Here is a 57671-nt window from a genome sequence, read left to right as displayed (position 1 = left end):
ATGGTTTTTTTTTCCATGTGGCAGGCGCTGCCGCAGGGCATGTGCCGATTAAGCCATTGTCATCTTTGCACCCTTGACCGGCTTTGCCGCGGGGCGTATGGTCCGCGGCGCAATTTAGCCCAACAGGAGACCCGCTTTGGACAGTAGCCCCAGTCGCTTGCGACAGGCCCACGTGGCGCGCTAGCCCGGCAGTGTCCTGCACTGTCTGGCCAGCCTGGCAAGACGGTGGTTTCTTGTAACCCCGCTTCACCTCCCTCCCCCCGTGGTCCTGCGCATCTTTCTGGTTTTTCAACCGCGCCCAGTGAAGGCGCTCATGCGGGCGTGTGCCCGTGGAAGAGGTGAGCTATGGATTGGAATGTTTTTCTGCTGCGCGTCAGTGTCGCGCTGCTGCTAGGGGCGCTGATCGGCGCCGAACGCCAGTTGCGCCAGCGCCTGACCGGGCTGCGCACCAATGCACTGGTCAGTACCGGGGCCTGCCTGTTCGTGCTGATGACCCAGGCAGTGCCCGGCATGGCCGCTGCCGATGCCTCACGCGTTGCCGCTTATGTGGTCTCGGGCATTGGTTTTCTCGGCGGCGGGGTGATCATGCGCGATGGCTTCAATGTGCGCGGCCTGAATACCGCCGCCACCCTGTGGTGCACGGCAGCGGTCGGTGTCTTGTGCAGCCTGGGGCTGTTGCTGGAGGCCGCGCTGGGTAGCCTGGTGGTGCTGTGCGCGAATATCCTGCTGCGCGACATCGCCCAACGCCTTGACCGCCAGGGCGTGGTGCCCGCCAGCGAGCACGAACAGCATTTCGAAGTGCGCATCGTCTGCCGCGCCGAGGACGAGATCCAGGTGCGCAGCCTGATGCTGCACAGCCTGGCCGAGCCGCAGCTACGCCTGCAGTCGCTGCAAAGTGCCGACCTGGACAACCCGGCCAGGCTTGAGGTGCGTGCAGAGCTGTTGGGCACCGCCCAAGCACCGGCGCAGTTGGAGCGCCTGGTCAGCCGGGTCAGCCTGGAAAAGGGCGTGAGTTCAGTGCGTTGGCAACTTCAGCAACAGGTGCTGGCCGTGGATTGAGCGCCACCGGGTTCGCTGCCGGTGATGAAAAAGATTAAACCTTTGCCCTGCCCCGCCCCTCAACCGTACGCGACACTGAAGTCGCGCCAAGGTTTAAGGAGTGAAGCATGAGCAGTCTTTTCATCAAGCGTGTCGGGTTATCGATGGTGCTGGGTCTGGTATCGGCCCACACGCTGGCAGCCAGCTCCAATGATTTCGTCGATGCAGCGGTCGAGTCCGGCATCGCCGAAGTGGTTACCGGCAACCTGGCCCAGGAGAAAAGCCAGAACGCAGAGATCAAGAGCTTCGCCCAGCAAATGGTCACCGACCATACCCAGGCCAACCAGAAGCTCGGCGACATCGCCCGTAAACTGGATATTTCGGTACCCGACGACGCGGCGATGACCGACAAGGTCAAGAAGATGATCCTGGAATGGCGTGACGAGTCGTTCGACAAGTCTTACCTCAACAACCAGGTCGATGCGCACGAGAAAGCGGTCGAGCTGTTCAAGAAAGAAGCTGCGTCCTCCGACAAGGCTGAGCTGAAGGCCTTCGCCAGCGAAACCCTGCCCAAGCTGGAACAGCACCTGGAGCACGCCAAGGCACTACAGGCCAAACACGCTAAGTGAACGTGAGGTTCGACATGAGTAACGATGCACTGAAAAGCGAAGTACTTACCCGTCTGCTGCATGCTCACCCACAGGGGCTGGGGAAGGAGGTGCTGGACAACTATCGTGGCGAGAAGGCCGTTGCAGGCATGCTCAAGACCCTGCAGGACGACGGCCTGATTCATGATGGCAGCGTGGTGGTCAGCAGCGACCACCAAATCAGCGTCCAGTACCCCATCAAGCTGTCGGCGGCCGGTGTGGACGCCGCCAGGCGGGCCGAGGGCTAAGCGCTGGCAAACCGGGGATTTGCGCCGCCTGGCGTCACAGGCCGGGCAAATCCCTCGGTAAACCCGCCAGCCCATTTCGCTCAGCTGGCGGGCATTCCCTATTTCTTCTCCACATCCCTGGGTGGTTTGGCGGGGCCCTGCGGGTCAACCTGCGGATCGTCGAGGTCCGGCGAATCCGGGTCGAAACCCAGGTCACTCTGCTTGTCCGCCTGCTCCGACGAGTGCGGCCCCTGTTTGTGCGGTGGTTGTTTATCAGGCATGGCGCTATCTCCTTGAGGTGTTTAGGGAAGAAAGCGCTGCCACGAAAAAGTTTGATTAACCTGCTGCTTCGGCCACCCGCGCCCGGCACTGCGCCAACGCCTCGTCACGCTCGCGCAGTTGTTCCTCGAAGTGTTTCAGCTGCCGTGCTTGCTCGGTACACAGCTCGCGCCGTTGTTCCAGGCTCTGTGCCTGGGTCTCCAGTTGCCGGCGCATTTCCTCACTGGCGCCCTGCGCCTGCGCCAGGATCGTGCGCAAACCTTGGATCTGCGCATCACGTTGCTCCAGCAATTCCCCCTGCGCCCGGCATTCGCTGGCCACTTGGCGGTGCTCACCGAGCAAGCGCTCGTTATCGCGGTGCAGGCGGGTCAGTTCGTCCTGCTTGACGATCATGCCCTGCTGCAATTGGCGCACTTCCACCTGCAACTGCTGCAATTGCGCCTCGTGCCGGCGTTGTTCCTGCTCGCGCTGCTCACGGCTGGCGCTGCGGTAATGCTCAAGGGCGTCGCGGGCATGGCGGTGCTTGTCTTCCAGTGACTGGATCTGCTCGTCCTTGTCTGCCAGGCGCAGCTGCAGTTCGCCCAGCGACTGGTTGAGGCTCGCACTGCGTAGCTGTTCGGCCTGCAACGTGCTTTGCGTGGACAGCAGCCGCTCGGACTCGGCGGCCAGTGCTGCGGCATCGATCTGGTGCTGCTGATGCGCTGCGGCCAGGGCTTGCTGGGCGCTTTCGAGCTGCGCCTCCAGCTGTTCACGCTGCTGGGTAAACGTGCTTTCGGCCTGCTCGATGGTCAGATCGGCCTCGTCCTGCAACTGGGTCGCCAATTGCCCAACCATGCGGGCCAGCACCTCACTCAATGCAACGCCACCTTCCGCGGCAACCGGCTGCTGGCCGTTCAGCTCCTTGAGGTAGCGGTGAATGGTGGTCTTCGAGCCGGTATTGCCCAGTTCGATACGAATGGCATCGATGCTGGGGTTTTCGCCCCGGGCGATCAGCGCCTGGCGTGCCTGCTGCACCACCACCTTGTTTATGCCGCCCCGGGCCATGAGTGCTCCTACGATTTCGTAATGTGTTATGTAGCATGTAATTACGTACTGATTCTGCCAATGATTGCCTTGGTCAGCAAAGGTTTTCTCACATGGAATAATCACGGCTTATCGCATGTGAGGGGTGAATTTGTGCGTTTGGTAGTGCTGGCAGCGGTACGAGACTCTGCAACCACCCGCCTTGTGTCCCAGGCGCTTTGCCGCCACCATGTACGTCCGGTTCCTGCCCCTGCGAAAAGCACCCGAAACAAATGACCCTGGATAACTACAAGGCAATTGCCGACAGCATCGCCCTGTTGCTGTACCCGCACGCGGAAGTCATCGTCCACGACCTGCGCAGCCAGACGGTGGTGCACATCGCCAACAACTTCTCCCAACGCGCCTTGGGTGACGACTCGGCGATCGATCATGAACTGGGCGACTTGCTCCAGGGCACGAACCTTGGCCCTTACGAGAAACTCAACTGGAACGGCCAGAAGGTCCGTTCGATCAGCACCGTGTTGCGCAATGCCCAGGGCGAAGCCGAGCACCTGATGTGCATCAACCTGAACGTGTCGGTACTGGAGCAGGCCCGTGTTGCGCTGGATGCGTTTTTCCAGATGAGCCGTGTGGTGCCGCAACCGGACGCGTTGTTCCGCAATGACTGGCAGGAACGCATCAACACCTTCCTGCATGGCTGGCTGCAGGCGCGCAACCTGTCACTGCAAACGTTGCGCATGAAGGACAAGCGCAGCCTGGTGCAGGCGCTGCATGCCGAGGGCGCGTTTCAAGGCCGCAGTGGCGTGGAGTATGTGGCCAACGTACTGAGCATGGGGCGCGCGACCGTGTACAAGTACCTGAAAGAGCTCAAGGCCCTTTAAACCCACTATCGCTGGCTTGCCGGGATGAGCACGGCGACGCATGTGCACGCCTGCTTGTGTCGAATAGAATAAACGTCTACGGTAGACGTATATTCCATATCTATGCAGGTTTACAGCATGGCAGCCACTCCCGCTCTTGCGCCCATTATCGATGCCACCCAGTTGGATGGGCTTTTTCGGTCCATAAAGGATGCCCATGCGGCACTGCGCCCTGCCGTCAGTGTGACGCCGCTGACCCGCAGCGCCCGCCTCTCGGAGCAGACCGGTTGCGATGTGCTGCTTAAATGCGAACACCTGCAGCACACCGGTTCGTTCAAGTTTCGCGGCGCCAGCAACAAGATCCGCCTGCTGCCAACCGAACAGCGGGCTGCCGGGGTGATCGCCGCGTCTTCGGGCAACCACGGACAGGCCTTGGCAATGGCCGGCAACGCGGCTGGGGTGCCGGTGACGGTGTACAGCGCCGCTTCAGCGTCGGCCTACAAGCTGGCAGCGATGCGTGCCTTGGGCGCCGAAGTCATCTGCCTGCCCAGCGACCCATTGGGTGCAGAACTGGAGGCCGCCAGGCAAGCGCGGCTGCAGGGTGTGCCGTTCGTGTCGCCGTACAACGACCTGCAGGTCATCGCAGGCCAAGGCACCCTCGCAATGGAGTTGTTCGAGCAGGCACCCGACCTGGACGCGGTATTCGTCGCGGTGGGCGGCGGCGGGCTGATTGCCGGTATCGGCGCCGCCCTGCGCGTGCTCAAGCCGGGCACCGAGATCATTGGTTGCTGGCCCGAAAATGACCCCGCACTGGCGCGCTCGCTACAGGCGGGTAAGATCATCGAAGTCGAGGCGCGCGAAACCCTTTCCGACGGCACCGCCGGTGGCATCGAGCCAGGTGCTGTCAGCTTCCCGCTGTGCCAGGCGCTGGTCACCGGGACGGTGCTGGTCAGCGAGGACGAAATCCGTGCAGCCATGCGCGACATCGCCCGCCACGAGCGCTGGATCATCGAAGGCGCTGCGGCAGTTGCCGTCGCCGGCATGCAGAAACTGGCCAGGCAGTACCAAGGCAAGCGGGTTGCGGTGGTCCTGTGTGGCCGCAACATTGTCCTGGACAAGTTCCTCGAAGCGGTCGGGTGACAGCTGACGCCAGGGCCCGGCATAGCGCCGGGCCCCAACCTGAACCGCTCAGAGCAGGCGCTGCACCTGGGCTGGCGTGCGCTGCATCAGCACCTTGCCATGGCGCACCGAGACCAGCGCATGCCCCTGGCTGCGCACCATCTCGTAGTCATCGGGTGCCGACAGCAGCAACAGGTTGGCTGGGCGCCCCACCTCGATGCCATAGTGCTCGCCAAGGTTCAGGGTGCGGGCGCTGTTGTCCGTGATCAGGTCCAGGCAACGCTGCAAGTCTTCGTAGCCGAGCATGTGGCAGATGTGCAGCCCGGCTTCGAGAATGCGCAGGATGTTGCCGTTGCCCAGCGGGTACCACGGGTCCACGATGGAGTCCTGGCCAAAGCACACGTTCATGCCGGCGCGGTCGATTTCGGCTACCCGGGTAACCCCACGGCGCTTGGGGTAGTTGTCGAAGCGCCCTTGCAAGTGGATGCTTTCGGTTGGGCAAGACACGAAGTTGATGCCCGACAGCTTCAACAGCCGGAACAGCTTGTAGCAGTAAGCGTTGTCATACGAACCCATCGCCACGGTATGGCTGGCGGTGACCCGGGCGCCCATGCCACGCACCCGGGCTTCCTCGGCCAGAACTTCAAGAAAACGTGACTGCGGGTCGTCGGTTTCGTCGCAGTGCACGTCTACCAGGCAGCCGCTGCGCTCGGCCAGGTCCATCAGGAATTTTATCGACGACACGCCCTGGTCGCGGGTGTTCTCGAAATGCGGAATGCCCCCCACCACGTCGGCACCAATGGCCACCGCTTCGGTCATCAATGCCCTGCCGTTGGCATACGACTCGATGCCCTCCTGCGGAAACGCAACGATCTGCAGGTCGACCAGCCCGCGTACTTCGTCGCGTACCTCGACCATGGCCTTGAGCGCGGTAAGCGTCGGGTCGGTGACATCGACATGCGTGCGCACATGCTGGATACCGTGGTCCACCAGCATGCCAATGGTTTTCTTCGCGCGGGCCTTGATGTCATCGTGGGTGGTGAACTGCTTGCGCTCGGCCCAGCACTCGATGCCCTCAAACAGCGTACCGCTCATGTTCCACCTCGGCTCACCGGCCGTCAGCGTGGCGTCAAGGTGGATGTGCGGCTCGACAAAGGGCGCTACCACCAGGTTCTGTGCAGCGTCCAGGTCGCCGGGCGCCTGCGCCACCACGTTTGCCTGCGGCACGATTGCGCTGATGCGCTCGCCAGCAAGTTCAATGCGGAACAAGCCGGGTTTGCCGCGCAGCCGGGCGTTGATGATGTTCATGCGGTTACTCCTTGCCGTGGGCTTCGCTCATGCGCCATACCAACATGGCGACCGAAGCATTCATGCGAAAAAGCGGGTCGTCGATCGACTGCCCGCTCAGTTGTTCGATGCGCTGTATGCGCTGATTGACAGTGTTACGGTGCAGGCCCAGGCGCTGGGCGGCTTTGAGGCTGTTGCCATTTTCCATGAGCAAGGCGTCGAGGGTGTGGACCAATGCAGTGGCTTGCTTACGCCCTGGTACCAGCAGCGGGCCAAGGGTACGGCTGACGAAATCGTCGATCAGCGAGCGGTCGACGATGCCCTGTAGCAAGCGCAGCACGCCTAGCTCACTGAAATTGCAGTAACCACTGGCCGGGCGCAGGTGCCGGGCCACATCCAGTGCCTGGCGCGCTTCATTCAAGGCCTGGCGGTAGTGTGCACAGTCTTCGGCAAGGCTGGAAAGCCCCATGTACAGGCTCAACTCGCCGGCCACCCCTTGCAATTGCCGGTACAACCCGGCCAATCGTTCCGGCAGGTCTTGGGTGTCGGCCAGCAACACCACGAACAGGTCACCGGGCAGGTGCGCCGTGACGCTGCCCGGCTGCTGCCGGCACCAGGCTTGCAGTTGGTCCTCCAGGGCCTGGCGGGTGTGCTGCCAGCGCCGCTCGCCGAGCGTCAGCCCCAACCGCTCGAACAGCTCATCGACCCCGGCCAGGCGCAAGGCCAGCAGCCGGCGCGGCTCATCCAGCGCCAATTGCAGGTGCGCAGCGCGCTGCCGGGCAATCGCCAGGCTTGGGTAATCGCCACTGAGCAGTTGGCCGAGGATGTCGTTGCGCGAGCGGCGAACCTGGGTCATCTGCACCAGCGCAGTACCGATCAAGTGGGTGACCACCACCATTTTCAGGGCGTAAGGCTGTTCGATCAGTGGCAAACCCAGCTGCTCGGCACGGGCAATCACTGCAGGCGCAATGTGCTGGATGAAACTGCCGCCGGTGAGGATTACCAGCCCGGCAATGCCGACGGCGTCGCCGTCTTCGACCAGCGCAAGCAGGTTGGCCTCACCCCGTGGGTGGTTGATGCCGGTGACGAACACCAGCTCGCCGCCCATCACCCATTCGGCGATACCTTCGTTTTCTGCCACATAAGGCCAGCGTACCCGCCGTTGCAGGTTGCGCGCCCCGGCGCGCACGCTCATCTCGTGCAGGCCGGGCAGCTGCAGGATTTCTTCCAGCGCCAGGCTCACGGTTCGACGCCCGCCTGGGCCGCTGCGCGGCGCCCGCCCAGCTCGAGCACGACGATGTAGCACAGCGCCGAGGCGCCGATACCCACCAGCGGTGCCACCCACGGCGAAGCGTAGGCCAGTACGGCGCCAACGGCGTAGGCCAACAGCCCGACCAGGTTGTAACGGGGCAGCGTTGCAGTGCCCAGCGCCGGGTATTTACCACGGTGGCGGTACCAGAAATCGGCCATGATCACGCCACCCACCGGCGGAATGATCGAACCCAGCAGCACCAGGAACGGGATCAGCATCTCGTACATGCCACCCATGGCCAGCACGATACCCACAGCGGCCGCCAACAGGGTCGCCGTGCGCCGCCGTTCGCTGCGCAGCAGGTGGCACGCGGCAGCCGAAACGTTGTAGATGGTCGGCCCCTGGATGGTCCACAGGTTCAGGCACAGCATGACCACTGCGGCAAAGGACAAGCCCTGCAGCATCATCACTTCGACGATATCGGCCTGCTGGTAGACCATGGCGCACCAGGCGCCTGCCACCACCATCAGGCCGTTGCCCAGCAGGAACGCGACCACACTGGCGCTCACCGCTACCCGCCCGCTGCGCGACAGGCGTGTCCAGTTGGTCGCCTGGGTAGCGCCGCTGGCAAAGGTACCGAACACCATGGTCACTGCCGCCGAAAACGTCATGGTCTCATGCGGTACTACCGCCGCCAGGCCGGCGAACCCGCCGGCATCGCGGGTGGCAATGTACATCGACACCAACAGCAGCACGAACATCAGTGGCACCGAAACCCGGGCCAGCACATCCAGCCCCTTGAAACCGAGGATGGCGGTGATGCTGAAGCCCAGGCCGAACAGCACCATCAACGGCAGGCTGAAACCCTCTGCCAGGCCAAGCAGCTTGACCAGCACGATCGCCACCGTGGCGGTGCCCCAGGCGTACCAGCCCAGTTCGGCGAAGCCCAGCAGGAAGTCGGACAGCCGGCTGCCTGCCTCCCCGAAACAGAAACGCCCCATCAACACCGTGTTCAGGCCGCTACGCGAGGCGATGAAGGCCAACGCGGCGGCATACAGCGCAAGCAAGCTGTTACCGAGGGTGGCGACCCATAGCATGTCGGCGAAACTGAACGCCATGCCCAGTTTGCCGCCGGCAAACATGGTGCCGGTGAAGAAGGTGAAACTGAACAAGACCATGGTGATCGGCAGCAGGCCCTTGCGGGCTGATGGCGGCGCTTCGCTGAGTGGAAATTCGCTGGGTGAGCTCATTGCACGGGGCTCCAGGTTGTAGTTGGGAGCAGCTGGAGCAAGATGCGGGCCGCTTTTTGCGGCCGTCAAACAGCGAAAAAAACCGGGCATGCAGCCCATTGGTGCATGTGCACAGTGACCAGTAAAGCCGGGTTTTACCCCGGTGAAAGTGTGCGGCACGACTTCTTTTGAGGCATTCATGCACCAAAGCGGTTCCGGGCTGAGTAGTAACCACTCAGCCCGACACCGCACGCAACGTTATGCCGCCCCGTCCAGCCCCATCTGCCAGAAATCCGCTTCCAGGCTGGAGGCCTGGGCGAAAATGGCTGCCAGTTCGGCAAAACGCTGCTCGGTCATGCTGCGTGCTGCCAGCTCGTCGAGGTGCCGGCGAGCTGCCGCAGCCACCCCCTGGTAGGCTGTACCCGCGTACTCGCCAATCCACTCGCGGTATGGGTGGCCGCTCAAGTCGCCAATCTGCTCGGCCAGGGCGCGGCCGATTTCGGCATAGCCGACCACGCAGGGGGCCAGTGCCACCTGCAGCTCCAGCAGGTCCCCGGCAGCGCCGCAGTCCAGCACGTAACGGGTGTAGGCCACGGTGGCCTGATGCTCTGGCGCCGCTTCAATGTCGGCCTGGCTCAACCCCCAGCGCGCGCATAGCCGCAGGTGCAGCTCGGTTTCATCGAGAATGGCCGCCAGCGTGGTCTGTGCGGCACGAATGTCCGCCGGGCGTCGGCTTTTGTAGGCAGCCAGCGCCCAGGCCCGGGCAAACTGGACCAGGAACAGGTAGTCCTGCACCAGGTAGGTACGAAACGCTTGCTCGCTCAACGTGCCCGCGCCCATCTGCTGCACGAAGTCGTGCGTGACATAGCGGGCCCAGGGGCGGTTGGCGGCGGTTTTCAGGCGCTCGAAGATATCCATGCTCACTGGCCCTCCGGGTAGATGGCATCGAAGAAGGCCAGCTCCAGTGCCACGGTGCGTTGGTAGAAGTCACTGGCCAGCGCCGCCGCCTGCGGGCCTACCCGGTCCAGTTCAGCCTGCAGGAAGGCAACGAAGTCCTGGAAGGCCGGATTGTCATGCAGCGTGATCCATTCGGCATGGACAAAGTTCTCCGGCAAGGGCTTTGGCGCTTTAAGCGCCCAGTCCAGATACAGGCCCTCGGCAACGTTGAGCACCGCCAGCGCCGCCGCGTAGGAGCGGGTGGCGGCCGCTTCGCGCATGATCGCCTTGAAACCGGCGGTGGGTGCGGTATCGGCGGGTTCGCGCCGTTGCGCCGGGCTGACATCCAGCGCCTCGAACGCGCGCAGGAAATAGGTGTTCTCCTCGCTGCAGATCATGCCGGCAAAGCGGCCGAAGCGCAGCCGGGCCTCGAAGGTATCGGCAGTGGCGATGGCGGCACCGAGCAAGGTCAGGAAGCTGTCGAGAAAGCGGTGGTCCTGCACCAGGTAGTCGATCATGACCGGCGCCGGCAGGCTGCCGTCGCACAGTTGGGTCACGAAACGGTGGCCAACGGCGGCCGACCAGGTCGGGTGGCTATGGCGGCGCAGGGTCTGGCTGAAGCGTTCGGTCATGGTGCTGTCCTTGTGGGGGGATGGCAGCGAGACCTTGGCACTGGACATGGACGAGCCTCGCATGTGAGGCCGGCAAAAAGGCAGGTAACGACACGTATCGAGCCCATCCCTTCGCCGGCATGATCCGGATCAGGTTCGAAGGGTCACCGCGCTGCGATGCTCAGCGGTTTCTCAGCCCGTTGCCGGGCTCCCCTTGGTCGCGCTCAGGTATACCGTAGCGTGCCGCTGCTGTACAGCGCGCCGGATCACACCCGGGACAGCCGGGTGATTTAGGTTTATCGTGTAGCCGTCCTCCACCGCCGCTTGCACCATGACCGATATCGAACGCTACCTGCGCGCCGCCACCCGCGACAACACTCGGCGTAGCTATCAGGCTGCCGTCGAACACTTCGAAAGCCACTGGGGCGGTTTTCTGCCGGCCACCGCCGAGAGCATCGCCCGCTACCTGGCCGAGCATGCCGACCAGCATGCCGTGAGCACGCTGCGCCAACGGCTGGCCGCGCTTAGTCAATGGCACGTTGCCCAGGGCTTTCCCGACCCCACCAAGGCCCCCCTGGTGCGCCAGGTGCTGCGCGGCATTCGTAGCTTGCACCCGGCCCCACCCAAGCAGGCTGCCCCGCTGCTGCTGCAGCACCTGCAAACGGCGGTCGCCTGTTTTGAAGAGGAAGCCCGCCAGGCCCGTGAGAATCACGACCTGGCCGCCTTGCGCCGCGCACGGCGCGATAGCGCGCTGCTGTTGCTGGGCTTTTGGCGGGGTTTTCGTGGCGATGAGCTGGCGCGCCTGCGCGTCGAGCATGTCCAGGCCGAAGCGGGTGTCGGCATCACCCTGTTCCTGCCACGCAGCAAGGGTGACCGCGAAGCGCTGGGGGTGCAGCACCGCACCCCCGCGCTCAAGGCCCTGTGCCCGGTCACGGCCTACCTGCAATGGCTGGAGGTTGCCGGCATTGCCCACGGGCCTGTGTTTCGCAAGCTCGACCGTTGGGGCAACCTGGGCGACAGCGCGCTCAACAGCAACAGCCTGGTGGGGCTGCTAAGGCGCATGCTGGCACGCGCCGGGGTTCCGGCAGCCTTGTACACCGGCCACTCGCTGCGGCGCGGTTTCGCCACCTGGGCCACCGCCAATGGTTGGGAGTTGAAAGCGTTGATGAGCTATGTGGGCTGGAAAGACGCCAAGTCGGCGCTGCGCTACATCGATGCGGCACAACGCTTCGGCGAACTGGCCGCCCTACCGGCCGGCCATGAGCAGGTACTCATCCCCTGACGGCTGCGCAGCGCCACAGGCGGGCGATGTCACAGGCCCGCGCCTGCAGCAGCTCAACGGCATCGGCACACGCCTGCTCCAGGCTCATTGGCCCACTGCTCAGGGCAAAGGCCGCATCCACGCCGTGCGCATACAACTGCTGGTAGCCCTCACCCAAGGTTCCGGCCAGTACCACCACCGGTACCCCGTGGCGCTTGGCGACCCGGGCCACGCCCATTGGCGTCTTGCCGCGCAAGGTCTGTGCATCGAAGCGCCCCTCGCCCGTCACCACCAGATCAGCACCTTGGACCAGAGCATCGAGCCCGGCCAGTTCCGCCACCACCTCTACCCCGGGGCGGAACTGCGCGCCCATGAATGCCCGCGCGGCGAAACCCATGCCACCGGCGGCGCCACAACCTGGGTAGTCACGCACATCCTCACCCAGCAACTGCGCACACTGGTCGGCAAAATGCCCCAGCGCCTGGTCCAGCGCCTGCACCTGCTGCGGGTTGGCGCCCTTCTGCGGGCCGAAGATCGCCGATGCACCGTTGGCCCCGCACAGCGGGTTGTCGACGTCGGCAGCGACCTCGAATTGCACCTCGGCCAGCCGCGGGTCGAGGTCGCTCGCGTCAACACGGGCCAGCTTGGCCAGGGCAAGGCCGCCTTCTTCCAGCGTTTGCCCATTGGCATCCAGCAGGCGCAGGCCCAACGCACGCAACATGCCGCTACCGGCGTCGTTGGTGGCACTGCCGCCAATGGCCAGTACCACGCGCTGTGCGCCGGCAGCCAACGCGGCGGCAATCAGCTCGCCGGTACCCCAGGTGCTGCTGCGGCAGGCATCGCGCTGCCCGGTTGGGACCAGCTGCAGGCCACTGGCCTGGGCCATTTCGATGATTGCCGTGCGGCTGTGCGGCAACCAGCCCCAGCCGGCTTCCACGCTCTGCCCCAGCGGGCCGCGCACGGTCTGGCGGCGCAGCTCGCCGTCGCTGGCGGCAAGGATCGCGTCCATGGTGCCTTCGCCACCATCGGCCATCGGGCATTCGACCACCTGCACACCCGGGCAACCCTCACGCAAGCCGGCGGCGATGGCGCGCGCAACCCCGGCAGCATCGAGGCTGTCCTTGAACGAGTCGGGGGCAATGACGATCTTCATGGGGATTCTCCTGTCCTGATGGCGGCATGCTGACAGCTGTGCGCCCAGGCGGCCTCGGTCAAATGCACAAAACCCTGGGTGGGTTGTTTGGGCGGATGCCTTTGGCCTGTGCCGGCGATAGGGCCGCAACAGAGAAATGCTTCAGTTTGCAGGCAACAGCTGCAACCCCAGGTACAAGCTCAGCATGCCTTCCATCCGCAGCGGGTCGACCTCGCCCAACTCGGCAATGCGCTCCAGCCGGTAGCGCAGGCTGTTGCGGTGGATGCCCAAGGCATCGGCACAGGCCTGGCTCTGGCCGTCATGGGCACACCATGCCCGCAGCGTAGTCAGCAGCTGGCCGCTGCTGTCCTTGACGCGTATGCGCTGCAACGGTTCCAGCAGTTCATCCAGTGCGTCATCATTGCGGTGGCGCCACAGCAGCGCCGGCAGCCGGTAGCGCTGCAGGCTGAGTAGGCGTTCGCCAGGCAATACCTCACGGCCATAAGCCAGCAAGTCACGCACCCGACGGTAACCCCGGCGCAACTGCTCCAGGCTCTGCGCGGCGCTGCCCAGGGCTAGCCGTTCCACTTCCCAGCCATGCCGTTGCAGGCGTTCCAGCAGGCGCGGCTCATCCAGTGCGACACCCGCCGGGCGGCACCACAGCAACGACTGCCGCGCCGGGCTGACGCACCAGCTGTCGGGGTAACGGCTGATCAACCACGCTGCCAGTGCCTCGGCGGCCGGCCCCGAGGCCAGTTCGAACAAGCACGGCACACGCGGCAGCTGTGGCTTCAGGCCCAGTTGCCGGGCTTCGTCGAGCAACCGCGGGGAATCACCGCTGCCGCCAAGCAGCAACGCCAGCAGGTCGTCACAGCGCTGCCGCCGCCACTGCTGGTCGGCCTGCAAATGGCGCTGGGCCAGCAGCATTTCGGCGGTCATGCGCACCAGTTCACCGTAGGTTCGCACGTGCTGCGGGTCGCCGGTCAGGCCCAGCACGCCCATCAACCTGCCGTCGAGCATCAACGGCAGGTTGACCCCAGGCTGCACGCCTTTCAGGCATTTGGCCGCGTCAGTGTCCAATTCGACGATCCGGCCGTTGGCAAGTACCAACTGGGCGCCTTCATGGCGGGTGTTGATGCGCTCCGGCTCGCCGCTGCCCAGGATCAACCCCTGGCTGTCCATGACATTGACGTTGCACGGCAGAATGGCCATCGCCCGGTCAACGATATCCTGTGCCAGGTCATGGTCGAGTTCGAACATTGCACGGTCCTTAGGGTGTTAGGCTTTTGGGCTCGGGCACAGCAGCCCGCGCCCAGCACTGTGCAAAAGCACAAAGACAGGCACGCCGCAGTCCCCGAGACTCGTCAGGGCGAGCGCCGGCACAGGCGACGCGGCGATAACCATAACAACAGAGAATCCGATCATGGCACACAGCCCAGCCCCTGACCAAGGCACGGACACCACCCGCAACGCGCTGTACCGGCGCGTCACCCTGCGGCTGATTCCGTTCATTTTCATCTGCTACCTGTTCAATTACCTGGACCGCGTCAACGTCGGCTTTGCCAAGCTGCAGATGCTCGACGCGCTGAAGTTCAGCGAAACCGTGTACGGCCTTGGCGCCGGCATCTTCTTCATCGGCTATGTATTGTGCGGCCTGCCCAGCAACCTGGCGCTCAACCGCTTCGGCCCTCGGCGCTGGATCGCGCTGATGATGATCGCCTGGGGCAGTTTGTCCACTTGCCTGCTGTTCGTCACCACCCCGACCGAGTTCTATACCTTGCGCCTGCTCACTGGGGCGGCCGAAGCCGGCTTCTTCCCGGGCGTGGTGTTGTACCTTTCGCGCTGGTTCCCGGCAGCCAGACGCGGGCGCATCATGGCCTTGTTCATGTCGGCTATCCCGGTTTCGGGTCTGCTGGGCGGGCCGTTCTCCGGCTGGATCCTCGAACATTTCGCCGCCGGCCAGCATGGCCTGGCCGGCTGGCAATGGATGTTCCTGATCCAGGGCCTGCCCACCGTGGCCCTGGGCATTCTGGCAGTGTTCCTGCTCAGTGACGGTTACCAGAAGGCTGCCTGGTTGAGCGCGGGCGAACGCCAGCTGATCGCCGCAGACCTGGCGGCCGACGCTGCCAGCAAGCCCGCCACTACCGGCGACAGTGTACTAGCGGTACTGACCAACCCGCTGATCTGGACCTTTGGTTTCGTTTATTTCTGTATCCAGAGCGGTGTCTACGCCATCAACTTCTGGTTGCCGTCGATCATCAAGGGCATGGGCTTCGACAACCCGCTGCTGATCGGCTGGCTGAGCGCCATTCCGTATCTGCTGGCCGGGGTCTTCATGATTCTGTGCGGGCGCTCGGCCGACTTGCGCAACGAACGCCGCTGGCATCTGGTGGTGCCGATGCTCATGGGCGCCATGGGCTTGCTGATCGCAGTCAACTTCGCCGCCAACCCGGCCATTGCCATCCTTGGCCTGTCCATCGCCACCATGGGCGCGCTCACCGGTCTGCCGATGTTCTGGCCGATGCCCACGGCGCTGCTCAGCGCCAGTGCCGCCGTGGCCGGCCTGGCGATCATCAACTCGGTCGGCCAGATGGCCGGCTTCCTCAGCCCGTACCTGGTGGGGTTCATCAAAGACCAGACCGGGTCCACCGATGCCGCCCTGTATTCGTTGGCGGCACTGATCGTGCTCGGTAGCCTGGTGGCGCTGCGCGTGACCAGGGCCGGTGCACTGAGTGCTGCCCGGGCCAATTGAGTCCAGCGGCGAGCCAGCCCGCTGCCAGACCACGCCAGCATAGTGATGCAACGGGGGTGTTCTAGTGGCAGCGGGCCTGGCCCGTTACCACCGGAACACCGGTCGTCAGCCCAACGCATCCCCTGCCCACCTCAGGCGTCAAATGGTTCCAAAGGCCCCCTTTGGAGAACCCCCATGACCCAGTACGCCGTGGCTTGCCTGGCACAACTCGACGAGCACCGCCCGTTGCGCGTTCAGGCCGGCAGCGAAGAGATCATCCTCGTCCGCCAAGGCCAGCAGGTACACGCCTACCAGGCCAATTGCCCGCACGCCGGCGCGCCGCTCGACGAGGGAGTGGTGTGCGCCGGGCTACTGGTCTGCCCGTGGCACAAAGCCGCGTTTGCCGTCGACGACGGCGCAGTCTGCGAACCGCCGGCACTTGCCGACCTGCGCCGCTACCAGGTGTGGCTCAAGGGCGATCAGGTGTGGGTAGATGACCAGCCCCTGGCTGCCGTCGAGCCGCCCAGGCACAGCGATGCCCGCTGCTTTGTGGTGGTGGGTGCCGGGGCCGCGGGCAGCGCTGCGGTGGCCGCCCTGCTCAGGCAAGGTTTTGCCGGCCGGCTGGTGTGGATAGACCAGGAGCGTCAGCCCGCCTATGACCGGACCTCGCTGAGCAAATTCGTGATCGCCGGGCAGATGCCGCCCGACGAAGTACCCGCCTTGCTCGACGCCGATGCCTTGCGCCAAGGCCAACTGGAGCGCAAGCATGGCAAGGTGCGCAGCGTTGACAGCCAGCACCGCCAAATCACCTTGGCTGACGGCCAGTCGATCGCGTATGACGCTTGCCTGCTTGCCACCGGCGGTAAGCCCGTGCGCCCGCAACTGGCCGGGATCGATCTGCCTGGGGTGTTCACCCTGCGTTCCCGCGACGATGCTGAGCGCGTGCTCGATGCGGCCGAGCCCGGCCAGCCGGTGGTCATTGTGGGCGACGGCTTCATCGGCCTGGAGGCCGCTTCGGCCCTGCAGGCGTACGGCGCGCGGGTGCATGTGGTAGCCCGCCACGAGATCCCCCTGGCTCGACAGCTGGGTGAACGCATTGGCCGTTGCCTGCGCACGCTGCATGAGGCTCAAGGGGTGACTTTTCACGGCCCCACCGAGGTCAAGCTGATCGAAGGCCAGGGGCAGGTCGAGGCCGTGGTACTGGCCAACGGCGAGCGCCTGCAAACAGCCTTGGTCGTGCTGGGAACCGGCGTCAGCCCCGCGACGGCGTTTCTGCACGGGGTGCCCCTTGGGGAAGACAAATCGGTGAGGGTCGACGCCGACATGCGTGCTGCCCCCGGCCTGTGGGCGGCAGGGGACATCGCCACATTCCCGCTTGCCGGGCGCCCGGTGCGCATCGAGCACTGGCGCCTGGCGCAGCAACAGGGGGTGATCGCAGCGGCCAACATGCTCGGCGAGCAACGCCGCTACGCCGACGTGCCGTTCTTCTGGACCTACCAGCACGGGGTTACCTTCGAGGTGCTGGGGCACGCACGGGACTGGAACCGCATCGAGTTCGTCGGCGAGCCGGAAACAGGTGACTTCATTGCCCTGCAGTGTGTGAACGAGCAGGTCGAGGCAGTGATTGCCAGGGGGTATTCCGACGCCATGGCGGCGCTGTCGCAGCGTATGAAACAGCCGTTGACCCTGCAACAGGCCCTGACGCTGATCGGCTGAAGGGGCTTGGGTAGGCCCGCCCTCCGATCACAGGCTCAGGACAGCACCTTTATTACCAGCAGATGCACTGGATAAAACAGATAGCCCCAGCGCCCCACTGCCGGCACCCGCCAATCATCATGGCGCAACAGCGCTGAGCCAAGCGCAAGCGCCGAGGCCGCGCTCAGCAGTGTGAGCAGGGTGATCGGTGCCAGCAAATGCGCCTGCAACCAGCTGTTGGTCAGGTTGCCGCCCATGGCCAGCAGGCAAGGGAACACCCAGGCCGCGCCGCCCTGCCGGCGCGCCATCAGGCAGGCGCCTGGCAGCAATACCCCGGGCACTCCATACATCAACTGCCCACTGAACAAAAAACCTGCCAGCCCGGCCGCCAAACCCAGCAAACGCAGCGACAGCAACGGGTAATGCACACCCCAGGCCACCAGCAACCCCAATACCAGCGTCGGCATCACGTTCAATGTCTGCGAGCCGCCGTCCAGCCAGCGATATGCAGGTTCCGACAGCACCGCGAACAGCAGCATCAGCCCCAGGTAGCGCACATTGCCCATGCTATTGAAAGACCCAGCCCTGGCCCGCTGCACATTCACTGCAATGGCCAGGCAAAACAACGGGAACGCCAGCCTGCCCACCACGAACAGGCCATCGGCTGTGGGCCATAGAAAGCGCAGGTGATCGGCGACCATGGTCGCCATGGCGGTCCATTTGACCAGGTCCAGCCCCGCCGAGCGCAACCCTCAGCGCTCGCGTTCGGCAGGGCTGAGGCCCAGGTAGCGCTCGGTCCACAGGGCCAACGGCAGCGGTGGTTGCTGCTCCAAGACACGCCGCCAGATCAGCACCAGGTCGCGCCTGTTGAACATCGACCCGGGCCCGGTTTGGAAAGCCGTTGGCACATCGACCACCCACTGCCCCTGGCTGTCCCGGTGCGCCATGCGGAAACGGAAGCTGTAGTTGCCCGGGATACCCATGCGCAAGTCCGTTACCACCAGCACGTCGCCGACCTGGTCGTAACGCAACCAGTCATCGGTGAACCAGCGCAAACGCTGATACAGCTCATCGGTGGCCAACACCTGCGCCAACTGCGTGTTGCGCGGCAAGCGCTGCATTTCTGGCGCCTGCCGGTCGAAGGCGCTGCTGATGCCCTCGTAATAGTCACCCCCGGGCGTTTTCGCCAACACTCGCCAGACCAGGCTGTTGAAGGCAATGGGCACGGCCCGCAGTTCAGTGGTGACGACACCTTGCTGGTCCAGTGCGGCCTGGAAGCGCTGCTCGGCGGCCATGCGCCCGGCAAGGCCGAAGCCGAGGTACGCCGTGCTGAACACCAGTGCAAGGGTCAGCAGCCGCGTGGCCCTGGCAGTCACTCCGCGCACGGCCGCGTAGATAACGACGGCCACCAGGGGCAGGGTATACACCGGGTCAATGATGAATACCGCAGCCCAGCTTTGCGGTGTGACTGGCAGAGGCCAGAACAACTGGGTGCCATAGACCGTGAAGGCATCGAGCAATGGGTGGGTGATCAGCACCAGCCAGAACGCCAGGAACAGCCTGTTCAAGGTATAGCCTTTGTCGGGCCAGCACTTGTTGACCAGCCAGGCCAGCAGCAAGGCCAGCCCAGTGAGCACGAACAGCGAGTGGGAGAAGCCGCGGTGGTAAGTCATCTGCGACACCGGGTCGGCGTAGCGGATGATCACGTCGAGGTCTGGCAGCGTGCCCAGCGCCGCGCCATACAACAGCGCGCGGCGCCCTTGCAGGCGGCCCAGCACGGCACCCTGCAGGGCGGCGCCGAGTACAGCTTGGGTAATCGAGTCCAAGGGAGCATTCCTGGCAGGTGGTGACGGGAAACTACCCTCAACCAGGGTCGCTAGGCAATTCCCCGCCTTGTTGCCAGATGCAACGCCGCAAGACCGGGCGGTTCAGCCAAGGTCGCCGCCCCCTACCGGCAGGGTCACGCCGGTGATGTATGACGCTTCATCGCTGGCCAGGAACAGAATTGCCCCGACCTGTTCGTCGATGCTGCCGTAGCGGTGCATCAGGCTGCTGTCGAGGGTCTGGTCGACAATTTGCTGGTACCAGCGCCTCTCCTGCTCGGTTTGCTCGGCGGTGTTGCGCGGCACCCGCCGCGGCGGCGCTTCGGTGCCACCCGGCGCGGTGGCGTTGACGCGGATGCCACGGCCAGCGGTTTCGAAGGCCAGGCAAGCAGTCAGCGCATTGACCCCACCCTTGGCCGCACCATATGGCACCCGGTTCACGCCCCGGGTGGCGACCGACTAATCGGACACAGCATAAGGGTCGGCGTGGTGAAACACGCTACTGCGCTCGCTCAGCAGGCGGTTTTCCATAGGCAAGGCACTCGGCATCGTTATTGTTCTGGTCGCCGCTTCCTACGGCCTTGTGGGGCTGTGGTTGCGGTCGTCACGGTCATTCTATCGGGCCGGTTGCAGGTAGCGGGGGCAGGCGACAGCCGGTGGATGAGCACACTTAAGCAAAAAGGCGGGGGTTGGGCAATGCAGCGTTGGGATTGGGTGGGCGGATAGCGGACACGCCAAGTTTGGTTGGTGTTCGGTAATCGAAGTCATTTTGCAGGTCTGGCCCTATCGCCGGCAAGCCAGCTCCCACAGGGATCGCCTTAGGGCTGACAGGTGTTTGCCACAAGGTATGGCAGCGCCTGTTAGAGCGAGCGCCGCCCGCGCGGCGCAATCGCGAGCTGCGCTCGCTCCTACGTTTGTTTCGGGCCAATTATTCCTGTGGGATTCGCGCGCGAACGCCTTGGTGCATGCCTCAATATCGCGCCGTACAAACAAGGCGGCCGCGCGCGCCTGTCACAGGCGTTACTGGCCCGAAACAAACGTAGGAGCGAGCGCAGCTCGCGATTGCGCCGCGCGGGCGGCGCTCGCTCTAACAGGCGCTGCATATCTTGTGGCAACCAACTGTCAGCCCTGATGCAATCCCCGTGGGAGCTGGCTTGCCGGCGATAGGGCCGGTGAATTTTCGCAGCGTTCTGACTCAGTGGACCGCCACATCCTGCCGCCCTGCCCAGCCCTGGCTGCGTGCCCGGTACTGCCGCGGTGCAATGGCGAACAACTCACGAAAGCGCCGGTAGAAATGCGGGAAGCTGACAAACCCGCTGGCCACCGCCACTTCGGTCAACGACTTGTTGGTGTGTTGCAACAGCTGCCGCGCATGGGTCAGGCGCAGTTCCAGGTAATACCGTGGCGGCGTGGCCTGCACATGGCGGTGGAACAAGCGTTCCAGGTGCCGGCGGGACAACCCCGCATGTTCAGCGATCTCGTCGATACCGATCGGGTCTTCGATATTGGCATGCATCAGCTCCAGCGCCAGGCGCACGCCGTGAGGCATGCCAGGGTCAATGTCCGCCACGCCGGCCGCAGTGTCATTTGCCACCCGCGAACGGTCGCACGCCAGCATCTGTTCCACGGCCCGCCGCAACGGCACCCCACCCGCCTGCTCAAGCATGGCCAGCATCATGTCCAGCGCGCTGCAGGTACCTGCGCAGCTCATGCGCCTGCGGTCCAGCACATGGGCCTGGCGGCTGATCCGCACCTTGGGGTAGAGCTCGTTCATCATCGCCCGGCCATCAGGGTGAAAGGCGCAGTTTGGCACGCAACTGGGGGGCAGCTTGCAGGCGCACGCGTAAACCGCCGCACACCAGCAGGCAACCCAGGCCTTGCACCTGTAAATCGCTTAGCTGGGTGTTGACCGGCAAGGCAATGCCCAGGTCGCTCATCACCTGCGGCCCCTCGCCCACCACCTCGACCTGGAACAACGGCGTGGCGCTCATCAGGTTGGCGGTCACCAGGCTGTCCATTGCAGCGGTGAAGGCCATCATCGAGAAGTGTTCACGCAGAACGAAGGCCACCCGCTGGCAGGGCATTGGCAATGAAGTGCGAAAGCCGGGCTCCAGATGGGCCAGGTTGGTGTTCTTGAGGATGCTTTCGAAGTGGCTCATGGCTATTAACTCAACAGCGAGAATCGCATTGGCCGCTTCGCGGGCTTGCCCGCTCCCACAGGCATTGCACAGTGTTCAGAACCTGTGGCGGACCTGTGGGAGCGGGCGAGCCCGCGAAAAAGCCAACGCTGATGGATCAGGTTACTGACCGGCCTGGGCCGCTGCATCACGCGAGGCTTGCAGCCACTGGTCAAACTGCTGACGGTGGGCGGCAACCCATTCCTTGGCATGGCGGGTAATCAATCGGGTCACCACGCAGAACTTCCTGTCGATGGAGCCGGGTGTGCGCCCTGACATCTACATCACCAAGCTGGGCAAGGTGCAGGCTGGCTACAGCTCGCACCCGCTCAACCATGACGTGATCTACCCGGTGTGCACCCCACAGTACCTGGCCCGGCACCCCGAAGTGCAGACGCTGCAAGGCTTGCGCGATGGCACCCTGCTCAACCTCAGCCCTTATGGGCGTTCGCAGGTGGCCGAACATGTCGACTGGAACGTCTGGCTGGCCTTCCACGACGTTGACCTGAAAAGCCGCGCCAATACCGCACCGCACTTCTTCAACGCCAACGACTACAACCTGCTGGTGCAACTGGCCCTTGGCAACCAGGGCGTAGCGCTGGGCTGGCACCACCTGGTGGCACAACTGGTGGCCCAGGGGCTGCTGGTGCGCCCGGTGCAAGAGGAGTTGGTGCTCAAGGACACCTTCCACTTCCTGGCCTTCAACGAAGACAAGGAACATGAGCCCAGTTGCCTGCACTTGCGCGACTGGTTGCTCGAAGAGTTCCAGCCGTTGCTGGAATCACTGGGCAGCAGCTGAGCCGCTGTTTCACAGGCGCGCAACGGCCGGCACTGCCCACCCGCTCACTGCGGTAACAGCTTGCAACCAGTCCAGCCCACCATTGAGGCACTTTCCTCACACGCACGCCCCGGCATCTGTTAAAAAGCCCACATGCCCACCCTTTTCCTCTCCCACCTACGCCGCCGCTGGCTGACCTGGTTGTGTGCCACCTTGCTGGTGATCGGCCTGCCCAGCAGTTGCGCGGTGCTTCAGCACAAAGAGCGCGAACTGGTGTTCCGCATTGAACCTGGGCAGGCCAGCTGGTTCCGTGGCCTGCCCAGCGGTGTGCAGGAGCTTGACCTGCGGCCGCGCAGTTTCGCTGCCAATCAGAGCCTGCACGCCTGGTGGTGGCCGGCCATCCTCTACCTGCATGGGGTGCGCTGGAACCTGACCGGGCAGTTGTTCCGCATCGAGCAGTTGCATGCCATGGGCTACTCGGTGCTGGCCGTGGACTACCGCGGCTTTGGCCAGAGCCGCGGCGGGCTGCCCTCCGAGGCCACTGTCTATGAGGACGCGCGCATCGCCTGGGAGCGCTTCGCTCAGTTGCAACCCGACGCGGGCAAACGGCTGATCTTCGGCCATTCGCTGGGCGGTGCGGTGGCCGTCGAACTGGCCCGCGCGCTGGCAGCCGAAGCACGCCAGGGCGGTGCCGCGCCCCCGGCGCGTGGGTTGATACTGGAATCGACATTCACCTCGTTGGGCGATGTCGCCGCTGCGGTAGCCAATACGTCATTGCCGGTGCGTTGGTTGCTGTCGCAGAAGTTCGACTCGCTGGGCAAGATCCAGGACATCGGCTTGCCCGTGCTGCTGGTGCACGGGCTGGATGACCGCTTCGTGCCAGCGCGTTTCAGCCAGCAGCTGTACGAGGCGGCCCGGCAGCCCAAGACCCTGCTGCTGGTACCGGGGGCCAGCCACAACAACAGCATGAGCCTGGCCGGGCCGCGTTATCGGCAAGCGATCCAGGCGCTGCTCTGAAAGCGTTACTGGCCGCTCCTACCAGGGCCAATGCAACAGCCAAAGTCACTGTACAGGCAGGAAGTTCATCAGCAGCAGGCTCTGTGCATAGTTCAGCCCGATCCGCCGATACCGCTCATCCAGCAACTCTGCCAGCAAATCCAGGCGCGCCACGATCTTCCCGAACTCCACGGCGAAACTCAGGTTGCTGCCCTCTTCGGAAATCTCGTTGGAAAACAGCAGCAACACGCCATTGGCATCTTGCCGCTGGCTCAACATCCAGGTGGCCTTTTCGATATTGCGCGCGGCGTTGTTGATGAACAGCGGGTCGATCGTGTCGGTCATGTAGAACTCGGTGCGCCCGCCGTGAGCGGTGATCAGCATGCTGCCGATGGCATAGATGAAGGCGCCGACGCGGTCACCGCGAAACTCCGGGCTCAACGCGTAACTCAAGGCTGCCAGGTCGCGACGGTTGCCCAGCTGCGCCAGCGGCTGGCGGTGTTCGATAGCCTTGCGGATCTGCCGCTCGGCAGTGGCGGCGTCGACGTACCCCGACAGCTTCAACTGGTTGGGGTTGCGCAGGTACAGCTTGTTCATCAGCAGGTACAGGCTTTGCAGGTTGTCGCGCATCGACAACGTGGCCAGGCGGTCGACACTGGTCTGGAACAGTTCGCTGGGCTTGCCGTCAGCAAACTGGTCGAGCATGTCGCGGCCCTGTTCCTGGGTGCAGGCACACAGGCAGGTGAGCACGCCTGCCAGCAGCACGCGGGGAATCAGATGAGGGTAGCTTGCAACCATCGGCACCGGGTCGATATTCGGCGGCCGCATCGGGGATTGATGTGGCCTGGCCAAGCATAGAGCGCGGAAATGGCAAAAAGTGCAGTGTAAAGGCCGCCGCAGGCCCGGCGGCGTACCCTCACATGGCGTGGCGCAGCTTCTCCACCATCTGCGCGTGCAGCGCCGGGTCGCCACAGGCCACTACACAGCCGCCGTGCTGCGCCGAACTGCCATCCCAGGCGCTGATCACCCCACCCGCCCCTTCGATGATCGGCATCAGCGCCTGTACGTCATAGGGTTGCAAGCTGGCCTCCACGATCACATCGACGAACCCCGACGCCAGCATGCAGTAGGCATAGCAATCGCCGCCGTAGCGCATCAGCCGCGCCTGCCCGGCTACCGCCTCGAACGCGGCCTTGCGCTCGGCTGTGTCGAACATGTCGGGGGTGGTGCACATCAGCGTGGCCGTAGCCAGGTCGGCGCAGGCGCGGGTACGCAAGGGTGTAGCGTTGCGCCAGGCCCCCTCGGGCGTGCCAATGAAACGCTCGCCGGTAAAGGGCTGGTTCATCACCCCCAGTACCGGGCGGGTACCGTCGTTCAGCGCAATCAACGTTCCCCACAATGGCAGGCCGGTGATAAAGGCACGGGTGCCGTCGATGGGGTCGAGCACCCAGGTCAGCGGGCTGCTGCCCACCGCCACCCCGGCCTCTTCGCCAAGAATGCCGTGGTCCGGGTAACGCGCCTGGATCAACGCGCGCATCGCATCCTCGGCCGCCTTGTCGGCCACCGTCACCGGGTCGTACAGGCGCCCCCCCTTGTCCTCGACGTCCAGGCTGGCACGGAAGTACGGCTTGATCGCCTGTGCAGCGGCGTCGGCCAGTTGCTCGGCGAATGTACGCAACTCACCAATCTGTGGGGCACTCAGGGACATTGGGAACAGGCCTCGTGACAGTTATGAAGATCGGCATGATACCTGACAACCTGTATTGCACCAGCCGCGTGCGCAACGTGCCTGGCCGATGCTGCTTCATCCATGAATCCCAGGGAGTTGCAGGGGCTTTAAAGTTAATGCATCTGGTAATGATTCGTAGTAGCCTTAATTCTTTTCGTCCCCCTTCTCTAGCGCCCTACTTCAGGATCGTCCAGTCGATGCGTCGCACGTTCGTTTCGCTTTGTGTGCTTCATGCTGTCTCCCCAATGGCCCTCGCCGAGCCCGAACCGCTCAGCGACCCTGCCCAGATCGAACTTCAGGCCCTGAGCATCACTGGCACAGCCGACAGCGAACGGGCTGATGGCCCAGTGCTCGGCTACAAGGCCAACCGTTCCGCCAGTGCCACCCGCACCGACACCGCGCTGCACGAAACACCGCAGTCGGTCAGCGTGGTGCCCAAGGCGGTGCTGCAAGACACCGGTGCCACGCGCCTGCAAGACGGCCTGGACTATGCCGGTGGCGTCGGCCGGGCCAACAACTTCGGTGGCCAGGGCCTTACCACCTTCACCGTGCGCGGCTTTACCACCGGCGAGTTCTACCGTAACGGTTTCCCGATCAACCGTGGTTACCCCAACGCTCCAGACGCCAATACCGTCGAGCGGCTGGAGGTGATCCGCGGCCCGGCCAGCAGCCTGTACGGCCGTGGCGACCCCGGCGGCACCTTCAACATGGTCAGCAAGCAGCCGCTACCAGAACCCAAGGTCACCCTGGGCAGCCAGTTCGACGACCAGGGCATGCACCGCGCTACCCTCGACGCCGCCGGCCCGCTGAACCAGGACGGCTCGCTGGCCTACCGCCTGAACCTGCTTGGCGAGGGCGGCGACAGTTTCCGTGATGATGTGCAAAGCGAGCGTTATGACGTGGCGCCAGTGCTCAGCTGGCAGGTCAACGACACGACCAAGGTCGTGTTCGAAGGCGACTTCATGCGCAACAACCACCCGCTGGACCGCGGCCTGACCCGCTACGCCACCCAGCGTGGCAGCGCCTCGCGCGACACCTATATCTGGGAAAAAGGCAGCGATAACCTGCTGCACAACGACAACAACATGGCGCAGGTGCGTTTCGAGCACCTGCTCAATGACAACTGGACGCTGGCGGGCGGGTTCCAGTTCCTCGATGGCTCACTCAAGGGCAATGCGGTCGAAGCCAACGGCGCGCCGCTGGATGGGCGAACGCTGGAGCGTAACTTCAACTACCGCAAGCTGGAGTGGACCGATCGCGACTGGCAGCTGAACCTGACCGGCTACTTCGACACCGGCGGCTTCAGCCACACCTTGCTGACAGGGGTGGAGTACGAGAACTATGACTACAACTCGATCATCCAGCGGTCCTCTGCGGTGGCGGGCACCTACCCCATCGACATCTACGACCCGGTGCTTGGCCAGCCACGGCCGGCGCTGACCCGCACCACGACCTGGGACAAGGAAAATCTGCAGACCTGGGCCTTCTTCATCCAGGACCAAGTGGCCCTGACCGAGCGATTGAAGGCTTTGGCAGGGGTACGCTTCGAGCGCTTCGAGCATGACTACGACAACAAGCTGGACAATGCCGGTGATTTCAGCAAAGGCGAAAACGGTGCTACGCCCCGGATTGGCCTGGTGTATGACCTCACCGACACGGTCGCCGTCTACGCCAACACCGCGCGCTCTTTCAAACCCAACACGGGAACCCCGGCCAGCGGCGGGGGCTTCGACCCGGAAAAGGGCAAGTCCTACGAACTGGGCGTGAAATGGGAAGCGCTCGACCGCCAGCTGAGTGTCGACGCAGCGGTCTACCACATCGTCAAGGAAAACGTGTTGACCCGCGACCCGGTGGACCCGAACTACAGCGTGGCGGCCGGCGAAGTGCGCAGCCGGGGCCTGGATATCAACGTTGCTGGCAATGTCACCCCCGAGTGGCGCGTCATTGGCGGCTACGCCTATGTGGATGCCGAAGTGACCAAGGACAACCGCCTGCCAACCGGCACGCGACTGGCCAATATCCCGCGCAACAGTTTCAGCCTGCTCAACACCTATGAGTTCCAGGACGGTGTCGCCAAGGGGCTTGGCTTGGGGCTTGGGGTGAAATACGTGGATGACCGCAACGGCCAGACCGAGGCGACCACCTACACCATGGAGCAATACACGGTGGTTGATCTGCTGACCTTCTACCAGGTCAACGACCATATACGCCTGAACCTGGATGTGAAGAACCTGTTCAACAAGGCGTATGACGAAGGCGCATTCAACCTGTATGCCTACCCGGGTGCGCCTCGCACGGTACAGGCTGGCGTCGCGTACACCTTCTGAACGGCTGGGGCTGCATAAGCAGCCCTACCTGTCAGAAACCTTTGCTGTAGAACAGCGAATACGACTCGATGCCGTCGTTGGGCTGCTTGATCCCGGCGTTGGAATAATGGATCGCACGCAGCCCGACCTTCTGCTCCCCTGGCAGTTTCAGGCCTAGGCCGATACGGTCCTCGAAGTTGAACGAAGAACCCAGGCGCTGGTCGCCTACATCGGTCTTGGAGAACGCAGCCAGGCCGATGCCCGCTTCGATGTACGGGGTGTAGGTGAAACCGCTGAATTCATAGGTGAACACCGGGCTGAACGACAGCGAATGGGCGCCACTGGCGTCGCCGCCCTCCCAGTAGGTGTAGCCGGCGTCCCAGTAACCGCTGACATAGCCGATGTCGCTTTGCAGCCACTTCTTGTCCCAGTCGAACGACATACCAATGCGGTAGGTCATGTCGCCCTGGCTGGTAACGCCCACGGCGCCGGACACCTGCGCGGCCTGGGCCGTGCCAGCGCCGGCAAGTGCCAGCGCGGCAACGGCCAGCGATGCTGCGAGACGGGTTTTCATCTACGACTCTCCTGATGGTCTACACGGCAAGCGGGGGCTGTAGCCCCTCGATTAATTGGTGACCGGTTCATCCCGACCGGTCACACGAGGAAATACTTTTCTGATTATTGTCCGATAATCAGAAAGTTGGAAGTAAATTGCCATTATTGCTCATACACCGTTGCGGTGTGAGGCGCTACCACAGCGCGAGCGCCGTACAGACGTGCGGACTAGACGTAGACTAGTATTTGTAAATCATTGGTTTGCGTTCTTTTCTTCAAGCAGTTTCACGAACATGCTCAAGCTGCGTGATACCGTGCCACGGCGCCACACCAGCCAGGTTTTCAGGAAGCGGAAGTCTTCCGACATGGGCCAGGCACTGACCGTGCTGCAGCCCGGCATGTTGTCGAGCATGCTGCGCGGCAGCATGGCCAGGCCGGCCCCGGCACTGACGCAGGCGAGCATGCCGTGGTACGACTCCATTTCATGGATCTTGCCGGGAACCGCCTGGTCCTGGACGAACCAGTTTTCGAAGTGATGCCGGTACGAACAGTTGGCCCGGAACGCGTAGATGTTTTCGCCGTTGACGTCCTGGGCGCGGGTCACCGGGGCATGATTGAGCGGTGCGATGACCATCATCTCTTCCTCGAACACCGGTATGCCCTCCAGCGTGGGGTGCAACACCGGGCCATCGACGAACGCAGCCACCAGCCGGCCAGACAACACCCCCTCGAGCATGGTCCCTGAAGGGCCGGTGGACAGGTCCAGGTCCACCTTGGGGTAGCGCTGGTTGTAGGCCGCCAGCAAGGCCGGGATGCGCACGGCTGCGGTGCTTTCCAGCGAGCCCAGGGCGAAGGTGCCCTGCGGGTCTTCACCGGCCACGGTCAGGCGGGCCTCGTGCACCAGGTCGAGAATGCGCCGGGTGTATTCCAGGAAGTTCCAACCCGCGGGTGACAGGCGCAAGCGGCTTTTCTCGCGGATGAACAGTTCCACACCCAGGTCTTCTTCCAGCTGCTTGATGCGCGTGGTCAGGTTGGAAGGCACCCGATGGATATGCTGCGCGGCGGCGCTGATGCTGCCCTGCTCTGCCACGGCCTTGAAGATCTCCAGTTGCACCAGGTCCACAGCCTTTCTCCAAACGTGAATGTTTCGCTCATTATTATTCAGTTTTCATTAAAGCCATAGCCCACTAGTCTGGCTCCACTGTTCAATAACGACGAGAGTGCCCTGCCATGAGTGCGATCAGCAGCCTGACCCACGCCATCTCCCTCGACCCGTACACCGGCGAGCAGATCGGCGCCTACCCGTTCGACACCGACGCCGCACTGGAAGCGGCGCTGCAGCGTGCCAAGGCCGGCTACCGCCAGTGGCGCCAAGTGTCGCTGGGTCAGCGCAGCGAGTACCTGCTCGCCTTGGCCAGTACCCTTGAAGCCAAGGCCGAGGCCTTCGCGCAGATGATCTGCCGTGAAATCGGCAAGCCCATCGCCCAGGCCCGCGGCGAAGTCGCCAAGTGCGTTGGCCTGTGCCGCTGGTATGCCGAGCATGGCCCCGCGATGCTGGCCGCCGAGCCTACCCAGGTCGAAAAGGCCCGCATCGAATACCGCCCGCTGGGCCCGATCCTGGCGGTGATGCCTTGGAACTTCCCGGTCTGGCAGGTACTGCGCGGCGCCGTGCCGGCGATCCTGGCCGGCAATACCTACGTGCTCAAGCACGCGCCGAACGTAATGGGCAGCGCCTACCTGCTGGGCGAACTGTTCAAGGATGCCGGCCTGCCGCAAGGCGTTTTCGAAGTGTTGAACGTGACCCCGGAGGGTGTCACCCGCGCCATCAACGACCCGCGCATTGCCGCGGTGACCCTGACCGGTAGCGTGCGTGCCGGCATGGCGATCGGTGCCCAGGCCGGTGCCGCACTGAAAAAATGCGTGCTCGAACTCGGCGGTTCCGACCCGTTCATCGTCCTGGCTGACGCCGACCTGGACGCCGCCGTCCAGGCAGCCGTCATCGGTCGCTACCAGAACACCGGCCAGGTCTGCGCAGCGGCCAAGCGCATGATCGTGGAAGCAAGCATTGCCGACGCGTTCACCCGCAAGTTCGTCGAGGCAACCCGGCAGCTGAACATGGGCAACCCGCTGCAGGAAGACACCTACATCGGCCCCATGGCCCGCTACGACCTGCGCGACGAGCTGGATGGCCAGGTACAGGCGACGCTGGCCGAGGGTGCCACCCTGCTGCTGGGCGGCCACAAGGTCGAAGGCGTTGCCAACTTCTATGCCCCGACCGTGTTCGCCAATGTGACCCCGGACATGACAGCATTCAAGCAAGAGCTGTTCGGCCCGGTGGCGGCGATCATCACGGCCCGTGACGCCGAGCATGCCGTGGAGCTGGCCAACGACAGCGAGTTCGGCCTGGCGGCGACCATTTACACCGCCGACTATGCGCTGGCCGAGCGCATGACTGCCGCGCTGGATACCGGTGGCGTGTTCATCAATGGTTACTGCGCATCCGACCCCCGCGTGGCGTTCGGCGGCGTGAAGAAAAGCGGCTTCGGGCGCGAGCTGTCGCACTTTGGTGTGCGGGAGTTCACCAATGCCCAGACCGTGTGGCTGGACCGTAACTGAGTCCAGTGAAGCAGGGGCTGCATTGCAGCCTCTGCCAACCTCAATCGCGCACCTGGTCCTTGACCCAGTCCAGCATCCCCCCCGGCACGATCAGCTCATGCCGCGCCCGTGAACAGGCGGTATACAAACCTGCCAGCAGGCGCGCCCGTTCATTGCGGTTACCGGCCACCTGCGGCGTGACCATCAGCTCGGGCGACACCATCACCCGGGCAAACTCCATGTTCTTCACATCCCTTACCCGCCCGAGGAACAGCTTTGGCGCCTTGGTCCAGCGGTAACGGCTCTTGGCCTGGGCAAAGTGCTGCGGGGTGTAGCCCTTGCGCAGCAGGTTGGCCACCGCGACGAATGCCTTGTCCTCACCCTTGTCCTGCTCCAGCGCCTGCCAGCTGGCATAGCGGAACAGCATCGGGTGACGAGGCCGGGTGCCATGGCGGTACAGCTCGATGCAATCCTCCACGAACAGTTCGAAGTCCTTGCGCGCGCTCTGCAGCAGCACGAACGGCACGCCCTGGTGCGTCAGGCGCTGGAACCAGCCAAACAGCCCCCACTCGTCATCGACGATCAACGCGGTGGGCTGTTCCGGCACCGTGACCGCATCGAAGAAGCTGACCCGGGTGTAGTGCTCGGCGCTCCCACTGAAGGCCGCCTGGATCGATGCCGGGTGCGCCTGTATCAGCGGGTTGAGCACGTTGTCCATCGCCGGCCCTGCGCGCAGCGAGTGGTCGATGCAGCGCTGGCGGATGAAGCTGCCATGGTGCGCACTGAGGCCGTTCAGGTTCTGCAGTTCGTCACCGAGGGCGATGACCGCTTGCGGGCTGCGGTCAAGTACGGCAAGCATCGGTGCCGACAACTCGTGCGCCTCGTCGACGATGACGTGGGTGTAGCCGCTGTCAATCACCAGGCCGGTCAGCGCCAGCAGCTTGACCCGGTGGTAGTCACGTACCGGCAACTGGATTTCCCGCGCTGACGGGCGAATCAGCTCCTGCCAGTACAGCCGTGCCTTTTCCAGCAACACTTCCTGGTCCAGCGGCGATGTGCCCGGCCCGGCCCAGGGCACATGGTGCAACTGCACCTGCGCGTCGGCACTGTGGCAAAACGCCCGCACCGCGCGGATGCACAAGGTAACCACGTCGCGTGCGGCAAGCGGGCCAATGTCGGGTATGGCCAGCCAGCGCACCACCTGCGCCTCTTGCGGGCGCCACGAGCGCTTGGTGCGGTAAGGGTCGCGCAGGCGCCAGCCGTTGCTGGTCAGGTCGCGGTTCAACAGCTCGTCGGCCAACTGACCGAAGGTCAGCGCGGTGTAGGCTGCGGCATCCTTGACCCGCGCCTGCAGCGCACGCAACTGGCCCTCGGTCAAGGCCAGCAACAAGGTGCGCTGCGGCTCCAGCAACCGGGCGAACTGGTGGATCAGAAAGGTCTTGCCGGTACCGGCAAAGCCCTGCACGGCGACCGATTCGTCGATACCCCCCAGAAATTCACGCAACAGCCGGTTCTGCTGGTCGCTGAGCATCAGGTCGCTGGCCAGGGCCGGCAGGTGCACGGGGTGCAGCGGCGTGGCGCGCTGGCGATAGCGGTCGGCGAACTGGAAATTCCACTGCCCCTCGTCGTCCTGCAATTCATCTGCGCTGTACGCCACTTCGCCACTGAGCAGCGCAATGCCGTTTTCGCCCAGCATGCCCAGGCCCATGGCGAAGGCTTCACGGTCGAAGTGCTGCGCCACCTGCCCCTGGAAGCGCCCAGGCGCGGCACGTTCAACGTCGTTGGCGATCCGCACGATCTCGGCAAACCGGCGTTCCTGAGCATCGGCCGAGGCAGTCGCCGGCTGGCGAGGCAGGTTTTGCACGAACAACACCGCAGCGGCCTGGAGCAGGCTGGCGCTGCTGAAGAAGTCGGTGAAGGGAACACTGGCGAGGCTGTCAGCCTGGTCACTGGGCAAAGGCAGGTAGAACATCGGCACCTCGGGTCGAAACAGGCTGGCACGATAGCAATTTTCGGCGCCGGCTGCTGGACTTGCGGGCCGGCGGTTCAGCGCTTGACGCGCTTGAGTGTCTCGCTCGGAAATTCCTTGAACAATTGCCGGTAACTCTCTGAAAACCTTCCCAAATGCCAGAACGACCAACGCATCGCCACTTCTGCCACGGTCACGCCACCGCCCCGCAACAGATCGCGCCGCGCCCCGTTGAGCCGGCGCAACCGCAACCAGTGCGCGGGCGGCATGCCGGTGTAGGCCTTGAAGGCCTGCTGCAACTGGCGCAGCGACACGCCCGCCACCGCCGCCAGTTCCACCAGGTTCAAGGTTTCTTCCGGGCAGTCAGCCGCCCACTCGCTGACCCGGTGCATGATCGCCCGCTCCTCGTCCCGCCGGCCCATGGCCATGCCCTGCAAGCGCTGGCAGGCATTGTCGAGGATGAACAGGCAGTCCTCCAGCAACTGCTCCGCCAACGCCTGCCCCTGCAACGGGCACCCAGCCTCGCCCAGGCGGGTCAGGGTGGCACTGAGCCAACTGCCGAACAACGCATTCTGGCCACTGCCCAGCGGCACCATGAACAAACCGTCAAGCCTGCGGGGGTCCAGGCCGTGGCTGGCGAGAAACGCCTGGTCGAACACGACGGCGACTTCCTGGTAATTCTCTGGCGTGATCCAGATGTTGCGGCTCTGCTCGTTGAGCAGGTAAAGGCTGTTTTCGCTCTGGTCGAAGCAGAACGCCAGCGACCCGCTCGGCGCCCGGAAGAATTGCTCGACCCGGGTGTTGAGGCGTTCTTCGTAGACTTGCACGCCGTCAAGCCCCAGGCAGCGCAACTGGCCGCTGAAATGGCCCGGCGACATCTGCCGGTACTGCTGCTGCCAACCGGGGGTGATGCGAACCTGCTCGGACACATCCGAGGTGTGGAAAGCTTGTACCTGCAAGGCGTTGGGCGTTGTCACGCTTTGTCCTGATTGCACTCTTTTGGTGCATTGAATGCCGAAGAAAGTGGATAGATGGCGATGGGCTGCCGAGCCCAAGATAGCCTCCAGCGTGTCACCTGGGAAGCGCGATGCCCTTGAAGCTGTGCAACGGCTTTGGCGGGTGCAGCGGCTCCCACATAAAAAAACCAACCAAGAGGTCTGTATGAACGCCCCCTTCGATCAGCTCTCCACCTGGCTGAAAGAACACCGGATCACCGAAGTAGAATGCGTGATCAGCGACCTGACCGGCATCGCCCGCGGCAAGATCGCACCGACCGCCAAGTTCCTTCACGAACGTGGCATGCGCTTGCCCGAGAGCGTGCTGCTGCAAACGGTCACCGGCGACTACGTTGACGACGATATCTATTACAACCTGCTCGATGCGGCTGACATCGACATGGTCTGCCGCCCCGACCCGAGCGCTGTGTACCAGATCCCGTGGGCCATCGAACCTACCGCGATCGTGATCCACGATACCTTCGACAAGCAAGGCAACCCCATCGAGCTGTCACCGCGCAACGTGCTGAAGAAAGTGCTCAAGCTTTACGCTGACAAGGGCTGGCAACCCATTGTCGCGCCAGAGATGGAGTTCTACCTGACCAAGCGCTGCGAAGACCCGGACCTGCCGCTGCAAGTGCCACTGGGGCGTTCCGGCCGGGCCGAAAGCGGCCGGCAGTCGTTCTCGATCGATGCCGCCAACGAATTCGACCCGCTGTTCGAGGACGTGTATGACTGGTGTGAAATCCAGGGCCTGGACCTGGACACGCTGATCCACGAAGACGGCCCGGCGCAGATGGAGATCAACTTCCGCCACGGCGACGCGCTGGACCTGGCCGACCAGATCACCGTGTTCAAGCGCACCATGCGTGAGGCTGCGCTCAAGCACAACGTGGCTGCGACGTTCATGGCCAAGCCGATCACCGACGAGCCGGGCAGTGCCATGCACCTGCACCAGAGCGTGGTCGACATCGCCACCGGCAAGCCGATCTTCGCCAACGACGACGGCAGCATGAGCCCGTTGTTCCTGCACCACATTGGTGGGTTGCAGAAGTACATCCCCAAGCTGCTGCCGATGTTCGCCCCCAACGTCAATTCGTTCCGCCGCTTCCTGCCGGACACCTCGGCACCGGTCAACGTCGAGTGGGGTGAAGAAAACCGCACCGCCGGTTTGCGCGTCCCCACCTCCAGCCCGGAAGCGATGCGCGTGGAAAACCGCCTGCCCGGCGCGGATGCCAACCCTTACCTGGCGATCGCTGCCAGCCTGCTGTGCGGCTACCTGGGCATGGTCGAGCAGATCGACCCGAGCGCCCCGGTGCAGGGCCGCGCCTACGAGCGGCGCAACCTGCGCCTGCCCATCACCATCGAAGATGCGCTGCAGCACATGGAAGACTGCGAGACCGTGCAGCAGTACCTGGGCAAGCAGTTCGTGCAGGGTTACGTGGCGGTCAAACGGGCCGAGCACGAGAACTACAAGCGCGTGATCAGCTCGTGGGAGCGCGAGTTCCTGATGCTGAGCGTCTGAGCCGCCCTGGGGGCTGTGCAGCCCCCACCACACCTGAACTCGTAGAACAAAACCAACGAGGTGTTCCCATGCGTCATCTGCAAGCCCTGATCCCCGCGGCATTCACCCTGCTGTTCGCCACCACCAGCCACGCCACACCCACTGTAAGCGTGTACAACTGGACCGACTACATCGGTGACACCACCCTGGCCGACTTCCAGGCCAGCAGCGGCATCAAGGTGGTTTATGACGTGTTCGACTCCAACGAAACCCTTGAAGGCAAGCTGCTGGCGGGGCGCACCGGCTACGACGTGGTAGTGCCCTCCAACCATTTTCTGGCCCGCCAGGCCCAGGCCGGTGCATTCTTGCCGCTGGACCGCAGCAAACTGCCGAACTGGAAGCACCTGGACCCCAAGCTGCTCAAGCAGCTTGAGCAGAACGACCCGGGCAACCAGTATGCGGTGCCCTACCTGTGGGGCACCAATGGCATCGGCTATAACGTGGAAAAGGTCAAGGCTGCATTGGGCGTAGACCGCATCGATTCCTGGGCGGTGCTGTTCGAGCCCGAGAACCTGAAAAAGCTCAAGCAGTGCGGCGTGGCCTTCATGGACTCGCCCGATGAACTGTTCCCCGCCGTGCTCAACTACCTGGGCATGGACCCGCGTAGCGAAAAGCCGGCCGACTACGCCAAGGCCGAGGCGCGCTTGCTTGAGCTGCGCCCGTACATCACCTATTTCCACTCATCCAAGTATGTTTCCGACCTTGCCAACGGGAATATCTGCGTGGCGTTCGGTTATTCCGGTGACGTGTTCCAGGCGGCCAACCGCGCCGTGGAAGCGAAGAACGGCGTGAAGGTCGCCTACAGCATTCCCAAGGAAGGCAGCAACCTGTGGTTCGACCTGCTGGCCATTCCGAAGGATGCGAACAACCCGGAGCAGGCGCTGGCCTTCATCAACTACCTGCTCGACCCCAAGGTGATCGCCAAGGTCAGCGCCACGGTCGGCTATGCCAACGCCAACCCGGACGCCAAGGCCTACATGGATGCCGCGCTGGTGGACAACCCCGAGATCTACCCCCCGCAGGAGGTACTGGACAAGCTGTACATTTCCAGTACCCCCAGCCCGAAGATCATGCGCGTCATGACCCGCTCCTGGAGCAAGATCAAGTCCAACCGCTGAGCCGAGACTCTCTATGTCATTCAATACCCAACACACCGCTTCGTACTATGCAGCCACTGCGCGCGATGCGGCCCCCTACCCCAGCCTCGACGCTGACCTGAGCGCTGATGTGTGTGTGGTCGGGGGTGGGCTGACCGGGGTCAATACGGCGCTGGAGCTGGCCGAGCGTGGTTTGTCGGTGGTGCTGCTGGAGGGGCGGTGCATCGGCTGGGGTGCCAGTGGCCGCAACGGCGGCCAGCTGATTCGCGGCATCGGCCATGATGTCAGCGGTTTTGCCCGGCATGTCGGCCAGGATGGCGTGCGCTACCTCAAGCAGGCCGGCATCGACTCGGTGGCGCTGGTCGCCGCGCGCATCGCCCGCTACAGCATTGCCTGTGACCTGCGCTGGGGCTTTTGCGAACTGGCCAACACGCCCGCGCAGTTCGACGCCTTCAAGGATGAACTGCAAGACCTGGCAGCGCTAGGTTACCGCCACGAAACACGCCTGGTCGCAAGCGGGCAGCTGCATGAGATCGTCGCCAGCGACCGGTACGCCGGCGGCCTGGTGGACATGGGTTCAGGGCACCTGCACCCGCTCGACCTGGTTCAGGGCGAGGCCCGCGCCGCCCATACCCTGGGCGTGCGCATTTTCGAGCAAAGCCCGGTGCTGCGTATCGAGCATGGGCCCAGCGTTACCGTGCATACCGCCCACGGCAGCGTGCGCGCGGGCCGCCTGGTGCTGGGCTGCAACGCCCACCTGGACGACCTGGAACCGCGGCTGAGTGGCAAGGTGCTGCCAGCCGGCAGTTACGTGGTGGCCACCGAACCGCTGCCCGAAACACTGGCGAGCCGCTTGATCCCGCAGAACATGGCACTGTGCGACCAGAAAGTCGGCCTGGATTACTACCGCCTCACCGCGGATCGCCGCCTGTTGTTCGGCGGCGCCTGCCACTATTCCGGCCGCGACCCCAAGGACATCGCCGGCTATATGCGGCCGAAGGTGCTGAAGGTATTCCCGCAGCTGGCCGATGTGCGCATCGACTACCAGTGGGGTGGCATGATCGGCATCACCGCCAACCGCTTTCCCCAGGTCGGGCGCTTGAGCCAACACCCCAACGTGTATTACGCCCAGGGCTATTCCGGGCACGGGCTGAACGTGACTCACTGGACAGCCAAGCTGCTGGCGGAAAGCATCGCCCTGGGCCACAGCCACGGCCTGGATGTGTTCAGTGCAGTGCCGCATCTGACCTTCCCCGGTGGCAAGGCACTGCGCTCGCCACTGCTGGCGCTGGGGATGTTGTGGTACCGGTTACGTGAGGTGTTGGGCTAGCAATGTGTGGGTGTTATTTGGCAAAAGATATGCATCGCCTGGGAGATCGAGCGCCGCCCGCGCGGCGCATCGCGAGCTGCGCTCGCTCCTACGCTTGTTTCGGGCCAGTAACCCCTGTGCCAGGTGCGCGCGACCGCCTTGTTTGTACGGCGCGACATTGAGGCATGCGCCAAGGCGTTCGCGCGCAAATCCCACAGGCATAATTGGCCCGAAACAAACGTAGGAGCGAGCGCAGCTCGCGATGCGCCGCGCGGGCGGCGCTCGATCTCCCAGGCGCTGCACATCTTGTGTCAAACACGCGTCAGCCCTCATACGATCCCTACGGGAGCTGGGCTTGAACGGCGATGAACTGCAAAGCAGCCCCCTACCCCCCGCATTAGCTCAACATTCGACGAATGCAACCGCCAGGCCGCCGCGCGAGGTTTCCTTGTAATTGGCATGCATGTCCGCCCCGGTATCACGCAAGGTGCGGATTACCCGGTCGAGCGAAATGAAATGCTCGCCATCGCCCCGCAGTGCCATTTGCACCGCATTGATCGCTTTCACGGCAGCGATGGCATTGCGTTCGATGCACGGCACTTGCACCAGGCCACCGACCGGGTCGCAGGTCAGCCCAAGGTTGTGTTCCAGGGCAATTTCGGCAGCGTTTTCCAGTTGCGCCGGTGTCGCGCCCAGCACCTGGGCCAGGCCGGCGGCCGCCATCGAGCAGGCAGACCCGACCTCCCCCTGGCAGCCGACCTCGGCGCCGGAAATGGAGGCGTTCTTTTTGCACAGGATGCCAACCGCAGCCGCGGCAAGCAGGAAGTCCACGACATCCGCGTCGCAGGCACCAGGGTTGAACTTCATGTAGTAGTGCAGTACCGCCGGGATGATACCGGCTGCACCGTTGGTAGGTGCAGTGACCATGCGCCCGCCAGCGGCGTTCTCTTCGTTGACCGCCAGGGCGTACAGGTTGACCCACTCCATGGCGCCGAGCGTCGACCCGATCACATTAGGCTTGCCCAGTTCCTGCAAGCTACGGTGCAGCCGCGCCGCACGGCGTTTGACGTGCAAACCGCCGGGCAGAATGCCCTCGTTGCGCAGGCCGTTGTCCACGCACTCGCGCATCGCGGCCCAAATGCGCAGCAGGCCGTCGCGCACCTCGGCTTCCGGGCGCCAGGCGCACTCGTTGGCCAACATCAGTTGCGCCACACTCAAGCCGTGGGCCTGGCACAGCTTCAGCAACTGGGCACCACTGCCGAACTCGTAGGGCAGCACGGCGGCGTTCTCTGCAGTTTTCGGCGCATCGACTTCGGCCTGTTCGACGATGAACCCACCGCCTACCGAATAATAGGTCTGGCACAACAGGCTATCCTGCCCGTGCATGGCTTCTACGCGCATGGCGTTGGGGTGGTACGGCAAATTTTCGTCGAGCAGCAGCATGTCTTGCCCATACTCGAACGCCACGGGGTGGCTGCCGTCCAGCATCAGGCAGTGTTCCTGCAGCACCTGACCGATGCGCGATTCGATGGTGGCCGGGTCGATACGGTCTGGCCATTGCCCCATCAAGCCCAACAGGCAGGCACGGTCGGTGGCATGACCAACGCCGGTCGCCGACAGCGAGCCATACAGGCGCACTTCAACGCGCGTCACCCGCCCCAGCAAGCCCTGCTCGCGCAGGGCCTGGGCAAAGGTCGCAGCCGCGCGCATCGGGCCGACGGTGTGGGAGCTGGACGGGCCGATGCCGATTTTGAAAAGGTCGAAAACACTGATAGCCATACTAATGCCTGACCATGCGCTGATAGGTAGCCAGTGCACGGGTATCTGGAGAAATTGGGCGCTGCTGCGATTTTGCGCGATACTGACGCTGTGCGATTGAAATGACCAACGAAACTTCCTAAGCAAGGCTTTAGCAGTACTAAACGATGCGACGCCAACTCAACGGCCAGATGTTTGTTTGGCTGCACGTTTTTGCCTGCGCGGCCAGGCACCTGTCCTTTACCCGCTGTGCAGAGGAACTGCACATCACCCCCGGGGCGGTCAGCCAACAGATGCGCCAGCTGGAAGAGCGCCTGGGTTACCGGCTGTTTCTGCGCCGGGCACGGGGCGTGGAACTGAGCGCCGAAGGCCAGCGACTGGCGCAGACCGTGACCGACGCCTACGGCAGCATCGAGGCAGAGCTGCTACGCCTGGATGCCGGCGAGATTCGTGGCACGTTGCGGGTGCGCTCCATCCCCTCGTTCCTGGCCAAGTGGCTGACGCCGCGCTTGCCACGTTTCCAGCAGCGCTACCCGGACATCGAACTGCGCCTGGTGGCCGAAGACAGTGCCCAGGCCTTGACCCCGGGCGACTTCGACCTGGCCATCGACCTCAACGATGGCAGCTACCCGGGCATGCTCTCCACGCCGCTGCTGGACGAGCAGATCTTTCCCGTATGCGCGCCCTCACTGCTGCGTGGGCGCCCCCCGCTGCACGGGCCGGCCGACCTGGTGCACTACCCGCTGCTGCATGACATCACCGCCTGGCGTGGCAGTTCGGAATATGCCGAATGGGAGTTCTACCTGGACGGGATCGGCGCCACTGGGTTGGACGTACGCCGCGGGCACACCTTCAACCGCAACCACCTGACCATCGAAGCAGCGATTGCCGGTATCGGTGTGGCCATTGCCCGGCGCACGCTACTCAACGATGAACTGGAGCGCGGCGCGCTGATCGTGCCGTTTGGCGTACCGATCGCCAACCACAAACGCTACGTGGTGCATTACCCGCCCGGCGGGTTGACCCAGCCGGGCGCGCGGGCGGTACATGACTGGCTGGTGGAAGAAGCACGAGGGTTCCGCGAACTGCACCCGTTGAACACAGCATGAGGCCTGTTCTGCACCTGTGGCATGACAATCAATAGGCCTGTTTACCTGTGAACGCATTCAACGTGCGTACCAGAATCACGAAATCCAGCCACAACGACCAGTTGTTGATGTACTCGATGTCGGAGTCCACCCGCTGGATCATCTGTTCGATGTCCTTGGTCTCGCCACGGAACCCGCGCACCTGGGCCAGGCCGGTCATGCCCGGCTTGATGTTGTGGCGAGCGAAGTAATCCACGATGTCCTGGGAATACAAGGTGTCGTGCTGCAAGGCATGCGGCCGTGGCCCGACCAGCGACATTTCGCCGGTCAGCACATTGAACAGCTGCGGCAGTTCATCGAGGCTGGTACGGCGGATGAAGGCCCCAACCCGGGTCAACCGCGGGTCGTTCTTCTGGGCTTGCTGCACCACACCGCCTTCGGGCTGGTGCACATGCATGCTTCTGAATTTCCAGATACGAAACGCCTCACCCGTCCAGCCGGTACGCTCCTGGCGGAAAAACACCGGGCCGCGGCTGTCGAGCTTGATGGCCAGGGCAACGGCCAGCAATACCGGCGACGCACACAGCAGGATCAGCGCGGCCAGCACCCGGTCCTCGAGGTTTTTCAGGAACAGGCTCATGCCTGTGAGCGGGGTTTCCGACAAGGTCAGTACCGGAATGCCGGCAATTTCCCGCACGCTGTGGTTGATCAGGCGCAACGAGAAGATATCCGGTACCCAGTTCACCGCGATGCACTTGTCGAGCAGCTTGAAGTACACGTCGTTGATCACTTCCGAGCCGCCCAGCGGGGTCACCAGGTAGACCGTGCGGATGCCGTGGCGGGCGACCAGTTCGTCAAGCTCGGCAATATGCCCGAGCACCGGCAGGCGCTGTTTGCCCTCGGCGCCCTCGCCTGCTTGTGGTTCAACCTTGTCGACCAGTACACACCCCAGCACCCGCTCACCAAACCACGGGTTGCTGCTGATTTTCTGGTAAAGGAAGTTGGCCAGGTCACCATTGCCAATGATCAGGGCATTGTCCAGGCGTGCATGTGCGGTGAAACGCTTCTGCAGCTCACGCACGGCGAAGTGCAGGAACAGCTGGGCGAAGTAACCGATGACGAACAGCTGGCCAACCAGCAGCCGGGAGTAGGTTTCGCTCTGCTTGGTCAGGAATGCCATGACCACCAGAAAGCAGAACGTGGCCGACCAGGCCTTGAACAGGCGAAAGGCCTTGATCGAAAGCCCGACGTTGGTCCGGTAGATTGCGTAATGATCATAGATGACCGCCAGTGCGCCGATCAGCAACAGCAGCATGATCACGTAATCGGAGGTGATGTAGCCGAACTGGTCATAGATCAGGTACCAGGCGATACCCGTCACGGCAATGCCGTCGAGGCCGGCCTGGATGGCGTTGCTGACACTGCTTCGGCGCTGGAGTAAGGAACGACTGCTTCTGGGTTCGAAAACCATTTCAGACCTCATCAATTGGAGCGTGGCAAGTGCCTTACAGCCAACAACCAGTCTTGAATCACAGCCATGCAGCGCCGCACGCGGCGAAGCGCGCAGCGTCCAAACCATTGATATCACTGTAGCAGCCAGCTGCCGCAGGCGGGCCCGGAATACGTGCTGCCACAGCTTTTGGCCGATTCACAGCGTGCGCCTGGCCGCAGCGCTCGCCCGCCGATACAGCAAGGTGCGCAGCAGAAACAGCGGGTTGCCCACCACGTAGCGCATGAACAGGCGCCTGGGCTCACGGCACAGCCGATACAACCACTCGCCGCCAACCGCCCGCAGCCAGCCGGGGGCGCGGCTGACCTTGCCGCCGAGAAAGTCCAGGATCGCCCCACCACACACGATCAGGCAGGGGCCGCTGATGCCGGCCAACTGTGCGGCGACCGCTTCCTGCTTGGGCATGCCCATGCCCAGCACGATCAGTTCGGGTTGATGCTCGCGCGCCAGTTGCAAGTAGGTATCGACAGTGGCAAAGCCATCGTGAACCGACACCGGCGCCACGCCGAAGGTGTCGGCGCAGTGCTGCACCGCCTGGCGCAGGTAGGGTTGCCGCGTGCCCCAGAAGGCCACCTTGCGCCCCCGGTAGGCCGCCAGCAGCCTGGGAATGAAATCGGTACCGTTCATGTTCAGGCCAGGCTCCAGGCCCAGGCGGCGGTAAAAGATCGCCATGCCGGAGCCATCGCGCAGCAACACATCGGCTGCCGACAGTGCCTGGCAATAAGCCCCGTCGCGCACCACCAGGTTCATTGCGTGGGCATTGACGAACCCCAGCACCGTCGCTTTGCTCGGGGTTGCCAGGTGCTCGAGCAGGCGCTGCACGGCGTTTTCGTCGGCGACCACGTGCAGCTGCCCGACCAGGCGCCCCCAGCGTTGCTGCCATTGCCGCTGGCTCATCAGTCGTCATCCCGTTTAGAGCGCACCCATTCGACCTGGCGCTTGATCAGAAAGCCCAGGTAGAGGGGGATTTTCCTGGCTGCGTAGAACGGTGCGTACAGCAACACCGAGAACGGGATCAGCTCCCGACAGAAGCGCGCCCAGGCCACCACCACCGCCACGCCGAGCAACCCCAGCCCCAGCAGGGCGAACCCTGCAGGTGCCGCCAGCCCGGTTACCAGGTAAACCAGCCAGGTCAGCAGGTTGAACCCCAGCAGCGCCAACACCAGCAAGGCCAAGGGTGATACCACCAGGTCCAGGGTCATCGCCGCGAGGGCACCATTGCGCTGGGTGATGGCAGCCAGCGCCCGCTTCGGCCCATCGGTCAGCATCAACCCCAGGTGGCCGTGCTCCCAGCGCGTACGCTGGCTGTTGAGGCCTTGCGGGCTGAGCGGGAACTGGCTGGTCACCAAGGCTTCGGGGCAGAACAGCGGTGGCTTGCCTTGTTGGCAAAGATCGAGCCCGAGTTTCACATCCTCGACCAGATGGCCATTGGCGAGGTTGACCTGGCGCAGGTCGTGCCAGCCGAAGGCCATGCCGGCGCCCATCAACTGGCAAGGCAAGCCCAACCGCGCCCAGCCACGCGGACGAACCAGGTTCTTCACGCGCCAGGCAAATTCGGCGACCTGCACTTTCAGCCCGGCACCTGCGGGTGCCCGCATCAGGTACAGCGCCTGCACCGGGCGCGCCGTTTCACGGCAACGCCGAGCCAGGATATCGATGGCGCCCTCGCCGACCTGGCAATCGGCATCCACCACGATCACCACCTCAGGGGGCAGGCGCGCCAGATGGCGCACGCCGAAGTCCAGGGCATAGCCTTTGCCGCGCAACTGGGCGTCATACCGCTCCACCACTTCGGCCCCCGCTTCGCGGGCCAGCTGCGCCGTGGTGTCGGAACAGTTGTCGGCCACTACCAGCAAGCGGTCACCGTCGAGCAGTTGCGGCACGATGCTCGCCAGGCTGGCCTGGATGATCGAGGCCTCGTTGTGCGCCGGCACCAGCACCGCAAGCGTTGGCCGCGCCGTGGTGCAGGGTGGCGGCCTGCGTGCGGGCAGGCAAGCCAGCAATACCTGCAGCGAAAACACCAACACCGGCACCAGGACGATGACCGTCAGCAGGCCCAGCAACCACGCTAATACACTTATCATGCGAATGCCTTGAAGTAGCCGGCCAGCCTGGCCGCCTCGGTGTCGATGTCGTGCCGTTGCAGTACCCGTTCGTAGGCCGCCTGGCCCATGCGCTGCAACACCTCGGCAGGTTGCGCCAGGCACTCGGCCATGGCCGCTGCCAGCTCGTCCACCGCGCCTGCGGGGAACAGCCAGCCATTCTCGCCGGGCCTGACCAGCTCCGGGATCCCGGCAACAAACGTGGTCAGCACCGGGCGGCGCAAGGCCATGGCCTCCATGATCACCACCGGCAGGCCCTCGGCAAAGCTGGGCAATACCAGAGCGCGGGCAGCGAGGATCTCGTCGCGCACCTGTGCACTGCTGATCCAGCCAGTAATGCGTACGTGCTGCTGCAGGCCGTGGCGGGCAATCAAGGCCTCGATCTGCTCGCGCATTTCACCGTCACCGGCCAGCACCAGCTCAAAAGCCTGCGACTGGGCGGCCAGCCGGCGCGCGGCCTCCAGCAGCAACAACTGGCCCTTCTGCTCACACAGGCGCCCAACGCACACCAGGCGTGGCGCCGCGGGCGCCTCTACCGCAGGCACCGCATGGAACGCGCGCTCCAGCCCACAATGCACCACCTTGACCTTGGCCCAGTGCTCGTGGGCCACCCAGCGCAGCAGCTGGCTGCGCCCATACGAGCTGACCGCCGCGACAAAAGCGGCGCGCCGGACCTTTTCCCCCAGGTGCAGGAACTGTGGCTTGTCGAACTCTTCGGGGCCGTGCACGGTGAAACTGTAGGCCGGCCCGCCCAGCATGTTGGCCAGCATGACCACTTCGGTAGAGTTGGTGCCAAAGTGCGCGTGCACGTGCTGCGCCTGCCCTGCCTGCAGCCACTGCAGCACCTGGCAGGCTTCGGCCAGATACACCAGGTGATAGGGCCAGGCGCGGTCCGCCCGGCGGCCAAGCCGCAGTGCCAGCCACAGCGCCCGGCCAAAGCGCCGCGGCTGCGCGCGCAATACCTGCCACATGGGCCGCAACAGCTGTTTCAGCCCGCCTTGCAGCACGTAGCGGGTCTTGCCCCGCTCGACCACGTCCTCGGCATCCTGCACCTCGGCGTCCCAACCACGCAGTGCCAGGCGCTGCACCTCTACCCCTTGGCGCTCCAGCGCCAGGATCTCGCGGCGGATAAAACTGTGGCTGACCTTCGGGTACTGATTGATGAAATAAGCAATGCGCATATGAACCCAGATCCAAACCCGCTTGATGACCAACCGCCCCAGGCAACCTTTACTTCAGGCTGTCGACTACCGGCGGCCTGCCTACTGCCGATGCACTCACAGCAAATGCATCCCCCTGTGTTCCTTGTAGTCCAAGGTTGGCACCATTGCTTGGCAAAGCTGCTTGCAAGCGGGTGAATACATCGTCGAGCAATGCCTGGCGACGGCGATACATCGCCCGTTTCTTTGCCGGAATGTCGGCCTCGGCACGCTGCGCCGGCGCCAGTGGCAGGCTGTAGAAATCGGCATGCTCCGAAGCGCTGGCACCATGCTCCTGCCAGATAGCGTCGTAGTTGGCCGCCAGCTCCTGGCCCTTGTCACGGCCAAAATAAGCGTGGCGGTGATGCCGGCTGGCATCGTTCACGGCATACAACCGGGCAACCCCCAACGTTCTGGCCAGGCACTTCAACGCCTCCAGCAGCAAGCTGCGCGGGCGCAACCCCTCGAAGTCTTTGGTCAGGTCGCGGTAGATGGCCAGCGAGGTGTCGCTGTCGATGCCTTTATGGATACCCTGCACTGCGCCGATGTACAAACCGATGCCGGCCGGCCCCTGGCACAGGGTGAACGCCAGGGATGCCACACGCAGGTCACCCTGGAACAGGTTGAGCACCAGCTCGCCTTCGCGCTTGAACCAGATCGGCCGGTCGAGCACCAGGCAGCAGCCCGGCGAATAGCTACCCAGGTCACACAGGGCAAGGCTGTCGTCCCGGCCCAACAGCAACAGCCCAGGAAAATGCCGGGCCACCAGCTCGAAGTGCGAGGCCACTGCATCGAGGCGCTGCGGCGCCTCCCAGCGCTGGCTGATATAGGGCCATTGCACGACACCGATGCAGTCAACGCCCAGCCGCTGCAACCCCGGCTGGCCCAGCGCCGCGGTCAGGCGCTGCATGAAGGTGTCCAGCTGCGGCCAATGCCTGGCCATCTGCAGGCTCAACTTGTACTTGTTGTGCAATGCCCGCAACGAGTAACCGGGTTGCAGGGTAAACACGCTTTTCACGAGGGTGCCGAGCATCATGGGCCTCTCTCACTTGTACTCGATCAAAGCCGCTTTGCCAGCCGCCAGGCGGTGGCGCAGAAACTTCAGCTGGCCGAGCATTTCGGGGAACTTGCCCAGTACCAGAAACACGGCCTGCAGCCAGTTTTCGCGCGGCGACCTGTTGCCCCGCTGCGCCAGGCGCATGGCCTGCAACGGGTAGATCAACAACAACCCCAAGCCCCAGCCGCCCACCAGCAGGCAGGCCAGCACGATCAACACGGGAATGCCCAGGCCCCACACCCAGGCCCGGCGCGACTCGCGCAACCAGTGCCGCTCGGGAGGCTGCCCGTGCAGATAGGCGCCCTCGGCGTAGGCATGCCCGGCACGCAGGCTGCGCCGCCACCATTGGCTGAACCGGGTCATGTCGGCGTCGTGCAAGGTCATCTCGGCATCCAGGCGCCAGATTTTCCAGCCCTTGGCGCGCAAGCGCACGCACAGCTCCGGCTCTTCCCCGGCGATCAGGTCAGGGCGAAAACCGCTCACGGCGACGAAAGCGTCTACCCGCATCAACGCGTCACCGCCGCAGGCCTTGGCCTCGCCGATCGGGGTGTCCCATTCCAGGTCGCACAACAGGTTGTACACCGAGCGCTGCGCGAAGCGTTCGCGGCGCCGGCCACACACCACCGCCACCGCGGGGTGTGCGGCCAGAAACGCCTGGGCGGTGGCCAGCCAGCAGGCATCCACTTCGCAGTCGCCATCGACGAACTGCACCCAGTGCATGGCGGGCAGCAACCGCTGCAACACGGCAAAACCTTCGTTACGCGCCCTTGCCGCGGTGAACGGGGTGCCCATGTCCAGCGCCAGCACCTCGACGCCCAAGGCAGCGGCCAGTTGTTGCGAACCGTCGCTGGAGCCCGAGTCGACATACACGACCTTGTCAGCCCCATGGGCCAACGAGCGCAGGCAGCGCTCCAAACGCTGGCCCTCGTTGCGGCCAATGACCACCACGCCGGTCTGCATCGCCAAGGGCCTCACTCGACCGCCGCCGGGGCGACCAGGTGCCGGGCCTTGATGACTGCCGGTACGCCGACAGCCAGGGAGTTATCTGGCACATCCACCAGCACCACGGCATTGGCACCAATGATCACGTTGTTGCCGATGCGAATGCTGCCCAGTATCTTGGCGCCCGTACCTATATCGACGTTGTGGCCGAACACCGGGGCGATGGGCTCGTCGACATTTTTCAGGCCCACTACCACGCCATTGCGGATGCGACAGTCGTCGCCGAACCGGGCGTAGCCGCTGACCACGATGCCACCGAAATGGTCGATGACGAAATTGCGGCCGATCACCGCCTCGCAGGGCAGTTCCACCCCGGTGATGATCTGCACGAACTTGAACAACACCTTGTACACCAGTGAGCACAGCTTGCGCAGCAGCGCCGGGCGCACGCCGTAGCGCCAGCGGCCGAAGCGGTACACCAGCAATACCCAGAAGCCCTGGGCGCCCCAGTCGCCACCATGGGCCCGCAGGTCGGCGCGAATATTCTCGAACATGACGGTAGCTACCTTGTCGGTTGGCTGGCGTAACGGGTCTGCAACAGCAGTGACCAGGTCGCCCGGCAATGACGCCAGCAGGCCTGTATCGCGCCCCGGCCGCGTCGTTTCAACAGCGCTTTGAGTGCCAGCACCAGGTCGCCCACGGTCACCAGCAGCATATGCAACGCCAGCCCGGCCAAGCCATGGTGCTTGCGAAAATACAGCAGCTCGCTCTCGATCTGGTAGGCGGAAATCTGCCGGCTGGCAGCTTCCAGCTCGGTGACTGACTTGGAGCTTTCACCCCCTATGTGGACCACCGTGGTATGTGGGTAGAACACCACTTTCCAGCCGGCCTGCTTGACCCGCTTGCAGTGGTCGACTTCCTCGTAATAAAGAAAGTAGCGCGGATCGAACAGGCCTACCTGGTCCAGCACTTCGCGGCGTACCAGGTAGAAGCACCCGGGCAACCAGTCGCATTCGCGGACCGAAGCGTGGTCCCAGTCCATGTCGTCGACCATTTTCAGCCCAGGGAACAGGCGCCCCAGGCCGGTACGCCCGACGAAGACGTTCAGCGGCGTGGGAAAATAGCGGCAGCTGGGTTGCAGGTCACCCTCACGGCCTTCGAGGCGTACCCCCAGCACACCGCAGTCCGGGTGGGCATCCATGTAGTCGAGGGTTTTTTGCAGGGAATCGGCAGCCACGAACGCATCGGTGTTCAGCAACAATGCATACTTGCCTTGCAGGTGGGCCAGCAACTGGTTGTTGGCACGGCCAAAACCTACGTTGTGCTTGTTGCTGAGCAACACTGCCTCTGGGCATACCTCGGCCATACGCTGCAGCGAGTCGTCGACGGAGGCATTGTCCACCACCAGGTAACTGGCCAGGTGTTCGCTGCCTGCGCGGCGCAAGGCATCGAACATTGGCTGCAGCAACCCGGCGGTGTTGAAATTGACCACCATCACGTCGACCGGTTTGCTAGCCATTATTGCCATCCCCGAAGAAGTACTGGCGCCTCTGCGCCATCAGTTGCGGCTCAACCGTGGGGTCGTAGGCGCCGTCGCGCTGTTTGATCAGGTCGATCCACGGGTAGGCTTCGCAGCGTGCCTCGACTCGTTTGACCAGCGCCTCGGTGGTGCAGATGAACACGGCCGGGTTGCCGCCGTAGACGGTGCCCGGTGGCACGTCCTTGGTGACCACCGCCCCTGCCGCGACGATGGACTCGGGGCCGATGGTCACCCGCGGCATGATGATCGCACCGTGGCCGATGAAGCAGTTGTCCTTGATGTCGATGAAACCGACCGAATCAAGGTGTTTGCCAAACCGGTGTTCGATCAGCAAGACCACCCCGTCGTGGCCGATCAACGTGCAGTCGGACAACCCCACGCTGTTGCCGATACGCACCAGTGACGGGTCGAGGAACTTGCAGCCGGCATTGACGAAGAAATTGTCGCCTACCGAGTGAAAGTTGCCCCAGCGTTTGAGGTAGGCGCCCCACTCCAGCCCCGACGGCCTGCAGAACCGGCGGTAGAACGTGCCTCCGCGCCCGGTTGCATGTGCGTAATGTGCCACTGCCTTGCGTATCCATCCCATCATCCTTCCTGGCCTCGCGATCAATACGGCTCGAATGCCCTGAGGCGATGCGGTCTCGTTCTTCTAGATGCTGACCACTACGCACTCAACCTGTGTACAACATTGTTCACGCGGCGGCGCCGCTTTCCGTCCTCATCTTCGCGTCAAGGTGGTCGGCCAGCCGCACGGCGAACTGCAACAGCGGCATGGTCGGGTTGGAGGCGCCGCCCTTGGCAAAAATACTGCTGCCGGCGACATACAGGTTTTGCGTGCCGAATACCCGGCAGTTGCCGTCCACGACGCCCGTTTGCGCTGACGCGGCCATGCGCGTGGTGCCCATGTGGTGGGCATGGGGCGCCATTTTCAGCGGTATCGAGGTGTCATAGACAAACTCGTTGAGTTTGACGAAGCCCAGGCCCGTGTCAGCGAACTGCTTGGCCAGCTCGGTACCGATGCACTTGATGGTGTGGCGGTCATCGGCACTGAGCACCCAGTTCACGCTGACCTTCGGCACCCCCAGCGCGTCGTGCTCGTCGAGCAGCGAAATGCGGCTGTGCAGGTTGGGGAACTGCTCGATCATGGTACTGATCACGCCGTCACCGGGGCAGCTGAACTTGGCCACGAACTCGATCTTGCTGGAAATCCCCATGTCGCAGGCCAGGTTCTCGAGAAAATGCTTGACCTCGGCAGTGCGGCCATAGGTTTGCACATCGGCCAACAAGGCTGTGGTGACGTTGCCTTTGCCGGCCTGGTATTCGGCGAGGAAGGCATCGGTGGTGTAGTACTGGCGCGGCTCCGGGTCTTGCCCGGACTTGAGGATGAAGGTGCCCATCTCGATGTTCAGGTGCTCCATGAAGCACGCGCCAACCAGGCCTTCCTTGTTGACCACCCCCGCAGCCACCAGGGACTGGCTGTTCAGCAACTGTCGGGCATTCTCGATGGCCCCCGTGGCCAGGATGAAGTTGCGGGCCACCAACCGCTGGCGATTGCGCTGGTAGTCCGACAGCACCACCGCCGCCAGGTGGCCGGATGCCTGGTCGAATTCCAGGTCCACGCAGTTGCAATTGATGAACAGGTCCAGGCCCTTGGTCTGCTCCAGCGCCGTGGCGTATTTCTGGGCAAAGCGGGTCGGGGTGCTGAGCAGGAAACGGTCAGCTTCGAAGTCGCCACCCTCGAGCGCGGTGTTCAGTGCCCGAAAATCTGCCCCGGCGGGCAGGTCGACGATATCCATGGCCACCGGCAGGTAGGGCTCGATCTCCGCATAGGCAATCGGCCAACCCGGCAACTCACCCGGTGGGGCCACAGCGAAGTCGGAAGCCGTGAAGGGCCGACACCGGCCGGCCCAATGGTTGGACGTGCCGCCCAGGTAACGCAGGCGGGTTTCCTCGGCATACAGCTCCAGGCCGGTCGAGGGGCAAGCGTACAGGGCTTGCGAATGCGGGGCGTACTCACGCCCCCCACCTTCGGCCAGCAACACGTTCCAGCCGGCTGCCGCCAGGCGCAGGCCAAGGGTGATCCCCGCAGGGCCAGCCCCGATGATGCAGAAATCGTAGTTGTCGCGCAGCGTCTTCTGCTGCTCATAGTCCTGGATCATGCTGGCTGGTTCCGAAAATAGCCGGACGGCAGTACCCAGCCGTTGATCACCACGAACCCTGGCTTTTCAACCGGTTTGCCAGCAAACACCGCCGTGGCGCCGAACGCCGCGCTGCCCACGCCCAGCAGCACGCAACTCTGGAGAAAGCCTCTACGACCCAACTGCGCAGTACAAAAAGTGAGCTTCCCCATGATCCTGTGACCTGTCCCCATGAAAGTTACACCCAGCACGCAGCCCTACAGCCAGTTGAAGAAGGCCGTGAGCAACGCCCCGCACAGCGCCCCCACCAGCAGCATCGGTAGCACCACCAGCTCACGTTTGAGGCTGAAGATGCCCAGCTTGCGATTGACATGAACAACCAGTACCAGCGTCGGCACCGTGTGCAGGGCCACCCCCCAGATCGCCCATTGCACACCTCCCAGCGCCAGCAACAGCGGCAGGAGCCCCCACAGCGAAACCAGGCGGATGATGTTGTCCATGGCCTGGTACTTGGTGAGGCCCAACGCAATCCATACCTGATGAGCCAAGGTATAGCGCAATACGATGAAGGACAGCGAAAGAATCGCCAGCATTTGGCCAGCTTCCTGGTAGCGGTCATCGTACATCCAGCCAATCAGCAGTGGGCTGGCTGTGAGGAAGCCCCCGCAAATGAACAGCACCAGCAGGTCGACCAGCAAACGGAAGCGGTAATACAGGGTCTTCAGCCGCGCTTTGTCGTCGGCCCTGGCCGCCTCGCTGAACGCTGGCAGCGCCACGGCGCCGACGATCTTCATCAGCGCCGTCTGAACCGCGCCAAGGATGAGCACGGCAATGGAGTACACCCCCAATTGCGCCGCCGACATGCTGGCGCCAAACCAGATACGGTCACCGTACATGGCCAGTACCCCAACCATCGACGACAACAGGATCCAGCGGCCGAACACGATCAATTCGGTGAGTGCCGTACGGTCCCAGCGCAAGTGGTTGCGCGGGCCCTCCAGCGCGGTGTGGCCCAGCACAGTCCAGGCCACCGCCGAGACCAGGCCCGCGATGACCAGGGCCCAGATCGAGTGGGTCAGCACGCCCAGTACCAGCATCACCACCAGCCCGGCCAGTTGCGAGGCCAGGTCGACCAGCACCACGCGCTTCTGCTGGAAGGTACGCACCGCAACATCGATCTTGGTGGATTGGAAGCCCCATATCAGCGCCGACAGGCCGGTAACCGCCAGCACCATCGGCAGCACAGGGGCGGCATAGGTGGAGTCTGCCGGCCACAACTGCTGGTACTGCGCCACCCAGGCCGCCAGGGCCAGCAGCAGCGTCAGGGCGAACAGCACGAAGCCGCGGATGATCTGCACGGTCCACGCCGTATTGAGAAAGTCCGGGTCGTCGCCACGGTGGCTCTGGATGATGTTCTGGCGCAGGCCAACATCGGACAGCAGATGCAGGAGGACCGAAACGGTGGTGGCGATGACCATGACGCCGAACATTTCCGGCAGCAACAGCCGCGCCATGATGAGGTTGCCGCCAAGGCGCATGACCTGTGAAGCCACCTGCGAGACCAGGTTCCACGACCCGGCCCGCATGGCCCGCTTGCGCAGGCTCGCGGAGGCTGACACATCAATCGACGGCATGAATTCATTCTCTGACTGATTGGCTAAAAGTCACTATAGTTTCAATTAGCCACGATGCTAGTGCCCTGGCACGGAACTCAGCGCCTCACTGCCTGGCGGCGTCTTGGGAGCCCGGCCGGCGTTGCCACTCGCCCGAAGACAGTGTAGTTCCGCGACAGGGCAGCCGCCGTTTGCCCACCGAAGGAAAGGTGCACATAGCCGATGCCTGAACATTTTCGTGCGTTGATCGTCATTCTGTTTCTGGCGAGCGTGGTCTTCCTGTTGGCGCGGCGGCCGGCCACCGACCTGATTCCGCTCAGCGATTACAAGCGCCGGCGCAATTTGTGGTTCCTGCTGACCGTGCTGGCGTTCGTCTCGCACAGCTTCTGGCTGTACCTGGGCGCGGGTGCGGCCATCCTGTTGCTGGCACGGCGCCGCGAGCACAACCCCATGGCGCTGTTCTACATGCTGTTGTTCCTGATCCCGCCGGCCTCGGTGCAAGTGCCGGGGTTCGGCGTTGTCAATTACCTGGTCGACCTGAACCACATTCGCCTGCTGACGCTGTGCGTGCTGCTGCCGGCTGCGCTGGAGCTACGCCGGCACCCCGACAGCGTGCGCTTTGGGCGCACCTGGGCCGACCGGCTGCTGGCCGCCGGGCTGGTGCTGATGAGCGTGCTGTACCTGCGCGAGACCACCCTGACCGATACCTTGCGCCAGGCCCTGTACCTGTATGTCGACGTATTCCTGCCGTACTACGTGGCGAGCCGTGGCCTGCGCCAGCTCAGCGACTTCAAGGACGCGATGCTGGCGTTCGTGCTCACCTCCTTCGTCATGGCCCTGATCGCGGTTGCCGAATACGTGCGCCACTGGTTGCTGTACAGCGCCTTGGTCGACGCCATGGGCGTGCCTTGGAGCATGTCCGGCTACCTGAGCCGTGGCGGCGCCCTGCGCGCCAGTGTCACCACCGGCCAGGCGATTGCACTGGGCTATGTGATGAGCGTGGCGATTGGCCTGTTCCTGTTCGTGCAGGGTTACGTGCAGCGGCCCTTGCACAGGGCCATGGGCGCCCTGCTGCTGGCGGCCGGCCTGTTCGCGCCGTTGTCCCGTGGGCCGTGGATTGGCGCAGTGGTCATCGTGGTGGTGTTCATCGCGCTGGGCAAAGGTGCGGTCAGGCGCCTGGCGCTGCTGGGGGCGGCCGGCATGCTGACGCTGCCGTTGCTGACGGTGGTGCCGGGCGGTGACAAGGTGCTGGACCTGCTGCCCTACATCGGCAATATCGAAAAGGAAAACATCACCTACCGCGAGCGGCTGATGGACAACTCGTGGATCGTCATCCAGCGCAATCCGCTGTTCGGCTCGTTCGACTTCCGCAACACCCCGGAAATGCAGGCGATGATCCAGGGTGAAGGCATCATCGACATCGTCAACACCTACATCAACCTGGCACTGCGCGTGGGGCTGGTCGGGCTTGGCCTGTTCGTGGCGTTCTTTGCCGTGGTGCTGCACGGTATCCGCAAGGCGATGCGCAGCTTCCCGGACAAGGACGACGAACGACGACAGCTCGGCCGCGTGTTGCTGGCAACGCTGATCGGCATTCTGGTGATCATCTTCACCGTCAGCAGCATCACCTTCATCCCCGTGGTGTACTGGTCGATCGCCGGTCTGGGCGTGGCCTACACCCAGATGGTGCGGCGGCTGCATGCCAGCCCCGCGGTGGCACTGGCCGAACCCGACCTCCAACCCAGGTAATGTTCATGAATGCGCTCGCCCTGCGTGGTTTCATCCGCCTTTCGGCCTTCGCCAGCCTGGCCTTGCTGCCATTGCCGGGCTGGGCGTCTGCCTGGCAGGTCAGTGTCGACGAGCACACTGGCCTGCCCACCGTAAGCCGTGGTGGCGGCCCGGTGATGAAAGCCAAGTTCGATTTCTGGGCCGCCAACTGGAGCTGGACCGGCTTCTACACCGACCTCAAGGTCAACGGGCCGTACCACTACACCCTGCTGGGCAAGAACAAGGAGCTGGACTTCGACCTGGCCGCGGATATCCGCAAGGAGCAGGCGCAAACGCTGAGCTGGACCTTCGACCTCGATGCACACAGCCGCAAGGCCGGGGTGATGGGGGGCGGCATGGTGTTCCAGTTCGACCCTGCGCAGGTCACCGGGGCCATGGGCGCCCCGCAATTGCTGCCAGGCAACCGCGGCTGGTGGTGGGGCAACGCCGAGCAGGGCCGGCGCATCGAAATGCGCTTCGAGCCCCCCTTGGCCAAAGTGTATTTCGAGCGTGGCAACCCGTCTGAGCTGCGCGCGTTTCTGTACCAGGACCCGATCACTGCCGGCAAGCAACAGCTCAAGGCCGTGCTCAACCTGACCGGGGACATCGAACTCGCACCCACCGCCACCGAACGCTTCGGCCTGGCCGACCCGGCCAGCTGGCCAGACGACCAGTTGGACTGGCGCAGCGCGCCGGTAGACTTGTCGTTCCTCAATGCAGCAGAAAAACCCGCTGGCAAGCGTGGCTTCGTCAAGGCGGTCGGCGAGCAACTGGTGTTTGCCGACAACACCGCCGTGCGGTTCTGGGGCACCAACCTGTCGGCCTATGCGTTGTTCAAAAGCCCCGACGAGGAGATCCGCCAGCAGGCCAAACGCTTGTCGGCCCTGGGTTTCAACCTGGTCCGCCTGCATCATCACGATTCACCCTGGGTCAGCCCCAATGTGTTTGGCGACGGTACCTTGGTGCGCGACACCCAGCAGCTCAGCGCCGAATCGCTGCGCAAGCTGGACCTGTGGATCAAAGCACTCAAGGACGAGGGTATCTACATCTGGCTGGACATGCATGTGCAGCGGGCGCTCACTGCCAACGACAATATCGAAGACTTCGACGAATTGGCCAAAGGCGAAGCGCGCATCGACCTGAAGGGCTACGCCTACGTCAACCGCAGTATCCAGCAGGCAATGAAGCGCTTCGCCGAACAGTACCTGTCCCACGTCAACCCTTACACGGGGCTGGCCTACAAAGACGACCCGGCGATTGCCGCCGTGCTGATCACCAACGAGAACGACCTGACTCAGCACTACGGCAATGCCCTGATGCCGAACAAGGATGTGCCGCGCCACAGCGAACGCTACATGGCTGCCGCCAAGGCCTTCGCCAAACAGTACGACCTGCCCGCCGACCTGACTTGGCGCGCCTGGGAGCATGGGCCATCGAAGCTGTTCCTCAACGACCTGGAGCAGCGCTTCAATACCGACATGATCGCCCACCTGCGCAGCGTGGGCGTGAAAGTGCCGATCGCCACCACCAGCACCTGGGGCGGCAACGGCCTGAGTGCGCTGCCGGCACTGAGTGTTGGCGATGTGATCGACGCCCATAGCTACGGGGACATGGGTCAACTGGAGAAAAACCCGCTGACCAGCGACGGCATGATCGACTGGATCGGCGCCGCCCAGGTGGTCGGCAAGCCACTGACCGTCACCGAGTGGAACGCCGAGCCGTTCCCGCTGCCAGACCGTCACTCGCTGCCACTGTACATGGCCGCTACCGCCAGCCACCAAGGCTGGGACGCCCTGCTGCAATATGCCTACAGCCAACAGGCGTTCAACCCGGGTTGGCGCACGGCAGACAACTGGCACGCCTACAACGACCCTGGCATGCTCGCCACCCTGCCCGCTGCCGCCCTGCTCTACCGCCGCGGCGATGTGAAGCCGGCCACTACCGACTATGTGTTCGCCCCGACGGCAGCCACCCTGTACAACCAGGAAATCACCCCGCGCAATTCACCACTGCTGCGTACTGCCATGGAAAAGGGCCGCTTGCAGATCGCCCTGCCGCAAACGCCGCAACTGCCCTGGTTGAAACCTGCTGCCATCCCAAGCGGCGCGCACGTGCTGCAAGACCCCGATGAATCGCTGCTGCCGGCGGATGCCAGCGAATCGACCACCGACACGGGCGAGCTCAGGCGTAACTGGCAACAAGGCCTTTACACCATCGACACGCCGCTCACCCAGGCTGCCACCGGCTGGCTGGGGGGGCGGTCGATCAGCCTGGGCGCTGTGCAGGTGCAGGCGACTACGCCCTATGCCAGTGTCGTGGTGCAGAGCCTGGACGACAAACCGCTGGGGCAGTCGCGGGACCTGCTGGTGTCGCTGGGCACCCGGGCCATGCCCAAGCCCGATGACAAGACACCGTTCAATGTCGAGCCGCTGGAAGGCCGCCTGACCATCCAGGCGCCTGCCGGCCTGAAGCTGTACGCCCGCGATGCGCAGGCGCAGTTGAAGGCGCTGCCTGTGGCCTACGACAACGGGCACTACACCCTGTCCTTCGACGGCAGCTACATGTCCAACTGGCTGTTCTTGAAATAGGGCACATGGCCATCTACGCTCGATTCACTGCGTCGCTAAAACAGCAGGTCACAGGGGGTGCGCATGAAATGCCTGGTTGTCGGTGGCGCCGGCTACATTGGCTCACACATGGTCAAGCACCTGCAGGGCGCCGGCCATGAGGTGGTGGTGGCGGACCTGGTTTCACCTGGCCCCGGGGTTCAATGGGCCAAGCTCGACATTGCCGACGAAGCCGCACTGGATGTGTTGTTCGGTGTTGTGCATTTCGACGCGGTGTTTCACTTTGCCTCGTTCATTCAAGTGGGTGAATCGGTCAGCGCACCCGGCAAGTATTACCAGAACAATGTGGCTGCCACCCTTGCGCTGCTGCAGGCCATGGTCAACGCCGGCATCAAGTACCTGGTGTTTTCGTCGAGCGCTGCGGTGTATGGCAACCCGCTGTATGTGCCTATTGACGAAGCGCATGGCAAACAGCCAATCAACCCCTATGGCTTGAGCAAATGGATGGTCGAGCAGATTCTCGAGGACTTCGACCGTGCCTATGGTTTGAAGTCGGTTTGCCTGCGTTACTTCAACGCTGCCGGGGCCGACCCGGAGGGCCTGTTGGGTGAGCGGCATGAGCCGGAAACCCACCTGATCCCTTTGATCCTGCAGGCGGCATCGGGGCGGCGCGAAGCCGTCACGGTATTTGGCCGCGACTACGACACCCCGGACGGCACCTGTATTCGCGATTATGTGCATGTGTCGGACCTGGCCACGGCGCATGCGTTGGCGGTGGACTACCTGCTGGCGGGTGGGGAGCGTACTGCGTTCAACCTGGGCAATGGCCTGGGCTTTTCGGTGCAGCAGGTGATTGATACCGCGCGTGGGGTAACCGGGCGGCAGATCGACACACTGGACGCCCCCCGCCGCGCCGGCGACCCGCCGCGGTTGGTGGCCGATGCCAGCAGAGCGCTGCAAGTGCTGGGCTGGCGGCCGGAGTTCGCCGCGCTGGAGCAGATCGTCCGCCATGCGTGGCAGTGGGAGTTGCAGTACCCCTGGGCCATACGCCAGGGGCGATAGCCGTGAACAGCACGGGCCGCATTTGCTCCACAGTCGTCGCTAGCCACAGCGACACCGCCCGTTGAGGAGCAACTGTCTTTCTGAAAATTTGAAAAGCCTGCGCTATTC

48 protein-coding genes, 3 pseudogenes and 1 riboswitch are annotated in these 57671 nt (G+C 63.8%); of the genes and pseudogenes, 19 read left to right on the top strand and 32 right to left on the bottom strand.

Annotated elements, in window-relative coordinates:
• Nucleotides 1-345: 345 nt before the first annotated feature.
• The 3 genes from FPB55_RS11540 (at nt 346) to FPB55_RS11530 (ending at nt 1933) form a co-directional block, all read left to right on the top strand.
• Nucleotides 346-1059, top strand: a complete 714-nt coding sequence (locus tag FPB55_RS11540) for an MgtC/SapB family protein (protein ID WP_009686909.1) — start codon at nt 346-348, stop codon at nt 1057-1059.
• A gap of 107 nt (nt 1060-1166) precedes the next feature.
• A complete protein-coding gene (locus tag FPB55_RS11535; protein ID WP_054904706.1) occupies nt 1167-1667 on the top strand; it encodes a DUF4142 domain-containing protein in 501 nt (166 codons plus the stop codon).
• Between the two features lie 14 nt (nt 1668-1681).
• A complete protein-coding gene (locus FPB55_RS11530; protein ID WP_054904707.1) occupies nt 1682-1933 on the top strand; it encodes a hypothetical protein in 252 nt (83 codons plus the stop codon).
• Nucleotides 1934-2031: 98 nt separating this feature from the next.
• Here the strand turns inward: FPB55_RS11530 and FPB55_RS26255 are convergent, their stop codons facing one another.
• Nucleotides 2032-2193, bottom strand: coding sequence for a DUF6021 family protein (locus FPB55_RS26255; protein ID WP_167524213.1), 162 nt, complete (start codon nt 2191-2193; stop codon nt 2032-2034).
• Nucleotides 2194-2248: 55 nt separating this feature from the next.
• The gene (locus tag FPB55_RS11525; protein ID WP_144188206.1) at nt 2249-3235 is read right to left on the bottom strand and encodes a DNA-binding protein; all 987 of its coding nucleotides are present in this window, start codon (nt 3233-3235) and stop codon (nt 2249-2251) included.
• 251 nt (nt 3236-3486) lie between these two features.
• On the opposite strand from FPB55_RS11525, the gene FPB55_RS11520 reads away from it, so the two are divergent.
• Both FPB55_RS11520 and FPB55_RS11515 read left to right on the top strand, forming a co-directional pair.
• The gene (locus FPB55_RS11520) at nt 3487-4095 is read left to right on the top strand and encodes a PAS domain-containing protein (protein ID WP_144188204.1); all 609 of its coding nucleotides are present in this window, start codon (nt 3487-3489) and stop codon (nt 4093-4095) included.
• Nucleotides 4096-4212: 117 nt separating this feature from the next.
• Complete coding sequence (locus tag FPB55_RS11515) at nt 4213-5214, top strand: threonine/serine dehydratase (RefSeq protein WP_115295288.1); 1002 nt, start codon at nt 4213-4215, stop codon at nt 5212-5214.
• A 48-nt stretch (nt 5215-5262) separates the two neighbouring features.
• Here FPB55_RS11515 and codA read toward each other — a convergent pair whose 3' ends face one another.
• The 5 genes from codA to FPB55_RS11490 all read right to left on the bottom strand — a co-directional run bounded on the left by codA (nt 5263) and on the right by FPB55_RS11490 (nt 10529).
• Nucleotides 5263-6501 (bottom strand): cytosine deaminase, encoded by a 1239-nt coding sequence (gene codA, locus FPB55_RS11510; protein WP_009686916.1) that lies wholly within the window; start codon nt 6499-6501, stop codon nt 5263-5265.
• Nucleotides 6502-6505: 4 nt separating this feature from the next.
• Nucleotides 6506-7723, bottom strand: a complete 1218-nt coding sequence (locus FPB55_RS11505) for a PucR family transcriptional regulator (RefSeq protein ID WP_125854847.1) — start codon at nt 7721-7723, stop codon at nt 6506-6508.
• Nucleotides 7720-8982: a cytosine permease gene (codB, locus tag FPB55_RS11500; protein ID WP_144188202.1), complete on the bottom strand. Its 1263-nt coding sequence runs from the start codon at nt 8980-8982 to the stop codon at nt 7720-7722. Before codB ends, FPB55_RS11505 begins: the two co-directional genes overlap by 4 nt.
• Nucleotides 8983-9219: 237 nt before the next feature.
• On the bottom strand, nt 9220-9879 hold the full coding sequence (tenA, locus tag FPB55_RS11495) for a thiaminase II (protein ID WP_054904713.1): 660 nt from the start codon (nt 9877-9879) through the stop codon (nt 9220-9222).
• 2 nt (nt 9880-9881) lie between these two features.
• Complete coding sequence (locus FPB55_RS11490; protein ID WP_144188200.1) at nt 9882-10529, bottom strand: TenA family protein; 648 nt, start codon at nt 10527-10529, stop codon at nt 9882-9884.
• A gap of 89 nt (nt 10530-10618) precedes the next feature.
• Nucleotides 10619-10733: riboswitch (TPP riboswitch) on the bottom strand.
• Nucleotides 10734-10839: 106 nt separating this feature from the next.
• On the opposite strand from FPB55_RS11490, the gene FPB55_RS11485 reads away from it, so the two are divergent.
• A complete protein-coding gene (locus FPB55_RS11485) occupies nt 10840-11790 on the top strand; it encodes a site-specific integrase (protein ID WP_054904714.1) in 951 nt (316 codons plus the stop codon).
• Here FPB55_RS11485 and FPB55_RS11480 read toward each other — a convergent pair.
• Nucleotides 11780-12922 carry a glycerate kinase gene (locus tag FPB55_RS11480; protein ID WP_144188198.1) on the bottom strand — a complete coding sequence of 381 codons (1143 nt, stop codon included), beginning with the start codon at nt 12920-12922 and terminating at the stop codon, nt 11780-11782. The genes FPB55_RS11485 and FPB55_RS11480 overlap by 11 nt on opposite strands.
• Nucleotides 12923-13063: 141 nt before the next feature.
• Entirely contained in the window at nt 13064-14161 is a 1098-nt protein-coding gene (locus tag FPB55_RS11475) for a sugar diacid recognition domain-containing protein (protein WP_144188196.1), read from the bottom strand.
• A 163-nt stretch (nt 14162-14324) separates the two neighbouring features.
• Here FPB55_RS11475 and FPB55_RS11470 point away from each other — a divergent pair, with 163 nt between their 5' ends.
• On the top strand, nt 14325-15653 hold the full coding sequence (locus FPB55_RS11470; RefSeq protein ID WP_029886214.1) for an MFS transporter: 1329 nt from the start codon (nt 14325-14327) through the stop codon (nt 15651-15653).
• 174 nt (nt 15654-15827) lie between these two features.
• On the top strand, nt 15828-17348 hold the full coding sequence (locus FPB55_RS11465) for an FAD-dependent oxidoreductase (protein WP_144188194.1): 1521 nt from the start codon (nt 15828-15830) through the stop codon (nt 17346-17348).
• 35 nt (nt 17349-17383) lie between these two features.
• On the opposite strand, the gene FPB55_RS11460 is transcribed toward FPB55_RS11465, so the two are convergent.
• The 4 genes and pseudogenes from FPB55_RS11460 to FPB55_RS11445 form a co-directional block, all read right to left on the bottom strand.
• Nucleotides 17384-18076, bottom strand: a complete 693-nt coding sequence (locus tag FPB55_RS11460; RefSeq protein WP_144188192.1) for a TraX family protein — start codon at nt 18074-18076, stop codon at nt 17384-17386.
• 3 nt (nt 18077-18079) lie between these two features.
• Complete coding sequence (locus tag FPB55_RS11455) at nt 18080-19153, bottom strand: metal-dependent hydrolase (protein WP_144188190.1); 1074 nt, start codon at nt 19151-19153, stop codon at nt 18080-18082.
• A 102-nt stretch (nt 19154-19255) separates the two neighbouring features.
• Nucleotides 19256-19609, bottom strand: a pseudogene (locus FPB55_RS11450) (SDR family oxidoreductase); the annotation flags it as partial.
• A 736-nt stretch (nt 19610-20345) separates the two neighbouring features.
• Nucleotides 20346-21309 (bottom strand): annotated as a pseudogene (locus tag FPB55_RS11445) (helix-turn-helix domain-containing protein).
• A gap of 238 nt (nt 21310-21547) precedes the next feature.
• On the opposite strand from FPB55_RS11445, the pseudogene FPB55_RS11435 reads away from it, so the two are divergent.
• Nucleotides 21548-22126: pseudogene (locus FPB55_RS11435) on the top strand (LysR substrate-binding domain-containing protein); the annotation flags it as partial.
• Between the two features lie 132 nt (nt 22127-22258).
• On the top strand, nt 22259-23122 hold the full coding sequence (locus tag FPB55_RS11430; protein WP_144188188.1) for an alpha/beta hydrolase: 864 nt from the start codon (nt 22259-22261) through the stop codon (nt 23120-23122).
• Nucleotides 23123-23167: 45 nt separating this feature from the next.
• Here the strand turns inward: FPB55_RS11430 and FPB55_RS11425 are convergent, their stop codons facing one another.
• Both FPB55_RS11425 and hisN read right to left on the bottom strand, forming a co-directional pair.
• A complete protein-coding gene (locus tag FPB55_RS11425; RefSeq protein ID WP_029885445.1) occupies nt 23168-23899 on the bottom strand; it encodes a hypothetical protein in 732 nt (243 codons plus the stop codon).
• Nucleotides 23900-24017: 118 nt separating this feature from the next.
• On the bottom strand, nt 24018-24809 hold the full coding sequence (gene hisN, locus FPB55_RS11420; RefSeq protein ID WP_110677509.1) for a histidinol-phosphatase: 792 nt from the start codon (nt 24807-24809) through the stop codon (nt 24018-24020).
• Nucleotides 24810-25027: 218 nt separating this feature from the next.
• Between hisN and FPB55_RS11415 the strand changes: the two genes are divergently transcribed.
• A complete protein-coding gene (locus tag FPB55_RS11415) occupies nt 25028-27157 on the top strand; it encodes a TonB-dependent siderophore receptor (protein ID WP_144188186.1) in 2130 nt (709 codons plus the stop codon).
• Between the two features lie 31 nt (nt 27158-27188).
• Here FPB55_RS11415 and FPB55_RS11410 read toward each other — a convergent pair whose 3' ends face one another.
• Entirely contained in the window at nt 27189-27710 is a 522-nt protein-coding gene (locus FPB55_RS11410) for an acyloxyacyl hydrolase (RefSeq protein ID WP_009682761.1), read from the bottom strand.
• A gap of 234 nt (nt 27711-27944) precedes the next feature.
• Nucleotides 27945-28814 (bottom strand): LysR family transcriptional regulator, encoded by an 870-nt coding sequence (locus FPB55_RS11405; protein ID WP_144188184.1) that lies wholly within the window; start codon nt 28812-28814, stop codon nt 27945-27947.
• A 107-nt stretch (nt 28815-28921) separates the two neighbouring features.
• Here FPB55_RS11405 and FPB55_RS11400 point away from each other — a divergent pair, with 107 nt between their 5' ends.
• A complete protein-coding gene (locus FPB55_RS11400) occupies nt 28922-30307 on the top strand; it encodes an aldehyde dehydrogenase family protein (RefSeq protein ID WP_144188182.1) in 1386 nt (461 codons plus the stop codon).
• Between the two features lie 40 nt (nt 30308-30347).
• Here the strand turns inward: FPB55_RS11400 and FPB55_RS11395 are convergent, their stop codons facing one another.
• Nucleotides 30348-32258, bottom strand: a complete 1911-nt coding sequence (locus tag FPB55_RS11395) for an AAA family ATPase (RefSeq protein ID WP_115294082.1) — start codon at nt 32256-32258, stop codon at nt 30348-30350.
• Nucleotides 32259-32332: 74 nt separating this feature from the next.
• The gene (locus tag FPB55_RS11390; RefSeq protein WP_029885441.1) at nt 32333-33232 is read right to left on the bottom strand and encodes a helix-turn-helix domain-containing protein; all 900 of its coding nucleotides are present in this window, start codon (nt 33230-33232) and stop codon (nt 32333-32335) included.
• Nucleotides 33233-33416: 184 nt separating this feature from the next.
• Between FPB55_RS11390 and FPB55_RS11385 the strand changes: the two genes are divergently transcribed.
• From FPB55_RS11385 to FPB55_RS11375, 3 genes are all read left to right on the top strand, one after another.
• Nucleotides 33417-34775: a glutamine synthetase family protein gene (locus tag FPB55_RS11385; RefSeq protein ID WP_009682756.1), complete on the top strand. Its 1359-nt coding sequence runs from the start codon at nt 33417-33419 to the stop codon at nt 34773-34775.
• A 68-nt stretch (nt 34776-34843) separates the two neighbouring features.
• Nucleotides 34844-35932 (top strand): polyamine ABC transporter substrate-binding protein, encoded by a 1089-nt coding sequence (locus FPB55_RS11380; protein WP_029885440.1) that lies wholly within the window; start codon nt 34844-34846, stop codon nt 35930-35932.
• 13 nt (nt 35933-35945) lie between these two features.
• Nucleotides 35946-37241 carry an FAD-binding oxidoreductase gene (locus FPB55_RS11375; protein ID WP_144188180.1) on the top strand — a complete coding sequence of 432 codons (1296 nt, stop codon included), beginning with the start codon at nt 35946-35948 and terminating at the stop codon, nt 37239-37241.
• A 381-nt stretch (nt 37242-37622) separates the two neighbouring features.
• On the opposite strand, the gene FPB55_RS11370 is transcribed toward FPB55_RS11375, so the two are convergent.
• Nucleotides 37623-38999, bottom strand: coding sequence for an L-serine ammonia-lyase (locus FPB55_RS11370; protein WP_144188178.1), 1377 nt, complete (start codon nt 38997-38999; stop codon nt 37623-37625).
• Between the two features lie 146 nt (nt 39000-39145).
• Here FPB55_RS11370 and FPB55_RS11365 point away from each other — a divergent pair, with 146 nt between their 5' ends.
• On the top strand, nt 39146-40087 hold the full coding sequence (locus FPB55_RS11365; RefSeq protein ID WP_009682752.1) for a LysR substrate-binding domain-containing protein: 942 nt from the start codon (nt 39146-39148) through the stop codon (nt 40085-40087).
• A gap of 28 nt (nt 40088-40115) precedes the next feature.
• Here the strand turns inward: FPB55_RS11365 and FPB55_RS11360 are convergent, their stop codons facing one another.
• From FPB55_RS11360 to FPB55_RS11305, 12 genes are all read right to left on the bottom strand, one after another.
• Nucleotides 40116-41537 carry an undecaprenyl-phosphate glucose phosphotransferase gene (locus FPB55_RS11360; RefSeq protein WP_009682751.1) on the bottom strand — a complete coding sequence of 474 codons (1422 nt, stop codon included), beginning with the start codon at nt 41535-41537 and terminating at the stop codon, nt 40116-40118.
• A gap of 177 nt (nt 41538-41714) precedes the next feature.
• Entirely contained in the window at nt 41715-42473 is a 759-nt protein-coding gene (locus FPB55_RS11355) for a WecB/TagA/CpsF family glycosyltransferase (protein ID WP_144188176.1), read from the bottom strand.
• Nucleotides 42473-43660 (bottom strand): glycosyltransferase family 2 protein, encoded by a 1188-nt coding sequence (locus FPB55_RS11350; RefSeq protein WP_144188174.1) that lies wholly within the window; start codon nt 43658-43660, stop codon nt 42473-42475. Before FPB55_RS11350 ends, FPB55_RS11355 begins: the two co-directional genes overlap by 1 nt.
• A complete protein-coding gene (locus FPB55_RS11345) occupies nt 43657-44859 on the bottom strand; it encodes a glycosyltransferase family 4 protein (RefSeq protein WP_054905463.1) in 1203 nt (400 codons plus the stop codon). The genes FPB55_RS11350 and FPB55_RS11345 overlap by 4 nt, the downstream gene beginning before the upstream one ends.
• Before the next feature lie 49 nt (nt 44860-44908).
• Complete coding sequence (locus FPB55_RS11340; RefSeq protein WP_144188172.1) at nt 44909-45913, bottom strand: VirK/YbjX family protein; 1005 nt, start codon at nt 45911-45913, stop codon at nt 44909-44911.
• A 9-nt stretch (nt 45914-45922) separates the two neighbouring features.
• Entirely contained in the window at nt 45923-46900 is a 978-nt protein-coding gene (locus FPB55_RS11335; protein ID WP_144188170.1) for a glycosyltransferase, read from the bottom strand.
• Between the two features lie 5 nt (nt 46901-46905).
• A complete protein-coding gene (locus tag FPB55_RS11330; protein ID WP_144188168.1) occupies nt 46906-47430 on the bottom strand; it encodes a serine acetyltransferase in 525 nt (174 codons plus the stop codon).
• 8 nt (nt 47431-47438) lie between these two features.
• The gene (locus FPB55_RS11325; RefSeq protein ID WP_054905466.1) at nt 47439-48395 is read right to left on the bottom strand and encodes a glycosyltransferase family 2 protein; all 957 of its coding nucleotides are present in this window, start codon (nt 48393-48395) and stop codon (nt 47439-47441) included.
• Entirely contained in the window at nt 48388-49005 is a 618-nt protein-coding gene (locus FPB55_RS11320) for an acyltransferase (RefSeq protein ID WP_009682743.1), read from the bottom strand. The genes FPB55_RS11325 and FPB55_RS11320 overlap by 8 nt, the downstream gene beginning before the upstream one ends.
• 103 nt (nt 49006-49108) lie before the next feature.
• Nucleotides 49109-50575, bottom strand: a complete 1467-nt coding sequence (locus FPB55_RS11315; protein ID WP_009682742.1) for a GMC family oxidoreductase — start codon at nt 50573-50575, stop codon at nt 49109-49111.
• A complete protein-coding gene (locus tag FPB55_RS11310; RefSeq protein ID WP_029885430.1) occupies nt 50572-50766 on the bottom strand; it encodes a hypothetical protein in 195 nt (64 codons plus the stop codon). The genes FPB55_RS11315 and FPB55_RS11310 overlap by 4 nt, the downstream gene beginning before the upstream one ends.
• A gap of 45 nt (nt 50767-50811) precedes the next feature.
• A complete protein-coding gene (locus FPB55_RS11305; RefSeq protein ID WP_009682740.1) occupies nt 50812-52188 on the bottom strand; it encodes an oligosaccharide flippase family protein in 1377 nt (458 codons plus the stop codon).
• 201 nt (nt 52189-52389) lie between these two features.
• Here FPB55_RS11305 and FPB55_RS11300 point away from each other — a divergent pair, with 201 nt between their 5' ends.
• The 3 genes from FPB55_RS11300 (at nt 52390) to galE (ending at nt 57563) form a co-directional block, all read left to right on the top strand.
• Nucleotides 52390-53916 (top strand): O-antigen ligase family protein, encoded by a 1527-nt coding sequence (locus FPB55_RS11300; RefSeq protein WP_054881814.1) that lies wholly within the window; start codon nt 52390-52392, stop codon nt 53914-53916.
• A 5-nt stretch (nt 53917-53921) separates the two neighbouring features.
• Nucleotides 53922-56522, top strand: a complete 2601-nt coding sequence (locus FPB55_RS11295) for a cellulase family glycosylhydrolase (protein ID WP_047149880.1) — start codon at nt 53922-53924, stop codon at nt 56520-56522.
• A gap of 63 nt (nt 56523-56585) precedes the next feature.
• Complete coding sequence (galE, locus tag FPB55_RS11290) at nt 56586-57563, top strand: UDP-glucose 4-epimerase GalE (RefSeq protein ID WP_009682736.1); 978 nt, start codon at nt 56586-56588, stop codon at nt 57561-57563.
• Nucleotides 57564-57671: the final 108 nt, after the last annotated feature.

This window comes from Pseudomonas sp. BJP69 (genome assembly GCF_007633355.1).
Classification (GTDB): Bacteria; Pseudomonadota; Gammaproteobacteria; order Pseudomonadales; family Pseudomonadaceae; genus Aquipseudomonas; species Aquipseudomonas juntendi.
Note: the sequence above shows the minus strand (reverse complement) of the source record. Positions and strands in the feature narration are given on the sequence as shown.

Excerpts from the sequence above, each read along its gene's own strand:
- FPB55_RS11425 (WP_029885445.1), bottom strand. The coding sequence starts at position 23,899 with ATGGTTGCAAGCTACCCTCATCTGATTCCCCGCGTGCTGCTGGCAGGC.
- FPB55_RS11350 (WP_144188174.1), bottom strand. The coding sequence starts at position 43,660 with ATGATAAGTGTATTAGCGTGGTTGCTGGGCCTGCTGACGGTCATCGTC.
- FPB55_RS11370 (WP_144188178.1), bottom strand. The coding sequence starts at position 38,999 with ATGGCTATCAGTGTTTTCGACCTTTTCAAAATCGGCATCGGCCCGTCC.
- FPB55_RS11310 (WP_029885430.1), bottom strand. The coding sequence starts at position 50,766 with ATGGGGAAGCTCACTTTTTGTACTGCGCAGTTGGGTCGTAGAGGCTTT.
- FPB55_RS11380 (WP_029885440.1), top strand. The coding sequence starts at position 34,844 with ATGCGTCATCTGCAAGCCCTGATCCCCGCGGCATTCACCCTGCTGTTC.
- FPB55_RS11305 (WP_009682740.1), bottom strand. The coding sequence starts at position 52,188 with ATGCCGTCGATTGATGTGTCAGCCTCCGCGAGCCTGCGCAAGCGGGCC.
- FPB55_RS11320 (WP_009682743.1), bottom strand. The coding sequence starts at position 49,005 with ATGATGGGATGGATACGCAAGGCAGTGGCACATTACGCACATGCAACC.
- FPB55_RS11530 (WP_054904707.1), top strand. The coding sequence starts at position 1,682 with ATGAGTAACGATGCACTGAAAAGCGAAGTACTTACCCGTCTGCTGCAT.
- FPB55_RS11365 (WP_009682752.1), top strand. The coding sequence starts at position 39,146 with ATGCGACGCCAACTCAACGGCCAGATGTTTGTTTGGCTGCACGTTTTT.
- FPB55_RS11515 (WP_115295288.1), top strand. The coding sequence starts at position 4,213 with ATGGCAGCCACTCCCGCTCTTGCGCCCATTATCGATGCCACCCAGTTG.
- FPB55_RS11300 (WP_054881814.1), top strand. The coding sequence starts at position 52,390 with ATGCCTGAACATTTTCGTGCGTTGATCGTCATTCTGTTTCTGGCGAGC.
- FPB55_RS11395 (WP_115294082.1), bottom strand. The coding sequence starts at position 32,258 with ATGTTCTACCTGCCTTTGCCCAGTGACCAGGCTGACAGCCTCGCCAGT.
- FPB55_RS11400 (WP_144188182.1), top strand. The coding sequence starts at position 28,922 with ATGAGTGCGATCAGCAGCCTGACCCACGCCATCTCCCTCGACCCGTAC.
- FPB55_RS11475 (WP_144188196.1), bottom strand. The coding sequence starts at position 14,161 with ATGTTCGAACTCGACCATGACCTGGCACAGGATATCGTTGACCGGGCG.
- FPB55_RS11340 (WP_144188172.1), bottom strand. The coding sequence starts at position 45,913 with ATGATGCTCGGCACCCTCGTGAAAAGCGTGTTTACCCTGCAACCCGGT.
- hisN (WP_110677509.1), bottom strand. The coding sequence starts at position 24,809 with ATGTCCCTGAGTGCCCCACAGATTGGTGAGTTGCGTACATTCGCCGAG.
- FPB55_RS11415 (WP_144188186.1), top strand. The coding sequence starts at position 25,028 with ATGCGTCGCACGTTCGTTTCGCTTTGTGTGCTTCATGCTGTCTCCCCA.
- FPB55_RS11485 (WP_054904714.1), top strand. The coding sequence starts at position 10,840 with ATGACCGATATCGAACGCTACCTGCGCGCCGCCACCCGCGACAACACT.
- codA (WP_009686916.1), bottom strand. The coding sequence starts at position 6,501 with ATGAACATCATCAACGCCCGGCTGCGCGGCAAACCCGGCTTGTTCCGC.
- FPB55_RS11490 (WP_144188200.1), bottom strand. The coding sequence starts at position 10,529 with ATGACCGAACGCTTCAGCCAGACCCTGCGCCGCCATAGCCACCCGACC.
- FPB55_RS11410 (WP_009682761.1), bottom strand. The coding sequence starts at position 27,710 with ATGAAAACCCGTCTCGCAGCATCGCTGGCCGTTGCCGCGCTGGCACTT.
- FPB55_RS11465 (WP_144188194.1), top strand. The coding sequence starts at position 15,828 with ATGACCCAGTACGCCGTGGCTTGCCTGGCACAACTCGACGAGCACCGC.
- FPB55_RS11315 (WP_009682742.1), bottom strand. The coding sequence starts at position 50,575 with ATGATCCAGGACTATGAGCAGCAGAAGACGCTGCGCGACAACTACGAT.
- FPB55_RS11375 (WP_144188180.1), top strand. The coding sequence starts at position 35,946 with ATGTCATTCAATACCCAACACACCGCTTCGTACTATGCAGCCACTGCG.
- FPB55_RS11480 (WP_144188198.1), bottom strand. The coding sequence starts at position 12,922 with ATGAAGATCGTCATTGCCCCCGACTCGTTCAAGGACAGCCTCGATGCT.
- FPB55_RS11385 (WP_009682756.1), top strand. The coding sequence starts at position 33,417 with ATGAACGCCCCCTTCGATCAGCTCTCCACCTGGCTGAAAGAACACCGG.
- FPB55_RS11520 (WP_144188204.1), top strand. The coding sequence starts at position 3,487 with ATGACCCTGGATAACTACAAGGCAATTGCCGACAGCATCGCCCTGTTG.
- tenA (WP_054904713.1), bottom strand. The coding sequence starts at position 9,879 with ATGGATATCTTCGAGCGCCTGAAAACCGCCGCCAACCGCCCCTGGGCC.
- codB (WP_144188202.1), bottom strand. The coding sequence starts at position 8,982 with ATGAGCTCACCCAGCGAATTTCCACTCAGCGAAGCGCCGCCATCAGCC.
- FPB55_RS11345 (WP_054905463.1), bottom strand. The coding sequence starts at position 44,859 with ATGCGCATTGCTTATTTCATCAATCAGTACCCGAAGGTCAGCCACAGT.
- FPB55_RS11540 (WP_009686909.1), top strand. The coding sequence starts at position 346 with ATGGATTGGAATGTTTTTCTGCTGCGCGTCAGTGTCGCGCTGCTGCTA.
- galE (WP_009682736.1), top strand. The coding sequence starts at position 56,586 with ATGAAATGCCTGGTTGTCGGTGGCGCCGGCTACATTGGCTCACACATG.
- FPB55_RS11535 (WP_054904706.1), top strand. The coding sequence starts at position 1,167 with ATGAGCAGTCTTTTCATCAAGCGTGTCGGGTTATCGATGGTGCTGGGT.
- FPB55_RS11330 (WP_144188168.1), bottom strand. The coding sequence starts at position 47,430 with ATGTTCGAGAATATTCGCGCCGACCTGCGGGCCCATGGTGGCGACTGG.
- FPB55_RS11525 (WP_144188206.1), bottom strand. The coding sequence starts at position 3,235 with ATGGCCCGGGGCGGCATAAACAAGGTGGTGGTGCAGCAGGCACGCCAG.
- FPB55_RS11360 (WP_009682751.1), bottom strand. The coding sequence starts at position 41,537 with ATGGTTTTCGAACCCAGAAGCAGTCGTTCCTTACTCCAGCGCCGAAGC.
- FPB55_RS11295 (WP_047149880.1), top strand. The coding sequence starts at position 53,922 with ATGAATGCGCTCGCCCTGCGTGGTTTCATCCGCCTTTCGGCCTTCGCC.
- FPB55_RS11325 (WP_054905466.1), bottom strand. The coding sequence starts at position 48,395 with ATGGCTAGCAAACCGGTCGACGTGATGGTGGTCAATTTCAACACCGCC.
- FPB55_RS26255 (WP_167524213.1), bottom strand. The coding sequence starts at position 2,193 with ATGCCTGATAAACAACCACCGCACAAACAGGGGCCGCACTCGTCGGAG.
- FPB55_RS11430 (WP_144188188.1), top strand. The coding sequence starts at position 22,259 with ATGCCCACCCTTTTCCTCTCCCACCTACGCCGCCGCTGGCTGACCTGG.
- FPB55_RS11355 (WP_144188176.1), bottom strand. The coding sequence starts at position 42,473 with ATGAGCCAGCGGCAATGGCAGCAACGCTGGGGGCGCCTGGTCGGGCAG.
- FPB55_RS11470 (WP_029886214.1), top strand. The coding sequence starts at position 14,325 with ATGGCACACAGCCCAGCCCCTGACCAAGGCACGGACACCACCCGCAAC.